52 protein-coding genes (2 of these 52 cut by a window edge) are annotated in these 57,553 nt (G+C 71.3%); 21 read left to right on the plus strand and 31 right to left on the minus strand.

The genetic code is table 11. The features are described 5' to 3' along the window. Positions 1-140, minus strand: partial view of an NADH-quinone oxidoreductase subunit A gene (locus ABZ934_RS14375; RefSeq protein ID WP_361312492.1) — the start only. The gene continues 268 nt to the left of window position 1, outside the view; only the first 140 of its 408 coding nucleotides appear in the window; its start codon is at positions 138-140; the stop codon falls past the left edge of the window. A 157-nt stretch (positions 141-297) separates the two neighbouring features. Between ABZ934_RS14375 and ABZ934_RS14380 the strand changes: the two genes are divergently transcribed. From ABZ934_RS14380 to ABZ934_RS14400, 5 genes are all read left to right on the plus strand, one after another. Further along, on the plus strand, positions 298-1,503 hold the full coding sequence (locus ABZ934_RS14380; protein WP_361312494.1) for a sensor domain-containing protein: 1,206 nt from the start codon (positions 298-300) through the stop codon (positions 1,501-1,503). A gap of 271 nt (positions 1,504-1,774) precedes the next feature. Then, the gene (locus tag ABZ934_RS14385) at positions 1,775-3,064 is read left to right on the plus strand and encodes a sensor domain-containing protein (protein WP_361312496.1); all 1,290 of its coding nucleotides are present in this window, start codon (positions 1,775-1,777) and stop codon (positions 3,062-3,064) included. Between the two features lie 217 nt (positions 3,065-3,281). Further along, positions 3,282-3,941, plus strand: coding sequence for a response regulator transcription factor (locus ABZ934_RS14390; RefSeq protein ID WP_361312609.1), 660 nt, complete (start codon positions 3,282-3,284; stop codon positions 3,939-3,941). Between the two features lie 232 nt (positions 3,942-4,173). Then, the gene (locus tag ABZ934_RS14395) at positions 4,174-6,123 is read left to right on the plus strand and encodes a 2-oxoacid:acceptor oxidoreductase subunit alpha (RefSeq protein ID WP_361312498.1); all 1,950 of its coding nucleotides are present in this window, start codon (positions 4,174-4,176) and stop codon (positions 6,121-6,123) included. Next, positions 6,116-7,189 (plus strand): 2-oxoacid:ferredoxin oxidoreductase subunit beta, encoded by a 1,074-nt coding sequence (locus tag ABZ934_RS14400; protein ID WP_361312500.1) that lies wholly within the window; start codon positions 6,116-6,118, stop codon positions 7,187-7,189. Before ABZ934_RS14395 ends, ABZ934_RS14400 begins: the two co-directional genes overlap by 8 nt. Before the next feature lie 62 nt (positions 7,190-7,251). Here the strand turns inward: ABZ934_RS14400 and ABZ934_RS14405 are convergent, their stop codons facing one another. Next, positions 7,252-7,626 carry a helix-turn-helix domain-containing protein gene (locus ABZ934_RS14405; RefSeq protein ID WP_361312502.1) on the minus strand — a complete coding sequence of 125 codons (375 nt, stop codon included), beginning with the start codon at positions 7,624-7,626 and terminating at the stop codon, positions 7,252-7,254. A gap of 93 nt (positions 7,627-7,719) precedes the next feature. On the opposite strand from ABZ934_RS14405, the gene ABZ934_RS14410 reads away from it, so the two are divergent. From ABZ934_RS14410 to ABZ934_RS14420, 3 genes are all read left to right on the plus strand, one after another. Beyond that, positions 7,720-8,577 (plus strand): SDR family oxidoreductase, encoded by an 858-nt coding sequence (locus ABZ934_RS14410; RefSeq protein ID WP_361312504.1) that lies wholly within the window; start codon positions 7,720-7,722, stop codon positions 8,575-8,577. A 133-nt stretch (positions 8,578-8,710) separates the two neighbouring features. Then, positions 8,711-9,718 carry an EamA family transporter RarD gene (rarD, locus tag ABZ934_RS14415; RefSeq protein WP_361312506.1) on the plus strand — a complete coding sequence of 336 codons (1,008 nt, stop codon included), beginning with the start codon at positions 8,711-8,713 and terminating at the stop codon, positions 9,716-9,718. Between the two features lie 225 nt (positions 9,719-9,943). After that, the gene (locus ABZ934_RS14420) at positions 9,944-11,296 is read left to right on the plus strand and encodes a M28 family metallopeptidase (RefSeq protein WP_361312508.1); all 1,353 of its coding nucleotides are present in this window, start codon (positions 9,944-9,946) and stop codon (positions 11,294-11,296) included. Between the two features lie 39 nt (positions 11,297-11,335). Here ABZ934_RS14420 and ABZ934_RS14425 read toward each other — a convergent pair whose 3' ends face one another. From ABZ934_RS14425 to ABZ934_RS14440, 4 genes are all read right to left on the minus strand, one after another. After that, positions 11,336-11,752: a hypothetical protein gene (locus ABZ934_RS14425; RefSeq protein WP_361312510.1), complete on the minus strand. Its 417-nt coding sequence runs from the start codon at positions 11,750-11,752 to the stop codon at positions 11,336-11,338. Next, a complete protein-coding gene (locus ABZ934_RS14430; RefSeq protein WP_229873387.1) occupies positions 11,749-11,952 on the minus strand; it encodes a hypothetical protein in 204 nt (67 codons plus the stop codon). The genes ABZ934_RS14425 and ABZ934_RS14430 overlap by 4 nt, the downstream gene beginning before the upstream one ends. A 111-nt stretch (positions 11,953-12,063) precedes the next feature. Then, entirely contained in the window at positions 12,064-13,305 is a 1,242-nt protein-coding gene (locus ABZ934_RS14435) for a sigma-E factor regulatory protein RseB domain-containing protein (RefSeq protein ID WP_361312513.1), read from the minus strand. A gap of 252 nt (positions 13,306-13,557) precedes the next feature. Continuing rightward, positions 13,558-14,568, minus strand: a complete 1,011-nt coding sequence (locus tag ABZ934_RS14440; RefSeq protein WP_361312515.1) for a polyprenyl synthetase family protein — start codon at positions 14,566-14,568, stop codon at positions 13,558-13,560. A gap of 283 nt (positions 14,569-14,851) precedes the next feature. Here ABZ934_RS14440 and ABZ934_RS14445 point away from each other — a divergent pair, with 283 nt between their 5' ends. Further along, positions 14,852-16,870, plus strand: coding sequence for a CocE/NonD family hydrolase (locus ABZ934_RS14445; protein ID WP_361312517.1), 2,019 nt, complete (start codon positions 14,852-14,854; stop codon positions 16,868-16,870). 122 nt (positions 16,871-16,992) lie between these two features. Here the strand turns inward: ABZ934_RS14445 and ABZ934_RS14450 are convergent, their stop codons facing one another. Then, the gene (locus tag ABZ934_RS14450; protein WP_361312519.1) at positions 16,993-17,811 is read right to left on the minus strand and encodes an HAD family hydrolase; all 819 of its coding nucleotides are present in this window, start codon (positions 17,809-17,811) and stop codon (positions 16,993-16,995) included. Between the two features lie 141 nt (positions 17,812-17,952). Here ABZ934_RS14450 and fahA point away from each other — a divergent pair, with 141 nt between their 5' ends. Then, the gene (fahA, locus tag ABZ934_RS14455) at positions 17,953-19,176 is read left to right on the plus strand and encodes a fumarylacetoacetase (RefSeq protein WP_361312521.1); all 1,224 of its coding nucleotides are present in this window, start codon (positions 17,953-17,955) and stop codon (positions 19,174-19,176) included. A 95-nt stretch (positions 19,177-19,271) separates the two neighbouring features. Here the strand turns inward: fahA and nuoN are convergent, their stop codons facing one another. Genes nuoN through ABZ934_RS14525 form a run of 14 tightly spaced genes read right to left on the minus strand, consistent with a single transcriptional unit; the run spans position 19,272 to position 35,185 of the window. Then, positions 19,272-20,918 (minus strand): NADH-quinone oxidoreductase subunit NuoN, encoded by a 1,647-nt coding sequence (gene nuoN / locus ABZ934_RS14460; RefSeq protein ID WP_361312610.1) that lies wholly within the window; start codon positions 20,916-20,918, stop codon positions 19,272-19,274. 5 nt (positions 20,919-20,923) lie between these two features. Beyond that, entirely contained in the window at positions 20,924-22,543 is a 1,620-nt protein-coding gene (locus ABZ934_RS14465) for an NADH-quinone oxidoreductase subunit M (RefSeq protein ID WP_361312523.1), read from the minus strand. Between the two features lies 1 nt (position 22,544). Then, positions 22,545-24,485 (minus strand): NADH-quinone oxidoreductase subunit L, encoded by a 1,941-nt coding sequence (gene nuoL, locus ABZ934_RS14470; protein ID WP_361312524.1) that lies wholly within the window; start codon positions 24,483-24,485, stop codon positions 22,545-22,547. A 12-nt stretch (positions 24,486-24,497) separates the two neighbouring features. Beyond that, complete coding sequence (nuoK, locus tag ABZ934_RS14475) at positions 24,498-24,797, minus strand: NADH-quinone oxidoreductase subunit NuoK (RefSeq protein WP_361312526.1); 300 nt, start codon at positions 24,795-24,797, stop codon at positions 24,498-24,500. Then, positions 24,794-25,606, minus strand: coding sequence for an NADH-quinone oxidoreductase subunit J (locus ABZ934_RS14480; RefSeq protein WP_361312528.1), 813 nt, complete (start codon positions 25,604-25,606; stop codon positions 24,794-24,796). The genes nuoK and ABZ934_RS14480 overlap by 4 nt, the downstream gene beginning before the upstream one ends. Then, on the minus strand, positions 25,603-26,220 hold the full coding sequence (nuoI, locus tag ABZ934_RS14485) for an NADH-quinone oxidoreductase subunit NuoI (RefSeq protein ID WP_361312530.1): 618 nt from the start codon (positions 26,218-26,220) through the stop codon (positions 25,603-25,605). The genes ABZ934_RS14480 and nuoI overlap by 4 nt, the downstream gene beginning before the upstream one ends. Continuing rightward, on the minus strand, positions 26,213-27,583 hold the full coding sequence (nuoH, locus tag ABZ934_RS14490; protein WP_361312531.1) for an NADH-quinone oxidoreductase subunit NuoH: 1,371 nt from the start codon (positions 27,581-27,583) through the stop codon (positions 26,213-26,215). Before nuoH ends, nuoI begins: the two co-directional genes overlap by 8 nt. Continuing rightward, complete coding sequence (locus ABZ934_RS14495) at positions 27,580-30,087, minus strand: NADH-quinone oxidoreductase subunit G (RefSeq protein ID WP_361312533.1); 2,508 nt, start codon at positions 30,085-30,087, stop codon at positions 27,580-27,582. The genes nuoH and ABZ934_RS14495 overlap by 4 nt, the downstream gene beginning before the upstream one ends. Beyond that, complete coding sequence (gene nuoF, locus ABZ934_RS14500) at positions 30,084-31,457, minus strand: NADH-quinone oxidoreductase subunit NuoF (protein ID WP_361312535.1); 1,374 nt, start codon at positions 31,455-31,457, stop codon at positions 30,084-30,086. The genes ABZ934_RS14495 and nuoF overlap by 4 nt, the downstream gene beginning before the upstream one ends. Then, entirely contained in the window at positions 31,457-32,206 is a 750-nt protein-coding gene (gene nuoE, locus ABZ934_RS14505) for an NADH-quinone oxidoreductase subunit NuoE (protein ID WP_361312536.1), read from the minus strand. The genes nuoF and nuoE overlap by 1 nt, the downstream gene beginning before the upstream one ends. Further along, positions 32,203-33,537 (minus strand): NADH-quinone oxidoreductase subunit D, encoded by a 1,335-nt coding sequence (locus ABZ934_RS14510; RefSeq protein WP_361312538.1) that lies wholly within the window; start codon positions 33,535-33,537, stop codon positions 32,203-32,205. Before ABZ934_RS14510 ends, nuoE begins: the two co-directional genes overlap by 4 nt. Then, a complete protein-coding gene (locus ABZ934_RS14515; RefSeq protein ID WP_361312540.1) occupies positions 33,537-34,259 on the minus strand; it encodes an NADH-quinone oxidoreductase subunit C in 723 nt (240 codons plus the stop codon). Before ABZ934_RS14515 ends, ABZ934_RS14510 begins: the two co-directional genes overlap by 1 nt. Further along, positions 34,256-34,810 (minus strand): NADH-quinone oxidoreductase subunit B, encoded by a 555-nt coding sequence (locus ABZ934_RS14520; RefSeq protein WP_007265818.1) that lies wholly within the window; start codon positions 34,808-34,810, stop codon positions 34,256-34,258. Before ABZ934_RS14520 ends, ABZ934_RS14515 begins: the two co-directional genes overlap by 4 nt. Positions 34,811-34,825: 15 nt before the next feature. Further along, entirely contained in the window at positions 34,826-35,185 is a 360-nt protein-coding gene (locus ABZ934_RS14525; protein WP_190182942.1) for an NADH-quinone oxidoreductase subunit A, read from the minus strand. Positions 35,186-35,995: 810 nt separating this feature from the next. Between ABZ934_RS14525 and ABZ934_RS14530 the strand changes: the two genes are divergently transcribed. Further along, on the plus strand, positions 35,996-36,844 hold the full coding sequence (locus ABZ934_RS14530; RefSeq protein ID WP_361312542.1) for an NlpC/P60 family protein: 849 nt from the start codon (positions 35,996-35,998) through the stop codon (positions 36,842-36,844). A 164-nt stretch (positions 36,845-37,008) separates the two neighbouring features. On the opposite strand, the gene ABZ934_RS14535 is transcribed toward ABZ934_RS14530, so the two are convergent. Continuing rightward, complete coding sequence (locus ABZ934_RS14535) at positions 37,009-37,983, minus strand: hypothetical protein (RefSeq protein WP_361312544.1); 975 nt, start codon at positions 37,981-37,983, stop codon at positions 37,009-37,011. Positions 37,984-38,006: 23 nt separating this feature from the next. Beyond that, positions 38,007-38,417, minus strand: a complete 411-nt coding sequence (locus tag ABZ934_RS14540) for a hypothetical protein (protein ID WP_361312545.1) — start codon at positions 38,415-38,417, stop codon at positions 38,007-38,009. Between the two features lie 429 nt (positions 38,418-38,846). Between ABZ934_RS14540 and ABZ934_RS14545 the strand changes: the two genes are divergently transcribed. The 5 genes from ABZ934_RS14545 to ABZ934_RS14565 are packed head-to-tail and all read left to right on the plus strand — an operon-like array spanning position 38,847 to position 42,984. After that, positions 38,847-39,128, plus strand: coding sequence for a hypothetical protein (locus ABZ934_RS14545; protein ID WP_361312547.1), 282 nt, complete (start codon positions 38,847-38,849; stop codon positions 39,126-39,128). Next, on the plus strand, positions 39,125-40,645 hold the full coding sequence (locus ABZ934_RS14550) for a peptidoglycan-binding domain-containing protein (RefSeq protein WP_361312549.1): 1,521 nt from the start codon (positions 39,125-39,127) through the stop codon (positions 40,643-40,645). The genes ABZ934_RS14545 and ABZ934_RS14550 overlap by 4 nt, the downstream gene beginning before the upstream one ends. Next, complete coding sequence (locus ABZ934_RS14555; RefSeq protein ID WP_361312551.1) at positions 40,642-41,397, plus strand: ABC transporter ATP-binding protein; 756 nt, start codon at positions 40,642-40,644, stop codon at positions 41,395-41,397. The genes ABZ934_RS14550 and ABZ934_RS14555 overlap by 4 nt, the downstream gene beginning before the upstream one ends. After that, positions 41,394-42,626 carry an ABC transporter permease gene (locus ABZ934_RS14560; protein WP_361312553.1) on the plus strand — a complete coding sequence of 411 codons (1,233 nt, stop codon included), beginning with the start codon at positions 41,394-41,396 and terminating at the stop codon, positions 42,624-42,626. Before ABZ934_RS14555 ends, ABZ934_RS14560 begins: the two co-directional genes overlap by 4 nt. A gap of 40 nt (positions 42,627-42,666) precedes the next feature. Continuing rightward, positions 42,667-42,984 carry a hypothetical protein gene (locus ABZ934_RS14565; protein ID WP_361312555.1) on the plus strand — a complete coding sequence of 106 codons (318 nt, stop codon included), beginning with the start codon at positions 42,667-42,669 and terminating at the stop codon, positions 42,982-42,984. A gap of 396 nt (positions 42,985-43,380) precedes the next feature. Here ABZ934_RS14565 and ABZ934_RS14570 read toward each other — a convergent pair whose 3' ends face one another. Continuing rightward, the gene (locus ABZ934_RS14570) at positions 43,381-44,664 is read right to left on the minus strand and encodes a geranylgeranyl reductase family protein (protein ID WP_361312612.1); all 1,284 of its coding nucleotides are present in this window, start codon (positions 44,662-44,664) and stop codon (positions 43,381-43,383) included. A gap of 109 nt (positions 44,665-44,773) precedes the next feature. On the opposite strand from ABZ934_RS14570, the gene ABZ934_RS14575 reads away from it, so the two are divergent. Beyond that, positions 44,774-45,313, plus strand: coding sequence for a GNAT family N-acetyltransferase (locus ABZ934_RS14575; RefSeq protein ID WP_361312557.1), 540 nt, complete (start codon positions 44,774-44,776; stop codon positions 45,311-45,313). 204 nt (positions 45,314-45,517) lie between these two features. Here the strand turns inward: ABZ934_RS14575 and ABZ934_RS14580 are convergent, their stop codons facing one another. From ABZ934_RS14580 to ABZ934_RS14605, 6 genes are all read right to left on the minus strand, one after another. Next, on the minus strand, positions 45,518-46,453 hold the full coding sequence (locus tag ABZ934_RS14580; RefSeq protein WP_361312614.1) for a glutaminase: 936 nt from the start codon (positions 46,451-46,453) through the stop codon (positions 45,518-45,520). 77 nt (positions 46,454-46,530) lie between these two features. Further along, positions 46,531-47,223: a demethylmenaquinone methyltransferase gene (locus ABZ934_RS14585; RefSeq protein ID WP_361312559.1), complete on the minus strand. Its 693-nt coding sequence runs from the start codon at positions 47,221-47,223 to the stop codon at positions 46,531-46,533. A gap of 86 nt (positions 47,224-47,309) precedes the next feature. Continuing rightward, complete coding sequence (locus tag ABZ934_RS14590; RefSeq protein ID WP_361312560.1) at positions 47,310-47,954, minus strand: hypothetical protein; 645 nt, start codon at positions 47,952-47,954, stop codon at positions 47,310-47,312. A 5-nt stretch (positions 47,955-47,959) separates the two neighbouring features. Further along, positions 47,960-49,159, minus strand: a complete 1,200-nt coding sequence (mqnC, locus tag ABZ934_RS14595) for a cyclic dehypoxanthinyl futalosine synthase (RefSeq protein WP_361312562.1) — start codon at positions 49,157-49,159, stop codon at positions 47,960-47,962. Positions 49,160-49,296: 137 nt separating this feature from the next. Further along, the gene (locus tag ABZ934_RS14600) at positions 49,297-50,907 is read right to left on the minus strand and encodes a serine/threonine-protein kinase (RefSeq protein ID WP_361312564.1); all 1,611 of its coding nucleotides are present in this window, start codon (positions 50,905-50,907) and stop codon (positions 49,297-49,299) included. Between the two features lie 349 nt (positions 50,908-51,256). Then, complete coding sequence (locus tag ABZ934_RS14605; protein WP_361312565.1) at positions 51,257-52,120, minus strand: menaquinone biosynthesis protein; 864 nt, start codon at positions 52,118-52,120, stop codon at positions 51,257-51,259. 237 nt (positions 52,121-52,357) lie between these two features. Between ABZ934_RS14605 and ABZ934_RS14610 the strand changes: the two genes are divergently transcribed. Next, positions 52,358-52,561, plus strand: coding sequence for a cold-shock protein (locus ABZ934_RS14610; protein ID WP_007265804.1), 204 nt, complete (start codon positions 52,358-52,360; stop codon positions 52,559-52,561). A 193-nt stretch (positions 52,562-52,754) separates the two neighbouring features. Here ABZ934_RS14610 and ABZ934_RS14615 read toward each other — a convergent pair whose 3' ends face one another. Next, positions 52,755-54,443: a hypothetical protein gene (locus tag ABZ934_RS14615; RefSeq protein ID WP_361312566.1), complete on the minus strand. Its 1,689-nt coding sequence runs from the start codon at positions 54,441-54,443 to the stop codon at positions 52,755-52,757. A gap of 567 nt (positions 54,444-55,010) precedes the next feature. Between ABZ934_RS14615 and ABZ934_RS14620 the strand changes: the two genes are divergently transcribed. The 3 genes from ABZ934_RS14620 to ABZ934_RS14630 all read left to right on the plus strand — a co-directional run. Further along, positions 55,011-55,394: a DUF4440 domain-containing protein gene (locus ABZ934_RS14620; RefSeq protein ID WP_361312568.1), complete on the plus strand. Its 384-nt coding sequence runs from the start codon at positions 55,011-55,013 to the stop codon at positions 55,392-55,394. A 219-nt stretch (positions 55,395-55,613) separates the two neighbouring features. After that, positions 55,614-56,396: an SDR family oxidoreductase gene (locus tag ABZ934_RS14625; protein WP_361312570.1), complete on the plus strand. Its 783-nt coding sequence runs from the start codon at positions 55,614-55,616 to the stop codon at positions 56,394-56,396. 39 nt (positions 56,397-56,435) lie between these two features. After that, positions 56,436-57,553 carry the 5' end (the start) of a bifunctional FO biosynthesis protein CofGH gene (locus ABZ934_RS14630; RefSeq protein WP_361312572.1) on the plus strand. Its footprint extends 1,459 nt past the window's final position, so the window shows 1,118 of its 2,577 coding nt (coding positions 1-1,118); its start codon is at positions 56,436-56,438; its stop codon lies off the right edge, out of view.

Below are 57,553 nucleotides of genomic sequence, written 5' to 3' on the forward strand. Positions count from 1 at the left end.
ACGGGCCGCAGCAGGCGGCCGGCGCCGAAGGCCATGGCGACGAAGAGCACGCCGAGTACGGCGAGCAGTCCGACGACCGAATAGCTTCGGAAGTAGTCCGCCGCGAGCACGTTTACGGTCGATACCGTTGGGTCGGGCACGTCCGTTTCCTCGCTCCTCGGCCACTGTCGACGATTTGGATGATCTGGTACGCACGGGAGTCTAGAGCCTGGGCCACAGCGGGTGGGGTTATCCCCCGTTCACTGCGGGCGGGCCACCCCATGGCATCCGGGCTGCGCACTTGGCACGCTGTGGCGCATGACCGCGAGCAGCCACACCTCCGATGACGACCGTCCTCCCCGCGTCCGGGGCGCCTTCGACGTCTCGACGTGGAAGGAGATCGCGTACCTGCTGAGCAATCTGCCGGTGGCGTTGATCGGTTTTGTTTACACGGTTGTCATGGTTGCGGCGATGGCTGGGCTGTCCGTGACCGCCGTCGGACTGCCATTGCTCGCCGGTGGCCTGTGGGGCGCGCGGCAGCTCGGGAAGCCGGAGCGCGCGCGGGCGCGGGCACTGCTGGGGGTCCGCGTGGACGAGCCCACACCGCTGCCCGGGCCGCGGCGGTCCGGTGGGTTCTTCCCCTGGCTGTGGACGAACATCAAGGATCCGGTGGCCTGGCGGACCGTGCTGTACGCGCTGGTCCGGCTGCCGTGGGCTGTGCTGACCTTCAGTATCGCGCTAGTGGGGCTGTTCGTGCTGTGGCCGGTGTTGCCGTGGTTGGTGCGCGGCCTGGCCCTCGTGGACCGGGCGATGGTACGGGGCCTTCTCTCGCCGTCCGACGGGCTGGAGCGGCGCATCGCGGAGCTGGAGTCCGGCCGGGGGGTGGTCGTGGACACGGCGGCGGCGGACCTGCGGCGGATCGAACGGGACCTGCACGACGGGGCGCAGGCGCGGCTGGTGGCGTTGGCCATGGGGCTGGGCCTGGCGAAGGAGAAGGTACTGGAGGACCCGGACGCGGCGGCGGCGATGGTCGACGAGGCGCACGGGGAGGTGAAGATCGCCCTCCAGGAACTGCGGGACCTGGCGCGCGGCATCCACCCGGCGGTGTTGACGGACCGGGGGCTGGACGCGGCGCTGTCGTCGTTGGCGTCGCGGTGCGTGGTGCCGGTGAAGGTGGCGGTGGACCTGCCGGGGCGGCCGGCGGCGGCGATCGAGGGGATCGCGTACTTCGTGGTGTCGGAGCTGCTGCAGAACGTGAGCAAGCACGCGCGGGCGACGGGCGCGAGTGTCGAGGTGTGGCGGGCGGGGGGCGGCCGACCGGGGGGCCGGAGTGCGGGGCGGCTGCTGATCCGGGTGTCGGACGACGGGCGGGGTGGAGCGGATCCCCTGGCGGGGGGTGGGTCTGGAATGGCGGGGCTCGCGGAGCGGGTGGGGGCGGTGGACGGGGTCTTCCTGGTGGACTCGCCGGAGGGCGGGGGGACGGTGGTGACGGCGGAGCTGCCGTGGCGCGACCGCGCGGTGTAGCGGGGCGGCGGGGGGCTCCGCCGGTTTCGGAGGTTTCGGGCGGCGCGGGTGCGGGGGGGCGGGGGCGGGGCTGGTGCGGCGCCGTTGCGCGGAGCGGCCCCGGCTGCGCCGGGCTTTACGGGACTCCGCCCCACACGCCGCGCCGCAAACGCCGGCGAGGCTGCAGTGGGGGTGGGGTTAACCCCCCGGGCGAGAGGCCCACGTGCCGGATGGTTCGGGGGTGGGGGCGGCGGCAGGGTGGGGGCATCGGAAAGACGCGAAGGGCGGGGACATGGGTGAGGGCAGTGGGGTCGGGCGAGTGGTGCGGGCGCCCGTGGCGGGGCGGACCTGGCGGGAGTTCGGATACCTGATCACCGGGTTGCCGCTGAGCCTGCTGTACTTCGGGCTCACCGTCACCGGGTTGAGCCTCGGCGCCGGGCTGCTGGTCACCTTCCTCGGGGTGCCCGTGCTGGCCGGGGTGCTCGCGATGGGCCGGGGTTTCGGTCGGGTCGAGCGGGCCCGGGTGCGGGGGTTGCTGGGCGGGAAGGTCGGGGAGCCGGCGCCGATCCGGGCCCGTAAGCCGGGGGTGTTCCCCGCCGTGGGGGCCGTGCTCAAGAGCGGGAGCGCGTGGCGGCACGCCCTGTACCCGGTGCTCCACTTCCCCTGGGCGGTGTTCGGGTTCACCCTGGCACTGGTGTTCTGGGTGTGCGGCTGGTCCATGCTGCTCTATCCGCTGTGGTTCTGGGTCTTCCCGACCTTCACCGACCGGAGCGGCCTGGTCGTCTTCCAGAACGACAGCTACTCCTTCACCCTGGACACCCCGGCGGCCGTCGCCGCCACCGCCGTCTGCGGCCTCGCCCTCACCCTGACCACCCCTTGGGTGATCCGCGCGCTGACCACCGTCGACCGCGTGCTCGTGACGTCCCTCCTCGGACCGTCCCGGCTGGACAGCCGCGTCAGCGAACTGGAGTCCGGCCGCGGCGCGGTCGTGGACACGGCCGCCGCCGACCTGCGCCGCATCGAGCGGGACCTGCACGACGGGGCGCAGGCCCGCCTGGCGGCGCTGGCCATGGATCTGGGTCTGGCCAAGGAGAAGCTGACCGAGGACCCGCACCGCGCCGCCCGGATGGTGGACGAGGCGCACAGCGAGGTGAAGGTCGCCCTCCAGGAGCTGCGGGACCTGGCGCGCGGCATCCATCCGGCCGTCCTCACCGACCGGGGACTGGACGCGGCGCTGTCGTCGGTGGCCGCGCGGTGTGCGGTACCGGTGGCGGTGGCGGTGGAGCTGGCGGAGCGGCCGTCGGCCTCGGTCGAGGGGATCGCGTACTTCACGGTCTCCGAGCTGCTGCAGAACATCAGCAAGCACGCGGGGGCCCGTACCGCGAGCGTCGAGGTGTGGCGGGCGGGCGACCGGCTGCTGCTCCAGGTGTCCGACGACGGCCGGGGCGGTGCGGACGCGCGGGCGGGGTCGGGGCTCGCGGGACTCGCCGGACGGCTGGACGCGATGGACGGGGCACTGGTCGTCGACTCCCCCGTCGGCGGTGGCACCAACGTGACCGCCGAAGTGCCCTGGCGCGCGTAGCGCCGTCACCGCCGAGGTGCCCTGGCGCGCGTAGCGCCGCGACCGGATGCCTCCAGCCGGCCACGGCACTGGCGACCCCGGATCGCCCCCGATCATCCCCACTTGGTGCGGACTCCCCTGTTCCGGGCCATCGGGCTGGGATGCTTGGCCCACCCCGGGGATCACCGGGGTCACGGGTACGAGTGGACGCGGGAGCTGCTGAGTCGTGGAAGACAGGGTGCGGGTGGTCATCGCCGAGGATTCAGTGCTGCTCCGTGAGGGCCTGACCCGGTTGCTGACCGACCGGGGGCATGACGTCGTCGCGGGCGTCGGCGACGCGGAGGCCCTGATCAAGACGGTGGCGGAGCTGGACGCCGAGGGTGCGCTGCCCGACGTGGTGGTCGCCGACGTACGGATGCCACCGACGCACACCGACGAGGGGATCCGGGCCGCCGTGCGGCTGCGCCGCGATCACCCCGGGATAGGTGTCCTGGTGCTGTCGCAGTACGTGGAGGAGCAGTACGCCACCGAACTCCTGGCCGGTTCCAGTACGGGGGTGGGGTACCTGTTGAAGGACCGGGTGGCCGAGGTGCGGGAGTTCCTCGACGCCGTGGTGCGTGTGGCCCGGGGCGGCACCGCCCTGGACCCCGAGGTGGTCGCCCAGTTGCTCGGACGCAGCCGGAAGCAGGACGTGCTCGCGGGCCTGACGCCGCGCGAGCGCGAGGTGCTGGGGCTGATGGCCGAGGGGCGCACCAATTCGGCGGTGGCCAAGCAGCTCGTGGTGAGCGACGGGGCGGTCGAGAAGCACGTCGGCAACATCTTCATGAAGCTCGGCCTGTCCCCCAGTGACGGGGATCACCGGCGTGTGCTGGCGGTTCTCACCTACCTGAAGTCCTGATCGACTGACACCCTGTCAGCCGGGACGGGTCGGCGCGCCTCCATCGACGCACCGGCCGGTATCCAGGGCAGCACCACCGACCGTTTGGCATATTCGCGTAATGCACGGCGTCTGTCGGACAGACCGTCCACGAAACGACGGTCCAGAATACGGGCGGCCCAGGGACGAGAGACCTGACGGACGTAGGGTTGGCCTTGGGAGCGAACGCCCGCCTCGAAGGAGGTCCAGTTCAGTGACCAGCCAGGTCAGTAGCCCAGCCGAGCAGGCCGACGGGGCCGGAGAGACCGTGGTCGGCGAGCAGCGCACGCCACCGCGACCAGGTGGGGGCGGCAAGGAGATCCGCCGTCTGGACCGTGTGATCATCCGTTTCGCGGGTGACTCGGGTGACGGCATGCAGCTCACCGGCGACCGCTTCACCTCGGAGACGGCGTCGTTCGGCAACGACCTCTCCACGCTGCCCAACTTCCCGGCCGAGATCAGGGCGCCCGCGGGCACCCTCCCGGGTGTCTCGTCGTTCCAGCTGCATTTCGCGGACCACGACATCCTGACGCCCGGCGACGCGCCGAACGTGCTGGTGGCGATGAATCCCGCGGCGCTCAAGGCGAACATCGCCGATGTGCCGCGCGGCGCGGAGATCATCATCAACACGGACGAGTTCACGAAGCGGCCGATGGCGAAGGTGGGCTACGAGACCTCCCCGCTGGAGGACGGTTCCCTCTCCGCGTACAACATCCACCCGGTGCCGCTGACGACGCTGACGGTGGAGGCGCTCAAGGACTTCGGTCTCTCGCGGAAGGAGGCCGAGCGGAGCAAGAACATGTTCGCGCTGGGCCTGCTGTCGTGGATGTACCACCGGCCGACCGAGGGCACGGAGAACTTCCTGCGGCAGAAGTTCGCGAAGAAGCCGGACATCGCCGAGGCGAACGTGACGGCCTTCCGGGCGGGCTGGAACTTCGGCGAGACGACCGAGGACTTCGCGGTCTCCTACGAGGTCGCCCCCGCCACCCGCGCGTTCCCGACGGGCACCTACCGCAACATCTCGGGGAACCTGGCCCTCGCCTACGGCCTCATCGCCGCAGGTCAGCAGGCCGATCTCCCGCTCTACCTCGGCTCGTACCCGATCACCCCGGCCTCGGACATCCTGCACGAGCTGAGCAAGCACAAGAACTTCGGCGTGCGGACCTTCCAGGCCGAGGACGAGATCGCCGGCATCGGCGCGGCCCTCGGCGCGGCCTTCGGCGGCGCCCTCGCGGTGACCACCACCTCCGGCCCCGGTGTCGCGCTCAAGTCCGAGACCATCGGCCTGGCGGTCTCCCTGGAGCTGCCGCTGCTGATCGTGGACATCCAGCGCGGCGGCCCCTCCACGGGTCTGCCGACCAAGACGGAGCAGGCCGACCTGCTCCAGGCGATGTACGGGCGCAACGGCGAGGCGCCGGTGCCGATCGTCGCCCCACGCACCCCGGCGGACTGTTTCGACGCCGCCCTGGACGCGGCGCGGATCGCGCTGACCTACCGCACGCCGGTCTTCCTCCTCTCCGACGGCTACCTCGCCAACGGCTCCGAGCCCTGGCGTATCCCGGAGGTGGCCGACCTGCCCGACCTGCGGACCCCTTTCGCCACGGGACCCAACCACACCCTCGCCGACGGCACCGAGGTGTTCTGGCCCTACAAGCGGGACCCGGAGACCCTGGCCCGCCCCTGGGCGCTGCCCGGCACCCCCGGACTCGAACACCGCATCGGCGGCATCGAGAAGCAGGACGGCTCGGGCAACATCTCCTACGACCCGGCCAACCACGACTTCATGGTCCGCACCCGCCAGACCAAGATCGACGGGATCGCCGTCCCGGACCTGGAGGTCGACGACCCGGACGGGGCCCGCACGCTCGTCCTGGGCTGGGGCTCCACGTACGGCCCCATCACCGCCGCCGTCCGTCGGCTGCGCACCGCCGGGCTGCCCGTCGCCCAGGCCCACCTGCGCCACCTCAACCCGTTCCCCGGAAATCTCGGGGAGGTCCTGAAGCGTTACGACAAGGTAGTGGTGCCGGAGATGAACCTCGGGCAGCTGGCCACCTTGATCCGGGCGAAGTACCTGGTGGACGCCCAGTCGTACAACCAGGTCAACGGAATGCCCTTCAAGGCGGAACAGCTCGCGACGGTTCTCAAGGAGGCCATCAATGACTGACGTGACCGACGCGCCGACCCCGTCGCTGCTGTCGCTGGTGCCCAAGGCGCAGGCCAAGCAGTCGATGAAGGACTTCAAGTCGGACCAGGAGGTCCGCTGGTGTCCGGGGTGTGGTGACTACGCCGTCCTCGCCGCCGTGCAGGGCTTCATGCCGGAACTGGGGCTGGCGAAGGAGAACATCGTCTTCGTCTCGGGCATCGGCTGTTCCTCCCGCTTCCCCTATTACATGAACACGTACGGGATGCACTCCATCCACGGCCGTGCCCCCGCCATCGCCACCGGCCTGGCCACCTCCCGCCGGGACCTGTCCGTGTGGGTCGTCACCGGCGACGGGGACGCCCTGTCGATCGGCGGCAACCACCTGATCCACGCCCTGCGCCGCAACGTCAACCTCAAGATCCTGCTCTTCAACAACCGGATCTACGGTCTGACCAAGGGCCAGTACTCGCCCACCTCAGAGGTCGGCAAGATCACCAAGTCCACTCCGATGGGCTCGCTCGACGCCCCCTTCAACCCGGTCTCCCTCGCGCTCGGCGCCGAAGCCTCCTTCGTCGCCCGCACCGTCGACTCCGACCGCAAGCACCTCACCGAGGTGCTGCGCCAGGCGGCCGACCACCAGGGCACCGCCCTCATCGAGATCTACCAGAACTGCAACATCTTCAACGACGGCGCCTTCGAGGTCCTCAAGGACCAGGAGCAGGCCCAGGAGGCGGTCATCCGTCTCGAACACGGGAAGCCGATCCGCTTCGGCGCCGAGGGCCACAAGGGCGTGGTCCGCGACCAGACCACCGGCGACCTGGAGGTCGTCACGGTCACGCCGGAGAACGAGGCGCGTGTCCTGGTCCACGACGCGCACGCGGCGAGCCCGACCACCGCCTTCGCCCTCTCCCGGCTCGCCGACCCCGACACGCTGCACCGAACGCCCATCGGCGTCTTCCGCGACATCGACCGGCCGGTCTACGACACACTCATGGCCGACCAGCTCGACACCGCGATCGACCAGCGCGGCAAGGGCGACCTGACCACACTGCTCACCGGAAACGACACCTGGACGGTGGTCGGCTGATCCGCCGACGCCCCACCCGCGCCCCCGCCGCTTTCGGCTCGCGCGTCCCGGCCCGGATCTCGCTACGAGGTCCGGGCCTCGTCGTAGCGCACGCGTGCCGCCAGGACATCCGAGGTCCGCCGCTCGGTCCAGCGGGCGAGTGCCCAGACCTGTTCGGCCGCCTCGCGGCCGAGGTCGGTGAGCGAGTAGTCGACGCGCGGCGGGATCACCGGATACGCCCGGCGCAGCAGGAAGCCGTCGCGTTCCAGGGTGCGCAGGGTCTGGGTGAGCATCTTCTCGCTGACGCCGCCCACCTCCCGGCGCAGTTCGGCGAACCGGTACGGCCGCTCGACGAGGGCCTCGAGGACGAGGACGCCCCAACGGCTGGTCACGTGCTCCAACACCCCGCGCGACGGGCACATCGGGGCCTTCACACTTACGTCCCTACTTACGTCCATACCAGTACCTTACTTCAAAGTTGGTACTTCCCAATAGTTAGCGCTCTCCATACGGTAGTGACACAAGCGAACGTCACACGAAGGAGAGCCGTCATGAGCCGCATCGTCGTCACCGGAGCCACCGGAGCCCTCGGCCGGCTGGTCGTCGCGGACCTGCTGGAGCGGGTCCCGGCCGACCGGATCGCCGTGGTCGTCCGGAACCAGGAGAAGGCCGCCGACCTCGCCGCGCGGGGCGTCGACGTACGCGTCGCCGACTACGACGACCCGGCGAGCCTCGCCGGCGCCTTCGCCGCGGGCGACCGGGTCCTGCTGATCTCCGGCAGCGAGGTCGGGCGCCGGGTCCCGCAGCACACCACCGTGATCGAGGCCGCGAAGGCGGCGGGCGTCGCACAGCTCGCCTACACCGGCATCCTCGGCGGCCCCGAGGCGGACTTCGAGCTGGCGGCCGAGCACAAGGCAACCGAGCAGGCGATCCTCGACTCCGGGCTGCCCTACACCTTCCTCCGCAACGGCTGGTACCACGAGAACTACACCGCCCAGCTCCCCGTCGTCCTGGAGCACGGCGCGGTCGTGGGCAGCGCCGGGGACGGCCGGATCGCCTCGGCCGCGCGGGCCGACTACGCGGCAGCCGCCGCGGTGGTGCTGACCGGCGAGGGGCACCTGAACCGGGTCTACGAGCTCTCGGGCGACACCGCCTGGAGCCTGGAGGAGTACGCGGCCGAGGTGTCCGGGCAGTCCGGCCGTGAGGTCACGTACGCGGCGCTCCCCGCCGACGCCCACCTGGACGTCCTCACCGGCGCCGGGGTGCCCGAGCCGTTCGCGGCGATCCTGGTCGACGTGGACGCGGCGATCGCGCGCGGCCGGCTGGCCGGGGCGAGCGGCGACCTGTCCCGGCTGATCGGGCGGCCCACCACCCCCGTCGCCCAGGCCATCGCCTCGGCCCTGGCCTGAGTCCGCCCGACCCCCGCTCCACAAGCTCTCGGGCGTGTCATGAGTATCTCGCGCTAACGGGCATGACATCCACGCGCTGCGGCGCTACGGTCGTGGAGTTGTGAGATTGGCCGAAAGTCGCACTGGAGGGCCCGTGAAGACGGAGAACGAGCAGCGCACGGGTTTGCTCTACGGATTCGGCGCATATGGGATGTGGGGGCTGGTCCCCCTGTTCTGGCCGCTCCTCAAGCCTTCCGGGGCGATCGAGATCCTCGCCCACCGCATGGTGTGGTCCGTCGTCGTGGTGGGCGTCGCGCTCCTCGCGCTGCGCCGCTGGGGCTGGATCGCCGAACTGGTGCGGCAGCCGCGCAAGCTCGGCCTGACCGCGGTGGCCGCCTGCGTGATCAGCGTGAACTGGGGCCTTTACATCTGGGCGGTCAACCACGGCCAGGTGGTCGAGGCGAGCCTCGGCTACTTCATCAACCCGCTCGTGACCATCGCCCTGGGCGTCCTCGTCCTGGGCGAGCGGCTGCGCCGGGCGCAGTGGGCGGCGGTGGCCATCGGCTTCGCCGCCGTCGTGGTGCTCGCCGTCGGGTACGGGCGTCCGCCGTGGATCTCGCTGGTGCTCGCCTTCTCCTTCGCCACCTACGGGCTGATCAAGAAAAAGCTCGACATGGGTGGCCTGGAGTCGTTGACCGCCGAGACCGCGCTGCTGTTCCCGCCCGCGATGGCGTACCTGGTGTGGCTCGGGGTGCGGGGCGAATCGACCTTCACCACCCAAGACCTCGGCCATTCCGCGCTGCTCGCCTCGACGGGACTGGTCACGGCGCTCCCGCTGATCTGCTTCGGGGCCGCCGCGATCCGCGTCCCGCTCTCCACGCTGGGGCTGCTCCAGTACCTGGCGCCGGTGTTCCAGTTCGGGCTGGGGGTCGTGTACTTCCACGAGGCGATGCCGCCCGAGCGCTGGGCCGGCTTCTCCCTGGTCTGGGTCGCCTTGGTCATCCTGACCTGGGAGGCGCTGCGGACCTCGCGGCGGAACCGGGCCCGGCTCGTAGCCGCCGGGGCGCCCGCGTCCCCCGTGGCGCCCGCGTCCCCCGGGACAGCCGCGCCCTCCGATTCGACGCCGCCCGCGGCTGTGGCACCGACCCCCGAACCCGCGTAACGCCCGCCCGTCACAGCTCACCCCGACCCCCGCTCCCCCTCCCCGATCCCCGGCACGGACCACCGTGCCGGGGATCGTCCGTTCACCGAACACTGCTGTCCGGATTGCGCTCTTGACGGACCGTCACGCACTCACTGAGCATCGGGCTCGCACTGACGCACGCACGCTCACTTGCTCGATCCCCACACGTTCCGTCTCATCCCCAACGGAATCCGGAGCCCCCACATGAGCCTGTCCGTCTCCCGGCGCCTCGCCGCCGTGACCGCGCTCGCGGTCGCGGCCACGGGACTGTACGCGGCCACGACCCCCGCCGCCCTCGCCGCACCGGCCGCGCCCCCCAACGCCGTCACGGCCGCAACGGCGGTCACGGCGGCGCCGACCCCGCCCGACATCCCGGTGGCCAACGTCAAGGCGCACCTGGCACAGCTCCAGACCATCGCCGGCAACAACGGCGGCAACCGCGCCCACGGCAAGTCCGGCTACAAGGCGTCGATCGACTACGTGAAGGCCAAGCTGGACGCGGCCGGGTTCACCACGACCGTGCAGACCTTCACCTCCAGCGGCGCCACCGGCTACAACCTCATCGCCGACTGGCCGGGCGGCGACCCCGATTCGGTGCTGATGGCCGGCTCCCACCTCGACTCGGTGAACGCCGGTCCCGGCATCAACGACAACGGCTCGGGCAGCGCGGCCATCCTGGAGACCGCGCTCGCCGTCTCCCGCGACCGGCTCCAGCCCACCAAGCACCTGCGGTTCGCCTGGTGGGGCGCCGAGGAACTCGGCATGGTCGGCTCGAAGTTCTACGTGAACAACCTGCCGGCCGCCGAGAAGTCGAAGATCTCCGGCTACCTGAACTTCGACATGATCGGCTCGCCGAACCCGGGCTACTTCGTCTACGACGACGACCCGACGATCGAGCAGACCTTCAAGACCTACTTCGCGGGCCAGAACATCCCCACCGAGATAGAGACCGAGGGCGACGGGCGCTCCGACCACGCCCCCTTCAAGAGCGCGGGCATCCCGGTCGGCGGCCTGTTCTCCGGCGCCGACTACACGAAGACGGCCGCCCAGGCACAGAAGTGGGGCGGCATCTCCGGTCAGGCGTTCGACCGCTGCTACCACGCGTCCTGCGACACCTCCGCGAACATCAACGACACGGCGCTGGACCGCAATTCCGACGCGATCGCCTACGCGGTGTGGACCCTCGGCGCCGCCGCCACGGTGCCGCCCGGGCCGTCCTTCGAGAACACGGCGGACGTGGCCGTCCCCGACTCCCCCGCCCCGGCGGTGACGTCACCGATCACCGTCTCGGGCGTCGCGGGCAACGCGCCGGCGACCACCAAGGTCGACGTGAACATCGTCCACACCTACCGCGGTGACCTGGTGATCGACCTGATCGCTCCGGACGGTACGGCGTACCGGCTGAAGAACTCCGACTCGGACTCGGCCGACAACGTCGTCGCCTCGTACACGGTGAACGCGTCGAGCGAGGTGGCCAACGGGGTGTGGAAGCTCCAGGTCGAGGACGTGGCGGCGCAGGACACCGGCTACATCAACAGCTGGCGGATCACCTTCTGACCCGGCGCGCCGGAACGGGACCACGCCGCCCCGGCTTCGCTACGCGTCCCCGCCGTGGGACCGCAGCGAGGCCGGGAGCGGCTCCCTGATGAGGGCCCGCAGTTCCTCGGCGACCGTCCCGATGTCCGCGCGGCCGACCTTCGCCGCCTCCACCAGGTCGCCGAGTTCCTCCGGCGAGGGCAACTGCTTGGCCCCCGCGACCCGCAGGTAGGAGCGGGTCGCCGCGGCGGCGTAGAACTCGTTCATCGGGGATTCCAGCGCCGGGCAGACGGCGAGGGTGTGCAAAAACGCGGCGGCCCGCCACGCGGTGTCCGGGGCGGGCTGTTCGGGCACCAGCACGAGGTCGTTCTGGTGCCGGGCGACCGCGGCGGCCACCCCGGACGGGTCCCATACGGCGGGATCCGACGGCAGATGATGGGCCAGAGCGGTCCAGGCCCACTCCATGGTGATCTTCAATGGCCGAACCGCTCCTGGAAGTAGCCCCAGTGGTCGGCGAACTCGTCGATGCCGGAGAGGAACGACTTCCGGTCCTCGTCCAGCTCGCGTTCGGTGACCTCGGTGATCAGCGCGGTGACCGTCGTACCCAGTGCCGCCGCGCGCGCCTTGAGGCGTTCGTGGAACTCTTCGTCCAGGCGGATGGTGACGTGTCTCGACATGTCCTTCACGGTACAGCGACCGCGCTGTACGCAGGAGGGGAACGGCACAAGGGTGGCCGGGGACACAGTCCCGGGCCACCCTCGCGCGTGGTGCGTCTACTTGGCGTGCGGTTACTTGGCCGAGTTGGCCGTCTTCACGAGCGCGTCCTTGGTGACCGCGCCGACGTAGACCTTGCCGTCGTCCGTGATCAGGGCGTTGACCAGGCGCGTCGAGAAGATCCGGCCCGAGCCGAAGGAGCCGGTGACCTTGTCTCCGAGAGAGTCGAGGAACTGCTTGGCCCCCTTCGGGGCGTTCTTGTCCTTGGCCGCGCTCTCGGCGTCCTTGAGGCCCTTGCCTCCCGGCACGGAGATCTGCGCGACGGAGGCCCAGCCCTCGCCGAGCACCTTCACATCGCCCTTGCCGGCGCCGGCGGCGCCGCCGGTCAGACCGTCGAGGCCGGGGATGGACTCCAGGCCCTTCCCCCACTCCTTGCCGTGAACACCGTCCTTGCCGTCCTTGCCGTCCTTGCCGGGCCCGTCCGCGCCCTCGGTCACCTTCGCCCCCTTGGGCGGGGTGAAGGCGAAGGTGTCGGCGGCCGGCTTGGCGAAGTCCACCTTGGTGAAGCCCGCGTCCACGATCGGCTTGCCGCCCTGGCTGGACAGCACCTGCACGCGCAGCGGCACACCGTTCTTGGCGTCCACGGCGATCTGTACCGAGCCGACCGTGGAGCCGGCCTGCTTGGGCTTGAGCACGAGCTGGTAGGCGTCCCGCCCGGCAACCTGGGCGGTGTCGCCCACGCTGACGTCGGTGGTGGGACCGGCGGCCTTGAGGGCCTGCTGCGCCATCTCCTGCGGCGAGGCCGGCACCCGCTCCCCGGCCTTGCGCTCGACGCCCGGACCGGACCGGCCGTCCTTCTCGTGGAAGACCTGGTTGGACTTGCTGTCGTAGCCCCACACGTCCTGGCCGTTGTGGGTGAGGCTGTACTCGTCCTTGCCGTCGAGGACGGTGAGCTTCTGCCGGTCCGGTCCGTCGGCGGCGACACGGACGGTGTGCGTGCCGGTCACGAGCTGCGCCACCTTGTCCTGCGGGTCGGCCGAGCCACCCGTGACGCCGCCGCCGGCGCGCCCGCCCAGCAGGCCGCCCGCGAGGGTGGGCAGCCCCAGGTCCGTGCTGATCTTGGCATTGCCGGAGAGCTGCTGGACGTCGGAGGCCGCGATCTTCTCGATGAGCTGCTGGGCGGTCACCTTGGGCAGGTCCGGGTTCCCGGCGTTGGCGAAGGCCGGGACCATCGCGATGGTCGCGGCCGCCACGCCGAACACCGCGACCGGTACGGCGTACCGAGCGGCCTTGCGGGTCTTCGTGTTCGTTGCCATCTTCTCTGCCTGCCTCCGTAGATGCGTCACGTCCACTCCCCGCCGCCACTCTCACCCGATCTGGTGGGGATGTGCCTCTATCTGACCAAAGGAGAGGGGTCGACGGCGTCACTCCCGGGACTCAACCGGGCGTACACCCCAGGGATGACACGACACGGGCCCGGCACCCCCTACCCGTAGGGGATGCCGGGCCCGTCGCAAGAGCCACCGGGTCCGGCCCGGGCGCCCAACCCGGGCGTCCAACCCGCGCGTCTAGCCCGCGCGGTGGACCACCGCGTCGCACAGTTCTTCGAGCGCCGACTTGGCGAAGCACTCGGGGAGCGGGGCGAGCGTGGCCCGCGCGTCCTGCGCGTAGCGGATGGTGTCGCGGCGCGCCTGCTCCAGCGCGGGGTGCACGCGCAGCCGGGCCAGGGCCTCGGCGTGCCGGGCGTCGTCGCTCAGGTCCCCGTCCAGGAGCCGTACGAGGTCCAGGTCGTCGGGGTTCCGGTCCCGCTCGGCCATCTCGCGCAGGCGCAGGACGGGCAGGGTCGGGATGCCCTCGCGCAGGTCGGTGCCGGGGGTCTTGCCGGACTCGTGGGAGTCGGAGGCGATGTCGAGGACGTCGTCGGCGAGCTGGAAGGCGATGCCGAGCCGCTCGCCGTACTGGGTCAAGATGTCGACCACGGACTCGTCGGCGCCCGCCATCAGCGCGCCGAACCGGCCGGAGACGGCGATCAGCGAGCCGGTCTTGCCGGCCATGACGTCGAGGTAGTGGGCGACCGGGTCGCGGCCGTCGCGCGGACCGGCCGTCTCCAGGATCTGCCCGGTCACCAGACGCTCGAACGCCTCGGCCTGGATGCGTACGGCCTCGGGGCCGAGGTCGGCCAGGATGTGCGAGGCGCGGGCGAAGAGGAAGTCACCCGTCAGGACGGCCACCGAGTTGCCCCAGCGGGTGTTGGCGCTCTCCACCCCGCGGCGTACGTCCGCCTCGTCCATGACGTCGTCGTGGTAGAGCGTGGCCAGGTGGGTGAGTTCCACGACCACCGCGGACGGCACGATCCCCGGGGCGTACGGATCTCCGAAACGGGACGCGAGCAGCACCAGCAGCGGCCTGAACCGCTTGCCTCCGGCCCGCACCAGGTGCTGCGCGGCCTCGGTGATGAAGGGGACTTCGCTCTTGGTGGCCTCCAGCAGACCCGCCTCGACGGCGGCCAGTCCGGCCTGGACATCGGTCTCAAGAGCCTGGTCCCGCACGCTCAGTCCGAACGGCCCGACGACGGTCACGAGGGGTACTCCTGTCTGCTGACGATCACCTTGACGATCACATGGATTGTCGATGTGTCGCTGCCATCACTCAAGCCAGCGTATCCGGTCTGTTTTCGATCACCCAGAGCGCCTGCCCCGTCGCCACGCGCGCACCGCCCGATGCGCACCGGTATGTTCGTCAGGAGCCTGAACAACCGGAGAAACCTGTTTCGTCCGGAACTGTCACCGACACAGACGAGCCGACCGATCCGGAGGCGGACGCCATGGCCGGGCCGGCCCCCGTTCACCGAGGCGGTCCCGCATGATCATCCGTACCGACTTCCCCTACGAGACCACCCGCGAGGATGTCCGGATCCCGATGGCCGACGGGGTCGAGCTGTACGCGCGGATCTGGCGCCCGGTCAGCGACGAGCCCGTCCCGGCCCTGCTGGAGTACACCCCGGACGGCCTCACCGACCGCACGGCCCCGCGCGACTGGCAGCGCCACCCCTGGTACGCGGGCCACGGCTACGCCTCCGTACGCGTCGACGTGCGCGGCCACGGCTGCAGCGGCGGCGTGCCCGGTGCAGGCGGCGTGCGCGGCGACGCGTACGACGCGCGGGGGCCCGCCGACGGCGTCACGGTGGTGGAGTGGCTCGCGGCGCGGCCGTGGTGCACGGGCGCGGTGGGCATGTTCGGGATCTCCCGGGGCGGCTCCGACGGTCTCCGCATCGCCGCGCTCGCCCCCCGGGCGCTCAAGGCGGTCGTCACGGTCTGCTCCACCGACGACCGCTACGACAACGACGGGCACTACCTGGGCGGCTCGGTCCTGGCCGTCGACATGCCCGCGTGGGCGGCGACGCCGCCGGCCTTCGCGGCGCGCCCCCCGGACCCGCTGTACGTCGGCGAGGGCTGGCGGGAGCAGTGGCTGACCCGGCTGGAGGCCGTGGAACCGCTCGTCCACACCTGGCTCGCGCACCAGACCCGCGACGCCTACTGGAGCCGGGAAAGCGTCCGCGAGGACTACGGGAGCGTCCGCGCGGCCGTGCTGGCGGTCGGCGGGTGGCACGACCCGTACCGGGACACCGTGCTGCGCCTGGTCGAGCACCTGCCGCGGGGCCGCGTCCGCGGACTGATCGGCCCCTGGTCGCACCAGTACCCCGACCGGGGGCTGCCGGGCCCGGCGATCGGCTTCCTCCAGGAGACCCTGCGCTGGTGGGACCACTGGCTCAAGGGCGAGGACAACGGGGTGATGGACGAGCCGCTGCTCCGCTCCTGGATCGGCGAGTCGCACCCGCCCGCCACCGTGTACGAGCGGATGGCGGGGCGCTGGGTCGGTGACGCCGCCTGGCCGTCGCCCTCGGTCGTGCCGGTCTCCTACGGGCTCCAGGGCGCGCCGGTGGCGGTCGCCTCCCCCCAGCACACCGGGCTGGACGCGGGCCGGTTCCGCCCCCTGGGGGGTGATGCGGACCTGCCGCCGGACCAGCGCGAGGAGGACGCGAAGTCGGCGTGCTTCGAGTTCCCGGTGGCGCCGGGCGAGCCGGTGGAGGTCCTGGGCCGGGCGCGGGTGACGCTGCGGCTGCGGATGGACGTCCCGTACGGGCAGGTGATCGCCCGGCTGTGCGACGTCGCGCCGGACGGGGCGTCGACGCTGGTCACGCGCGGCGCGTTGAACCTGTCGGCGCGCGGCGGCCGGGACCGGGCGGCGCCCTGGCCGGTGGGCTCGTACGAGGAGGTCGCCTTCGAGCTGAACGGGATCGGGTACGCGTTCCCGCCGGGTCACCGCATCCGGCTGGCGCTGTCCTCGGCGTACTGGCCGTGGATCTGGCCGCGGGCCGGCTCGGAGGCGGGCTGGACCCTCGACCCGGCGGGCAGCACGCTGGAGCTGCCGTTGCGCACGGCGGGCCCGTTGGACGGCGGCATCGTTTTCGAGGCGCCGGAGCAGGCGGAGCCGCTGGGGGTCGTGTACCCGGCGACGCTGGACGAGCCGCGGCCGGAGCTAGTCGTCGTACGGGACGTCGCGCTCGGGGCGTGGCGGCTGGAGGTGAACCCCGGCTGCGGGGGGACGCGGGTGTACCCGGACGGACTGGAGGTCGGGGAGGAGGGGACGGAGGAGTACGAGATCCGCTCGACGGACGCCCTGTCCGCGCGGGTCCGCTCCCACTGGCGGATCCGGCTGCACCGGCCCGAGCCGGCCTGGGAGGCCACGGTGGAGACCCGCTCGGAGGTCTCCTGCGACGCGGGCGGGTTCCTGACGTCGAACGAGGTGGTGTGTCGGGAGGGCGACGAGGTGGTCTTCCACCGCACGTGGGAGCGCCGCCTGCCGCGCACGGCGGGCTGACCGCCCCCGGCGCGACGGGTCGGGGTGAGCGACGGCCGCGGAAGCCGGCGGGTCGGGGAGGCCGGGCGGGTCGGGGAGGCCGTGCGGGTCGGGAAGAGCAGCGGCCCGGCAAGGGCGGCGGTTCAGCGGAACAGTCGCTCCAGGACCACCGCGATCCCGTCCTCCTCATTGGAGAGCGTCACCTCGTCGGCCACCGCCACCAGTTCCCGGTGGGCGTCCGCCATCGCCACCCCGTACGCCGCCCAGGCGAACATCGGCACGTCGTTGGGCATGTCGCCGAAGGCGATCGTGGCCGAGGCGGCCAACCCCAGGACGTCCGCGGCCCGCGCGAGGCCGCTCGCCTTGTCGATGCCCGGTGGTTGGAGCTCCACCGTGTGCTCCCCCGCCATCGTCACGTTGACGAGGTCTCCGACCACCCCCCGGGCGACCCGGGTCAGTTCGTCGTCGTCCAGCTCGGGATGCTGGAGCAGCACCTTGTTGATCGGCGCCGACCACAGGTCCGCGCGCCGCCGTACCCGGACCGTCGGCAGGTGCGGGTGCGGCATCCGGTAGCCCGGCCCTATCAGCATCTCGGCGTCCACCCCCTCCTGGTCGACCGCCACGTACACCTCGCCGATCTCCGCCTCGATCTTGCCGAGGGCGACCTCCGCGAGCCCCCGGTCCATGCACACGGAGTGCAACAGGCGCCCGCACGCCGCGTCGTACACCTGCGCGCCCTGCCCGCACACCGCGAGCCCCGTGTATCCGAGGCCGTCCAGGACGTGGCGTACCTGGGGGACCGGGCGGCCGGTGACGATGATGTGCTGGGCCCCGGCGGCGCGGGCCCGCGCGAGGGCGGTGTGGGAACGGGCCGAGACGGTGTCCCCGGCGCGCAGCAGAGTCCCGTCCAGGTCGGTGGCGATCAAGGCGAAGGGGAGGGCCGAAAGCGGGGCGGAAGTCACCCGCGCAAGGATACGGACCCCTTTGGACAAGTCCTACAAATAGCGCCCGAATCCGGCCTCCCGCACGCCCCACCAGCCACGTAACGTGTCAACGAGCCCCCGGGACACCCCCGGACCGCGTCGAAAGCGAGGCAGCAACCCATGCCCCAGCAGAGCCCCCTCGATGTCCCCGAGGGCGACCCGTTCGGACCGCACAACCTCCCCTACGGCGTGTTCTCCACCGTCGAGGACCCCCGGCGCCGGGTCGGTGTGCGGATCGGCGGGCACGTCCTGGACGCCGGAGCGGCCGCGCTCGCACTCGGTTCCCCTTACGCGGGGCTGCTCGGGCGCCCCTCCCTCAACCCGCTGCTCGCCGCCGGGCGCACCACCTGGCGCGACGTACGGCGCGCGCTGACCGCCTGGGTGACCGACCCCGGCCACCGCGACACCGTCGAGCCGCACCTGACGCCGCTCGACGCGGTCACCCTGCACCTGCCGTACGAGGTCGCGGACTACGTCGACTTCTACGCGAGCGAGCACCACGCCACGAACGTCGGGAAGATCTTCCGCCCGGACGGTGACGCGCTCACCCCCAACTGGAAGCACCTGCCGATCGGTTACCACGGCCGCTCCGGCACCATCGTGGTCTCCGGCACCGATGTCGTACGCCCCCGCGGGCAGCGCAAGGCGCCCGCGGACCCGGCGCCCGTCTTCGGCCCGAGCGTCAAGCTCGACATCGAGGCCGAGGTCGGCTTCGTCGTCGGGACCCCCTCCGAACTGGGCCGCCCGGTCGGACTCGGCGAGTTCGAGGACCACGTCTTCGGCCTGTTCCTCCTCAACGACTGGTCCGCGCGGGACATCCAAGCCTGGGAGTACGTGCCGCTCGGCCCGTTCCTCGGCAAGTCCTTCGCCACCTCCGTCTCCGCCTGGGTCACCCCGCTGGAGGCGCTGGATGCCGCCCGGGTCGCCCCGCCCGCCCGGGACTTCCCGCTCCTGCCCTACCTGGACGACGCGGACGCCGACCGTCCCGGCGGCTTCGACCTGCGCATCACCGTCTCCATCAACGGGCAGGAGGTGGCCCGGCCGCCGTTCGCCTCGATGTACTGGACCGCCGCCCAGCAGTTGGCCCACATGACGGTCAACGGCGCCTCCCTGCGGACCGGTGACGTGTACGGCTCCGGCACCGTCAGCGGTCCCGAGACCGACCAGCGCGGTTCCCTGCTGGAGCTGACGTGGAACGGGCGCGACGCCATCGAGCTCACCGACGGCAAGCGCACCTTCCTGGAGGACGGCGACACCGTCACCCTCACCGCTTGGGCGCCCGGTCCGGACGGCAGCCGCGTCGGCCTCGGCGAGGTAACCGGCCGCATCGTCGCCTCCCGCTGACCCCGGCCGGGGCGGCCACCGCGCCACCCCGGTCAACGCGAGGGCCCGGCCCCCCTTCCGCGGGGAGCCGGGCCCTCGGTACGACCGCGCGGGCGCTACCGCACGAACGTGCTCGCGTGCCCCGCCAGGTCCAGGAAGTACTGCGGGGCCACGCCCAGGACCAGCGTCACCGCCACACCGACCGCGATCGTCGTCATCGTCAGCGGTGAGGGCACGGCCACCGTCGGGCCGTCGGCCTTCGGCTCGCTGAAGAACATCAGCACGATCACCCGGATGTAGAAGAACGCGGCGATCGCCGACGAGATCACACCGACCACGACCAGCACCCCGGCGCCGCTCTCCGCCGCCGCCTTGAACACGGCGAACTTGCCGGCGAAGCCGGACGTCAGCGGGATGCCCGCGAAGGCCAGCAGGAACACCGCGAACACCGCCGCCGTCAGCGGCGAACGACGGCCCAGCCCTGCCCACTTCGACAGGTGGGTGGCTTCTCCGCCCGCGTCCCGCACCAGCGTGACCACGGCGAACGCTCCGATCGTCACGAAGGAGTAGGCGCCCAGGTAGAAGAGGACCGACTTGACGCCCTCGGCGGAGGTGGCGATCACACCGGCCAGGATGAAACCGGCGTGCGCGATCGAGGAGTACGCCAGTAGCCGCTTGACGTCGGTCTGGGTCACCGCGATCACCGCGCCGGCCAGCATCGTGACGATCGCGACGCCCCACATCACCGGCCGCCAGTCCCACCGCAGGCCCGGGAGCACCACGTACAGCAGACGCAGGAGCGCGCCGAAGGCCGCTACCTTGGTGGCCGCCGCCATGAAGCCGGTGACGGGGGTCGGGGCGCCCTGGTAGACGTCCGGCGTCCACATGTGGAAGGGGACGGCGCCGACCTTGAACAGCAGACCCATCAGGATCAGCGCGCCGCCGATGAGCAGCAGCGCGTCGTTGCCCATGGTGGAGGCCAGCGCCGGATCGATCTTCGAGACGGTGCCGTCCACCACGTCCGCGATCACCGCGTACGAGACGGAGCCGGCGTAGCCGTAGAGCAGCGCGATGCCGAAGAGCAGGAACGCCGACGAGAACGCCCCCAGCAGGAAGTACTTGACCGCCGCCTCCTGCGACATCAGCCGCTGGCGGCGGGCGAGGGCGCAGAGCAGGTACAGCGGGAGGGAGAAGACCTCCAGCGCGATGAACAGCGTCAGCAGGTCGTCGGCCGCCGGGAAGATCAGCATGCCGGAGATCGCGAACAAAGCCAGCGGGAAGACCTCGGTGGTGGTGAAACCGGCCTTCACGGCCGCCTTCTCGCTGTCGCTGCCGGGGACGGACGCCGCCTGCGCGGCGAAGGAGTCCACCCTCTTGCCGTGGGCCGCCGGGTCCAGGCGCCGCTCCGCGAAGGTGAACACGGCCACGATCGAGGCCAGCAGGATGGTGCCCTGGAGGAACAGGGCGGGGCCGTCCACGGCGATCGCGCCCATGGCGGCGATGTGCGCCTTGGAGTTCCCGTACCCGCCGGCGGCGAGGCCGACGACCGCGGCGAAGGCCGCGGCCAGGGCTGCGACGGCGAGGAACACCTGGACGTAGTAGCGGTACGCGCGCGGTACGAACGCCTCGACGAGGACGCCGAGGACCGCCGCGCCCACCACGATCAGCGTGGGCGCGAGCTGCGCGTATTCGATGTGCGGGGCCGGGATCTTGGCGGCCGGGTCCGCGGCCGCCAACGTCAGCAGGCCCTGGGCAGCAGTCAGCGTGCTCACTTCGCCGCCTCCCCGTTCTTCGCTTGGACGGCGACCTCGGGCTTGGGGTCCGTCTGCTTCACATCCGACATGGTGTGCTTCACCGCCGGGTTGACGATCTCGGTCAGCGGCTTCGGGTACACGCCCAACCCGATCAGCAGCGCGATCAGCGGAGCCACGACCAGGACCTCCCGCAGGCGCAGGTCCGGCATCGCGCGGACCTCCTCCTTCACGGGTCCGGTCATCGTGCGCTGGTAGAGCACCAGCGTGTACAGCGCGGCCAGCACGATGCCGAAGGTGGCGATGATGCCGACGACCGGGTAACGGGTGAACGTGCCGACCAGGACCAGGAACTCGCTGACGAAGGGGGCGAGTCCCGGCAGGGACAGCGTCGCCAGACCGCCGATGAGGAAGGTCCCGGCGAGGACGGGGGCCACCTTCTGCACGCCGCCGTAGTCGGCGATGAGTCGGGAGCCGCGCCGCGAGATCAGGAAGCCGGCGACCAGCATCAGCGCCGCCGTGGAGATCCCGTGGTTGACCATGTAGAGCGTCGCGCCCGACTGTCCCTGGCTGGTCATCGCGAAGATGCCCATGACGATGAAGCCGAAGTGCGAGATCGAGGCGTAGGCGATCAGCCGCTTGATGTCCCGCTGGCCGACGGCGAGCAGCGCCCCGTAGACGATGCTGATCAGGGCCAGGACGAGGATCACCGGGGTGGCCCACTTACTGGCCTCGGGGAAGAGTCCGAGACAGAAGCGGAGCATCGCGAAGGTGCCGACCTTGTCGACGACCGCGGTGATCAGTACGGCGACCGGGGCGGTGGCCTCGCCCATCGCGTTCGGCAGCCAGGTGTGCAGCGGCCACAGCGGGGCCTTCACCGCGAAGGCGAAGAAGAAGCCGAGGAACAGCAGCCGTTCGGTGTTGGTCGCCATGTCCAGGGTGCCCGCGGCGCGCGCGGCGGTGATCTCCTGGAGGGAGAAGTTCCCGGCGACCACGTAGAGCCCGATGACGGCGGCCAGCATGATCAGGCCGCCGGCGAGGTTGTAGAGGAGGAACTTGACCGCCGCGTACGAGCGCTGCGCGGCCGCGTTCTCGTCGGCCCCGCCCGCCGCGCCGGCGGCCGATGGGGTGGAGGTGGCCCGGTCGCCGAAGCCGCCGATGAGGAAGTACATCGGGATGAGCATGGCTTCGAAGAAGACGTAGAAGAGGAAGACGTCGGTGGCCTCGAAGGAGATGATCACCATCGCCTCGACCAGCAGGATCAGGGCGAAGAAGCCCTGGGTCGGCCGCCAGCGTCGGCTCTTGGTCTCCAGTGGGTCGGCGTCGTGCCACCCGGCCAGGATGATGAACGGCATCAGCACGGCCGTGAGCGCGATCAGCGCCACCCCGATGCCGTCGACGCCCAGTTCGTAGCGGACCCCGAAGTCGGAGATCCAGGCGTGGGATTCGGTGAGCTGGTAGCGGGCGCCACCGGGCTCGAAGCGGACCGCGACGAGCACGGCCAGGGCGAGGGTCGCCAGGGAGACGAGCAGCGCGAGCCACTTGGCGGCGCCCCGGCGGGCGGCCGGGACGGCCGCCGTCAGGACCGCGCCGACCGCGGGCACGACCGCCGTCACCGTCAGAAGCGGGAAACTCATCTCACACCGCCCTCATCAGCAGGGTCGCGGCGATGAGGATCGCCGTGCCCCCGAACATCGAGACCGCGTAGCTGCGGGCGTAGCCGTTCTGCAGCTTGCGCAGCCGGCCCGACAGTCCGCCGACCGAGGCGGCCGTCCCGTTGACCACCCCGTCGACCAGGCTGTGGTCGACGTACACGAGGGAGCGGGTCAGGTGCTCCCCGCCGCGCACCAGCACGACGTGGTTGAAGTCGTCCTGGAGCAGGTCGCGCCGGGCGGCCCGGGTGAGCAGGCTGCCCCGGGGGGCGACCACGGGGACGGGCCTGCGGCCGTACTGCAGGTAGGCGAGGCCCACGCCGATCAGCAGGACCACGATCGTGGCGGCGGTGATCACCCCGGCCCCGAGCGGCGGGTTGCCGTGCTCGAAGGAGGTGACGGGCTCCAGCCACTTCACGAACGCCTCGTTGATGCTGAAGAGGCCACCGGCGAAGACGGAGCCGAAGGCCAGCACGATCATCGGCAGGGTCATGGTCTTCGGGGATTCGTGCGGGTGCGGCATCTTCCCCGCCTGGTGTTCGGCCGCGGGCTCGGCGCTGGGCACGGCGTCCGCGTCGGGGGCCGGCTGCCAGCGCTTCTCGCCGAAGAAGGTCAGCAGCATCACGCGGGTCATGTAGAAGGCGGTGATCGCGGCGCCCAACAGGGCCACGCCGCCCAGGATCCAGCCCTCGGTGCCGCCCTTCGCGAAGGCGGCTTCGATGATCTTGTCCTTGGACCAGAAGCCCGACAGGCCCGGGAAGCCGATGATGGCGAGGTAGCCGAGGCCGAAGGTGACGAAGGTGATCGGCATGTACTTCCGCAGGCCGCCGTACTTGCGCATGTCCACCTCGTCGTTCATCCCGTGCATCACGGAACCCGCGCCGAGGAAGAGGCCGGCCTTGAAGAAGCCGTGCGTCACCAGGTGCATGATCGCGAAGACGTAGCCGATGGGTCCGAGGCCGGCCGCGAGGACCATGTAGCCGATCTGCGACATCGTGGAGCCCGCGAGGGCCTTCTTGATGTCGTCCTTCGCGCAACCGACGATCGCACCGAAGAGGAGCGTCACCGCGCCGACCACGACGACCGCGGTCTGCGCGTCCGGCGCGGCGTTGAAGACCGCCCCCGAGCGGGTGATCAGGTACACGCCCGCGGTGACCATGGTGGCGGCGTGGATCAGGGCCGAGACGGGGGTCGGGCCCTCCATGGCGTCACCGAGCCAGGACTGGAGCGGCACCTGCGCCGACTTGCCGCAGGCGGCCAGCAGCAGCATCAGGGCGATCGCCGTCAGCTTCCCCTCGGAGGCGCCGCCCACGGCGCCGAACACCGGCCCGAAGGCGAACGTCCCGAAGGTGGTGAACATCAGCATGATCGCGATCGACAGGCCCATGTCGCCGACCCGGTTGACCAGGAACGCCTTCTTCGCGGCGGTGGCCGCGCTGGGTTTGTGCTGCCAGAAGCCGATGAGCAGGTACGAGGCCAGGCCCACGCCCTCCCACCCGACGTACAACAGCAGGTAGTTGTCGGCGAGCACGAGGAGCAGCATCGCCGCGAGGAACAGGTTCAGGTAGCCGAAGAAGCGGCGGCGCCGCTCGTCGTGCTCCATGTACCCGATCGAGTAGATGTGGATGAGGGTGCCGACGCCGGTGATCAGCAGGACGAAGGTCATCGACAGTTGGTCGAGCCGGAAGGCGACGTCCGCCTGGAAGCCCTCCACCGGGATCCAGCTGTAGAGCCGCTGGTACACGGCGCGGTCGTCGGCGCCGCGCCCCAGCATGTCGGCGAACAGGGCCACGCCGATGCCGAAGGAGGCGGCGGCGAAGAGGGTGCCGAGCCAGTGGCCGGCCTTGTCGAGGCGGCGGCCGCCGCACAGCAGCACCGCCGCTCCGAGCAGGGGCGCCGCCACCAGCAGCGCAATCAGATTCTCCACTGTGAAGGCCCCTTACAGCTTCATCAGGCTGGCGTCGTCGACCGAGGCCGAGTGGCGGGTACGGAACAGCGACACGATGATCGCGAGGCCCACCACGACCTCCGCGGCGGCGACGACCATCGTGAAGAACGCGATGATCTGACCGTCGAGGTTGCAGTGCATCCGCGAGAAGGTGACGAAGGCGAGGTTGCAGGCGTTGAGCATCAGCTCCACGCACATGAACAGCACGATCGCGTTCTTGCGGATCAGTACGCCGGCCGCGCCGATGGTGAACAGCAGTGCGGCCAGGTACAGGTAGTTGACCGGGTTCACTTCGCGGCCTCCTCTCGGCCGAGGCGCTCCGCGGACTTCCGCTCCAGCGCCTTCAGGTCGTTCAGTGCCTCGCTCGACACGTCGCGGATCTGACCGCGCGCACGCAGCGTCTTGTTGACGGTCAGCTCGGACGGGGTGCCGTCCGGCAGCAGGCCGGCGACGTCCACCGCGTTGTGCCGGGCGTAGACGCCGGGGGCGGGCAGCGGCGGGAGCTGGACGCCCTCGCGCACGCGCCGCTCGGCGAGTTCGCGCTGGGTGGCGGCCCGCTCGGTGCGCTCGCGGTGCGTCAGCACCATCGCGCCGACGGCCGCCGTGATCAGCAGGGCGCCGGTGATCTCGAAGGCGAAGATGTACCGGGTGAAGATCAGCTCGGCGAGTCCCTCGACGTGTCCGCCGGAGTTGACCGCGCCCAGGCCGTTGAAGTGGGTGAGCTTGGCGTTGGCGATGCCGGCGATCAGCAGGATGCCGAAGCCCAGCCCGCACAGGGCGGCCAGCCAGCGCTGCCCCTTGAGGGTCTCGGTGAGCGAGTCGGCGGCGGTGACGCCGACGAGCATGACCACGAAGAGGAACAGCATCATGATCGCGCCGGTGTAGACGACGACCTGGACGACGCCCAGGAAGTACGCCCCGTTGGCGAGGTAGAAGACCGCCAGGATGATCATCGTCCCGGCCAGGCACAGCGCGCTGTGCACGGCCTTCTTCATCGTGATCGTGCACAGCGCGCCGATGACGGCGACCGTGCCGAGCACCCAGAACTGGACGGCCTCACCCGTCGAGGTGGTCGATGCCGCCGCGGCGATCGCGCTCATGCGTCCACCCCCTCGGCTTCGGCCGCGTCCTGCCCGGCCCCTTCGGGAACCTCGCCCTCGGAACGCGCGACCTGCCGGGGCGTCCCCGGCGCCGCGCCCGTCACCAGACCGCGGTAGTAGTCCTGGTCGTCGGTGCCCGGGTACATCTCGTGCGGTGCCTCGACCATGCCCTCGGTCAGCCCCACCAGCAGCTGTTCCTTGGTGTAGATCAGCGACGCGCGGCTGGAGTCGGCCAGTTCGAACTCGTTCGTCATCGTCAGCGCCCGGGTGGGGCACGCCTCGACGCACAGCCCGCACAGGATGCAGCGGGCGTAGTTGATCTGGTAGACCGCGCCGTACCGCTCACCCGGGGAGTAGCGCTCCTCCGCGGTGTTGTCCGCGCCCTCCACGTAGATCGCGTCGGCCGGACAGGCCCAGGCACACAACTCGCACCCGATGCACTTCTCCAGACCGTCGGGATGGCGGTTGAGCTGGTGCCGCCCGTGGAAGCGGGGTGCGGTGGTCTTGTGCTGCTCCGGGTACTGCTCGGTGAGGCGCTTCTTGAACATGGCCTTGAAGGTCACGCCGAAGCCGGCCACCGGGTTCTGCCACTTCTCGTTCTCGGGGTCAGACATTCTCACCACCCTCCTCTCGGTCACTGTCAGTATTCGCCCCGCCACTGACAATCAGCTCCCGCTGTCCGCGGGGCCGCCTGCGCGGTACGGCTGCGGATCGCTGGCCGGGCTTGGGGGGCACGGGGAATCCGCCCGCCATCGGGTCGAAGGGCTCGTCCGCCGCGCCCTCGCCCCCCGCGCCCCGGGCCTGCTCCTCCCGCTTGTTCCGGAAGACGTCGGCGACGAAGGACAGCAGCAGCACGGCGATGACCGCACCGCCGACGTAGAGCACGATCTGCTGGAAGTCGTAGTGCTCGTTCCGCAGCGCCCGGACGGTGGCCACCAGCATCAGCCAGACCACGGACACGGGGATGAGGACCTTCCAGCCGAGCTTCATCAGCTGGTCGTAGCGCACCCGCGGCAGCGTGCCGCGCAGCCAGATGAAGAAGAACAGCAGCAACTGGACCTTGATGACGAACCAGAGCATCGGCCACCAGCCGTGGTTCGCGCCCTCCCAGTACGTCGAGATGGGTGCGGGGGCCCGCCAGCCGCCGAGGAAGAGGGTGACCGACACCGCCGAGACGGTGACCATGTTGACGTACTCGGCCAGCATGAACAGCGCGAACTTGATGGAGGAGTACTCGGTGTTGAAGCCGCCGACCAGGTCGCCCTCGGACTCCGGCATGTCGAAGGGAGCGCGGTTCGTCTCCCCGACCATCGTGATCACGTAGATGATGAAGGAGACCGGCAGCAGGACGATGTACCAGCGGTCCGCTTGCGCCTCCACGATCTTCGAGGTCGACATCGACCCGGAGTAGAGGAACACCGAGGCGAACGCCGCGCCCATCGCGATCTCGTACGAGATCATCTGCGCGCAGGAGCGCAGGCCGCCGAGCAGCGGGTACGTGGAGCCCGAGGACCAGCCGGCGAGGACGATGCCGTAGATGCCGACGGAGGCCACCGCGAGGACGTACAGCATCGCGATGGGCAGGTCCGTCAGCTGCATCGTGGTGCGCTGGCCGAAGATCGAGACCTCGTTGCCGGAGGGGCCGAAGGGGATCACCGCGATGGCCATGAAGGCCGGGATCGCCGCGATGATCGGGGCCAGGACGTACACCACCTTGTCGGCCCGCTTGACGATCACGTCTTCCTTGAGCATGAGCTTCACGCCGTCGGCGAGCGACTGGAGCATGCCCCAGGGGCCGTGCCGGTTGGGCCCGATGCGCAGCTGCATCCAGGCGACGACCTTGCGCTCCCAGACGATGGAGAAGAGCACCGTCACCATCAGGAAGGCGAAGCAGAACACCGCCTTGACGACGACGAGCCACCACACGTCCTTGCCGAAGAGGGACAGGTCCTCCGCGGCGAGCTGTACCGGGTTCACGCGTCCACCTCCGCGGTGCTGTCGCCCGCGCCGGCCGCGACGGCCGGGCCGATGCGTACGAGGGCGCCCGGGCGGGCGCCGGTGTCGGCGAGGACGCCGGAGCCGGTGGAGTTCAGCGGGAGCCAGACCACCCGGTCGGGCATCGCCGTGATCCGCAGCGGCAGTTCCACGGTCCCGGCCGGGCCGGTGACCGCGAGGACGTCCCCGTCCTTGACGCCCGACTCGGCGGCCGTGGCGGCCGAGAGACGGGCGCTCGCCTCGTGCCGGGTGCCGGCCAGGGCGGCGTCGCCGTCCTGCAGCCGGCCCTGGTCCAGCAGCAGCCGGTGACCCGCGAGGACCGCCTCGCCCGCGCCGGGCCGGGGCAGGGAGGCGGTGTCCGCGCGCTGCTCGGCGGCGCGCTCCCCCGTCCAAGGGCCGAGCCGGTCGAGTTCCCGCCGTACGGCGTGGACGTCGGGCAGGCCGATCGGCCGGTCCGCCGCGTCGGCCAGCATGTGCAGCACGCGGTGGTCGGCGGGGGCGAGCCGGCGGGTCATCTGGTCGGGCTTGAGCGCCGCCTCGAACGGCCGCACCCGACCCTCCCAGTTGATGAACGAGCCCGCCTTCTCGGCGACGGCCGCGACGGGGAACACCACGTCGGCGTGGTCGGTGACCTCGCCGGGCCGCAGCTCCAGCGAGACCACGAACGCCTCCTGGAGCGCGAGACGGGCGCGGGCCGGGTCGGGCAGGTCGGTCACCTCGACGCCCGCGACGAGCAGCGCGGACAGCTCGCGCCCGGCCGCCGCCTCGACGATCTGGCCGGTGTCGCGGCCGTAGCGATGCGGGAGTTCGTCCAGCCCCCAGGCCGCCGCGACCTCCTCGCGGGCGCGCGGGTCGGTGGCCGGCCGGGCGCCGGGCAGCAGCGACGGCAGCGCGCCCGCCTCCACGGCGGCCCGCTCCCCGGCCCGGCGCGGGATCCACACGAGCTGCGCGCCGGTCGCGGCGGCCGCGCGTACGGCGGCGGTCAGCGCGCCCGGCACGCCGGCCAGGCGCTCCCCGACGACGATGACGGCGCCGGGCTCGCGCAGCGCTTCGGCGGCGGCGTGGCCGCCCTGCTCCAGGCCGCTGCGCGAGGCCAGCGCGTTCAGCCAGTCGGGTTCGGTCCCGGGGGCGGCGGCCAGCAGGGTGCCGCCCGCCTTCTCCAGCCCTCGGGTGGCGAACGGGGCGAGGCCGAAGGTCCGCTGCTTGTGCTTGCGGTGGGCCTTGCGCAGCCGCAGGAAGACCCCGGGGGCCTCTTCCTCGGACTCGATGCCGGCCAGCAGCACGGCGGGCGCGGCCTCCAGGGAGGAGTACGTCACCCCGCCGCCGGAGAGGTCCTTGCCGGTGCCGGCCACGGTGGCGGCCAGGAACTCGGCCTCCTCCGCGCTGTGCACCCGCGCCCTGAAGTCGATGTCGTTGGTGTCCAGCACCACGCGGGCGAACTTGGCGTACGCGTACGCGTCCTCGGCGGTGAGCCGGCCGCCCGCCAGCACCCCGGCCCGGCCGCGCGCGGCGGCCAGCCCGTTCGCGGCGGCCTCCAGCGCCTCGGGCCAGCTCGCCGGGGCGAGCACCCCGTCGGAGCCGCGCACCAGGGGGGTGGTGAGGCGGTCGGGGCGCTGCGCGTAGCGGAACGCGAAGCGGCCCTTGTCGCAGATCCACTCCTCGTTGACCTCGGGGTCCTCGGCGGCCAGCCGGCGCAGCACCTTGCCGCGCCGGTGGTCGGTCCGGGTCGCGCAGCCGCCCGCGCAGTGCTCGCACACGCTCGGGGAGGAGACGAGATCGAAGGGGCGGGCGCGGAACCGGTACTCGGCCGAGGTGAGGGCGCCGACCGGGCAGATCTGGATGGTGTTGCCGGAGAAGTACGACTGGAACGGGTCGCCCTCGCCGGTGCCGACCTGCTGGAGGGCGCCGCGCTCCAGCAGCTCGATCATCGGATCGCCGGCCACCTGCGTGGAGAAGCGGGTGCAGCGCGCGCACAGCACGCACCGTTCGCGGTCCAGCAGCACCTGCGTGGAGATCGGGATCGGCTTCTCGTACGTCCGCTTCTTGCCCTCGAAACGCGATTCGGCGTTGCCGTGCGAGAGGGCCTGGTTCTGCAGTGGGCACTCGCCGCCCTTGTCGCAGACCGGACAGTCCAGCGGGTGGTTGATGAGCAGCAGCTCCATCACCCCGCGCTGGGCCTTGTCGGCGACCTGCGACGTCAGCTGCGTCTTGACGACCATGCCGTCGGTGCAGGTGATGGTGCAGGAGGCCATCGGCTTGCGCTGGCCCTCCACCTCGACGATGCACTGGCGGCAGGCGCCGACGGGGTCGAGGAGGGGGTGGTCGCAGAACCGGGGGATCTCGATGCCGAGCTGTTCGGCGGCCCGGATGACCAGCGTCCCCTTGGGGACGGACAGTTCGATGCCGTCGATGGTCAGCGAGATCAGGTCCTCGGGCGGAACCGCCGCCCCGCCGCCGCCCGCCGGGGCGTTAGTGGTGACGGTCATGCGTTCACCTCCGTGTCAGCCCAGAGGGTCGACTTCTTGGGGTCGAAGGGGCAGCCCTTGCCCGTGATGTGCTGCTCGTACTCCTCGCGGAAGTACTTGAGCGAGGAGAAGATCGGGCTGGCGGCGCCGTCGCCGAGGGCGCAGAACGACTTGCCGTTGATGTTGTCGGCGATGTCGTTCAGCTTGTCGAGGTCGCTCATCACGCCCTTGCCGGCCTCGATGTCGCGCAGCAGTTGGACGAGCCAGTACGTGCCTTCGCGGCACGGCGTGCACTTGCCGCAGGACTCGTGGGCGTAGAACTCGGTCCACCGGGTCACCGCGCGGACCACGCACGTGGTCTCGTCGAAGCACTGGAGCGCCTTGGTGCCGAGCATCGAGCCGGCCGCGCCGACGCCCTCGTAGTCGAGCGGGACGTCGAGGTGTTCGTCGGTGAACATGGGGGTGGAGGAGCCGCCCGGGGTCCAGAACTTCAACCGGTGCCCGGGGCGCATCCCGCCGCTCATGTCGAGGAGCTGGCGCAGGGTGATGCCGAGCGGGGCCTCGTACTGGCCGGGTCCGGCGACGTGCCCGGACAGCGAGTACAGCGTGAAACCGGGGGACTTCTCCGTCCCCATCGCCTTGAACCAGTCCTTGCCCTTGTTCAGGATCGCGGGAACCGAGGCGATGGACTCGACGTTGTTGACGACAGTGGGGCACGCGTAGAGGCCCTCCACAGCGGGGAAGGGGGGACGCAGCCGGGGCTGACCGCGTCGGCCTTCGAGGGAGTCGAGCAGTGCCGTCTCCTCGCCGCAGATGTACGCGCCCGCTCCCGCGTGCACCGTGATGTCGAGCTTCAGCCCGCTCCCGAGGATGTTCTCCCCGAGGTACCCGGCCTCGTACGCCTCGCGCACCGCCTCGTGCAGGCGCCGCAGGACCGGCACGACCTCGCCGCGCAGGTAGATGAAGGCGTGCTCCGACCGGATCGCGTAGCAGGCGATGACCATTCCCTCGATGAGGGAGTGCGGATTGGCGAAGAGGAGGGGGATGTCCTTGCAGGTTCCCGGTTCCGACTCGTCCGCGTTCACGACGAGGTAGTGCGGCTTTCCGTCGCCCTGCGGGATGAACTGCCACTTCATTCCGGTGGGGAAGCCCGCACCGCCGCGTCCGCGCAGACCGGAGTCCTTCACGTACGCGATGAGGTCGTCCGGGGTCATCGCGAGCGCCTTGCGCAGGCCCTCGTACCCCTCGTGGCGCCGGTAGGTCTCCAGCGTCCACGACTCGGGCTCGTCCCAGAACGCCGACAGGACGGGTGCCAGGAGCTTCTCCGGGCTGGTGCCTCCCCCGGCGTCCGGCCGGGAGCTCCCGTTGCCCAGTTCGGATGACACGGACATCACGCCCCTCCCTCGGTGGTGGTCCCGCCGCGCGCTTCGCCGCGCGGGTGCACGATCGGGGTGTGCGGGGATTCGCCGCGGGCGATGCGAAGGCCGATCAGCGAGGCCGGGCCGGCTCCGCCGCCCGCCTCCACCGCGCCCTCGCGCTCGTCCGGGAACCCGGCGAGGATCCGGGCCGTCTCCTTGTACGTGCACAGCGGCGCGCCCCGCGTCGGTACGACCTGCCGGCCGGCCAACAGGTCGTCCACCAGCGCCTTCGCGGACTCGGGGGTCTGGTTGTCGAAGAACTCCCAGTTGACCATCACCACAGGGGCGTAGTCGCAGGCCGCGTTGCACTCGATGTGTTCGAGGGTGACCTTGCCGTCGGGGGTGGTCTCGTTGTTCCCGACGCCCAGGTGCTCCTTGAGCTCGTCGAAGATGGCGTCGCCGCCCATCACCGCGCACAGGGTGTTCGTACAGACGCCCACCTGGTACTCGCCGGACGGCTTGCGCCGGTACATCGTGTAGAAGGTGGCGACGGCCGTCACCTCGGCGGTGGTCAGGCCGAGCGTCTCGGCGCAGAACCGCATGCCGGTGCGCGTGACGTAGCCCTCTTCCGCCTGCACCAGGTGCAGCAGCGGCAGCAGCGCGGAGCGGCTGTCGGGGTAGCGGGCGATGATCCGGGCGGCGTCGGCCGCCAGCCTCTCGCGGACCTCCGCCGGGTAGTCGGGGGCCGGGAGCTGGGGCATGCCCAACGACACGTCTGTCATCGGTCGACGCCTCCCATCACGGGGTCGATGGAGGCGACGGCGACGATGACGTCGGCGACCTGGCCGCCTTCGCACATCGCCGCCATGGCCTGGAGGTTGGTGAAGGACGGGTCGCGGAAGTGGACCCGGTAGGGGCGGGTGCCGCCGTCGGAGACGACGTGCACGCCGAGCTCGCCCTTGGGTGATTCGACGGCCGCGTACGCCTGCCCGGCGGGAACGCGGAAACCCTCGGTCACCAGCTTGAAGTGGTGGATGAGGGCCTCCATCGAGGTGCCCATGATGGTGCGGATGTGGTCGAGCGAGTTGCCGAGGCCGTCGGGGCCCATCGCGAGCTGCGCCGGCCAGGCGATCTTCTTGTCGGCGACCATCACCGGGCCCGGCTCCAGCCGCTCCAGGCACTGCTCGACGATCCGCAGCGACTGGCGCATCTCCTCCAGGCGGATCAGGAACCGCCCGTAGGAGTCGCAGCTCTCGGCGGTCGGCACGTCGAACTCGTAGTCCTCGTAGCCGCAGTACGGGTCCGACTTGCGCAGGTCGTGCGGCAGACCGGCGGAGCGCAGGATCGGGCCGGTGGCGCCCAGGGCCATGCAGCCGGTCAGGTCGAGGTAGCCGACGTCCTGCATGCGGGCCTTGAAGATGGGGTTGCCGGTGGCGAGCTTGTCGTACTCCGGCAGGTTCTTCTTCATGGTCTTCACGAAGTCGCGCAGCTGGTCGACTGCGCCCGGGGGCAGGTCCTGCGCGAGGCCGCCGGGGCGGACGAACGCGTGGTTCATGCGCAGGCCGGTGATCAGCTCGAAGATGTCGAGGATCAGCTCGCGGTCGCGGAAGCCGTAGATCATGATCGTGGTCGCGCCCAGCTCCATGCCGCCGGTGGCGATGCACACCAGGTGGGAGGAGATCCGGTTGAGCTCCATCAGCAGGACGCGGATGACGGTGGCGCGGTCCGGGATCTGGTCGGTGATGCCGAGCAGCTTCTCGACGCCCAGGCAGTACGCCGTCTCGTTGAAGAACGGCGTCAGGTAGTCCATGCGCGTCACGAAGGTGGTGCCCTGCGTCCAGTTCCGGAATTCGAGGTTCTTCTCGATGCCGGTGTGCAGGTACCCGATGCCGCAGCGCGCCTCGGTGACCGTCTCGCCGTCGATCTCCAGGATCAGCCGGAGCACGCCGTGGGTCGAGGGGTGCTGCGGGCCCATGTTGACGACGATCCGCTCGTCGTCCGCGCGGGCCGCCGACTGGACGACCTCGTCCCAGTCACCGCCGGTGACGGTGTAGACGGTGCCCTCGGTCGTCTCGCGGGCGGACGCCTGCCGCGAAGTGTTCGGGGTGTTCATCAGCTGTACGACCTCCGCTGGTCGGGAGCCGGGATCTGGGCGCCCTTGTACTCGACGGGAATGCCGCCGAGCGGGTAGTCCTTGCGCTGCGGGAACCCCTGCCAGTCGTCCGGCATCATGATCCGCGTCAGGGCGGGGTGTCCGTCGAAGACCAGGCCGAAGAAGTCGTACGTCTCGCGCTCGTGCCAGTCGTTGGTCGGGTAGACGGAGACGAGCGACGGGACGTGCGGGTCGCTGTCGGGGACCGAGACCTCCAGGCGCAGGACCCGGCCGTGGGTGAGCGAGCGCAGGTGGTAGACCGCGTGCAGCTCGCGTCCCTTGTCCTTCGGGAAGTGCACGCCCGAGACGCCGGTACAGAGCTCGAAGCGCAGCGCCGGGTCGTCGCGCAGGGTGGAGGCGACCCGGACGAGGTGTTCGCGGGCGATGTGGAAGGTGAGCTCGCCCCGGTCGACCACCGTCTTCTCGATGGCGTTCTCGGGGACGAGGTCCTGTTCCTCCAGGGCGCCTTCGAGTTCGTCGGCGACCTCGTCGAAGTACGAGCCGTAGGGGCGGCTCGTCGCCCCGGGCAGTGCCACGGTGCGCACCAGACCGCCGTAGCCGGTGGTGTCGCCGCCGTTGTTCGCGCCGAACATGCCCTTGCGGACGCCGATCACCTCTGGGCCGACCGCGCCCCTAGGGGCGGGAACGTTGTTGCCGTTGTCCACGGCGGGGTCGTCGCTCACCGCAGGAGCCCCTTCATCTCGATGGTGGGGAGGGCCTTGAGGGCCGCCTCCTCCGCCTCGCGCGCCGCCTCTTCCCGGTTCACGCCGAGCTTGGAGCCCTGGATCTTCTGGTGGAGCTTGAGGATCGCGTCCATCAGCATCTCGGGGCGGGGCGGGCAGCCGGGCAGGTAGATGTCCACGGGCACGATGTGGTCGACGCCCTGGACGATCGCGTAGTTGTTGAACATGCCGCCCGAGGAGGCGCAGACGCCCATGGAGATGACCCACTTCGGGGCGGGCATCTGGTCGTACACCTGCCGCAGCACCGGCGCCATCTTCTGGCTGACCCGGCCGGCCACGATCATCAGGTCGGCCTGGCGCGGGGAGCCGCGGAAGACCTCCATGCCGAAGCGGGCGAGGTCGTAGCGGCCCGCTCCGGTGGTCATCATCTCGATGGCGCAGCAGGCCAGGCCGAAGGTGGCCGGGAAGACGGATGACTTGCGCACCCAGCCCGCGGCCTGTTCGACGGTGGTCAGCAGGAAGCCGCTCGGCAGCTTCTCTTCCAGTCCCATGGAAAATTCAGCCCCTCAGTCCCATTCCAGGCCGCCGCGGCGCCAGACGTAGGCGTAGGCGACGAAGACGGTGAGCACGAAGAGCAGCATCTCGACGAGCCCGAAGATCCCCAGGGAGTCGAAGGTGACGGCCCAGGGGTAGAGGAAGACGATCTCGATGTCGAAGACGATGAAGAGCATCGCCGTCAGGTAGTACTTGATGGGGAAGCGGCCGCCGCCGGCCGGCATCGGAGTGGGCTCGATGCCGCACTCGTACGCTTCAAGCTTCGCCCGGTTATACCGTTTTGGGCCGATCAGCGTGGCCATGACCACGGAGAAGATCGCAAACCCTGCGCCGAGGGCGCCGAGCACGAGGATGGGCGCGTACGCATTCACGCTCCTCGCTCCTTCCAGTCGTCCTTGACCGTTGGACCGCTGTGCCGGCGCCAAGAGCCCCGCCTCGCGAAGATCTTGCACATGTGAGGCAGTTCACAAGCCGGACTGCTGCGCATCCTATGCCTGCGGGTCTGTGATCTGCGACACGGGTTACAACAACGAGTTTGTGATCTCCACCACCCGACGAACGATCATGAAGTCCGTTGAGCGGTGATCTTCATACACAAGGCATCCACATGACTACCAAAAGTGACATCCGCCCCTGTCACCGCAGGTGGAAGGGGGTTGCCCTATCAAACGATGGCCATTGCAGGCAAATTCGCCCCCTGGGTGGACCCGGTGATAAAGGAATCGGCGTCGCCCGCGCGGGGGAGTCGGCGCGGACGCGAGTGGACGGGGGTCGCGCGGGGGGGCGTGCGGGGGGTCGCCGGCGGGAGCGGAAGGGGGGAGCGGCCAAGATCGCGGAGCCCCGGGAGCCCCACATCCGCTCTCCGATCCCACGAGAAGCTCACAGCCCGGTCACGGACCGGCCACAGCACCCGCACAGCGGTAGGCGAATGTGACCTGCGCCACTCGAAATCGGGGCCGCCGAAAGGGGGCTTGGCCAACTGTCGGGCGGGATGGTAGGCGCGGATCAATTCGGACTTATTAGAGAAAGCCCATGATCACAGGCTTGTGAGGGCGTGTCCGATTCGCCCGTTACGGCGTCAATATTCCGCGTGACGCGCCCGGTTAAGCCGCCTCTCGCGCAACTGTGGCGCACACCACGTTTCTTGAAGCCAACCCCTGCGCCCTGATAGCGGTTGTCCCATGTCCCACACCGCTCACATACCCAGCCACCGGAAGCCCCGCCGCAGCGCCTCGAAGCTCGCGGTCCGCGCCGGAGTTGCCGGTGGCGTCCTCAGCACCCTCGCCATGGCCGGCACCGCGAGCGCGTCCCCGTCCGCCGAGCCCGTGGCCGAGACGACGCTCGAAATGCCGGTCCTGAGCCTGGACCTGACCGCCGACGTCGCCTCCGCGGTCACCACCGCGGCCGAGAACACCCGCGTGGCAGCCGTCGAGGCGGCCGTCACCGGCGAGCTGAACGCCCAGGAGGAGAGCGCCCGCAGCGGCGCCGCCGCCGAGGCCAAGCAGGCCAAGGAAGACGCCCAGCAGAAGGCCGAGAAGAAGGCGAAGGAGGAGGCGGACCGCAAGGCCGACGCCGAGCGCGCCACCCGCGGTTCCGGCCGTTCGACCCTCCAGACCGCCTCCGCGTCCGCCGGCACCTCCGACGACGGCGAGGGCACGGTCACCGCCCCGGCCACCGGTTCGGCCTCCGCCATCATCAACTTCGCCCGCAACCAGGTCGGCAAGGCGTACGTCATGGGCGGCACCGGCCCGTCCTCGTACGACTGCTCCGGCCTCGTGCAGGCCGCCTACCGCCAGGCCGGCATCTCCCTGCCGCGCATGTCCCAGGACCAGTCCTCCGAGGGCACCTCGGTCTCGCTGGGCAACCTGCAGCCGGGCGACATCCTGTACTGGGGCTCCCGCGGCAACGCCTACCACGTCGCCCTGTACATCGGCGGCGGCAAGTTCATCGGCGCGCAGAACCCCAGCACGGGCATCGTCGAGCGCCCCCTGAGCTACGACATGCCGACGGGCGCCGTCCGCGTCCTCTGAGCCTCCCGGGCCACGCCGGGCCACGCCGAAGGCATCCTGAGCCGCTCTCAGGGCCTTCGGGAGCCTTCCCGGCCGCCCCGCGACCGGCTCGCGCATGCGCGTAAGGGCCGGTACTCCCCCCCCGCTCGGGGGTGGAGTACCGGCCCTTCGGCCTGTGTTCGGGCTCAGCGGAGCGAGGCCGCCAGCTTGAAGCGGGCGTCGCGCTGTTTCTTGTAGAGCGCGAGCGTCTCTGCCTGCTCCTCGACGAGGCGCTGCTGGTAGGCCTTCTCGACGGCGTACCAGATCCCCACGAGGTTCACCTCGCGCTTGCACGCCACGTCCGCTTTGGCCACGGTGACTGCCTTGGCTCCTCCCAAGTCGCTTTCCAGGCCGAGCTTCTCCACCACCTCGTACGGGGTTTTGATCCCGGTGTAGCCGGACTTGTCCATGCAGGCGGACCACTTGCGCAGGACGTCGGCGACCCGCGAGTCCCCCTTGGACCGGTCGTGCGCCTCGCCTTCCAGGCCGAAGGCGAAGAGGAGGTCCACGCTGTCCTTGGTCGGCGCGTACAGCTTGCGGTACCCCTCCCGTCCGCATCCCCCGGCGGGCACCTTCTGCCCGCCGACCTCGATGCCGCTGTCCACCCGGGCGGCGTCCTCCTCGTTGAGCGCGTCGGGGGGCGGTTGTGCGCCCTGTCCGTCGCCGCCCTGCGTTTCACCGTGCAGGACGGTGTACTCGCTGTCGCTCAGCTTCGGGGCGGCCGGCTTGGCCGGCCTTCCCTCCCCCGAGGTCTTGTCGTACCCGTGGGCCGCCGCACGTGCCGGGTCGGCCAGGCCGAACAGATAGGCGTGCCGGTCCTGCGCCGCCGCGCCCGGGGAGGGCTCGATGGCGGTCACGCCGTCGTACGTGAATCCGAACCGGGCCATGCACCGGGCGACGAGGTTTTCCTGTACCCGGCCCATCCGCAGGGCGTCCGCCTCGGTGTCCGTGTACGCGTCCATCGGCAGGGACAGCGATGACGTGGGCGGATTCACGGCTACGGCGCCCAACTCGGGCTCTCCGGCCCCGCTCCCCCCGCCGGAATCCGAACAGCCCGCCAGGAGGACGGCCGCCAGCAGTACCGCCGGAACGGGAATCCGGTGGAAACCGGCGGTGCGCATCTCGGTCGGCTCCTTCACCGCGCTCAGGCGTGGAGGGTGTAGGTGGACGAGCTGATCGTGTTCTTGAAGGTGGTGGAGGCATTGCCCTGGTAGTTCGAGGGGACCTCACCGACACTGCCGTCCATGTTGGCGTCGGTCGCCACCTTCCACGCGTAGACGTCCCGGTTCTTGTAGGACTCGGTGTTGTCGTTCACCAGGGACGTGCCGCCGGTGCAACCGCTCTTGAAGTAGTTGTCGTTGAAGTTCAGGTCCTCGCCGTATAGGTCGAAGACACAACCCGACTGGTACTGGTTGTAGAAAAGACCGAACTCGTTGACCTCGAGAATTCCGTCCTTGCCGTACGCGGCCGACGGACCCGCCGCGCCCAGCAGGATCGCGGCGGTCGAAACGGCGGCGACGCAGCCCGTCGCCAGGTTGCGGAATACCTTCTCCATTGTGTGCTCCTCAGTCCTCGGGATAAACAAGTGACCCAGTGGGAGAACCCTGATCACGGTTCGCTTCCGGCGGGGAGTCAACAGGCTGGAAGGCCTTCCGGCAAAGCCCCTTCTCATCTGATGGACAGTCACCCCATGTTCCCCAAAGGTAACTTGTGGCCGCCGATCTACACTCCTTACTATCTGCCGACGCGCCTCCGCGCCCTTCGCCGCGGACGCGCCGCAGCCCCACTTCTACGGCCCTAGGGAATCGCCGTCGTGCACGCACGCCATTTCGCTCCACTGCTCGCCCTGTGCCTTTCCCTGACGGCATGCGGAGGTGAGAAGGAGCCCAAGGCAAGCGATAGCCCGCCCCCCACGCGACAGGAAATCGCCTACCACGAATGTCTGAAAAAGCACGGGGTCGGCATTGTTTACCGGGGCAACGGAATGCCCTACGAGGACAAGACGAAGCCCTGGAACGAAGAGGCGCACACCACGTGTGCTTCGCTGCATCCGGCGCCGCGCAGTCCCGACCCGGCCGACCCCGATCAGCTCGCCGCCGCGCGGAAGCAGACCGACTGCATGCGGGCCGAGGGCGTCTCCTGGTATCCGGATCCGGACCCGGTCACGGCCGAGATAGACCAGGCCAAGGGCGGCACCCCCGAGCAGTGGTCCGCCCTCAAGCGGGACCACGCCGACGCCCTGCGGAAGTGCCGGCCGGCGAGATGAGCGAACTCGACCGCACCGTGGAGACGGTGCCGGCCCCGGCGTCCGCCGAGGACGACCGCGGCGGGCTCGCCCGGGGGCGGCGTGTCGTCCTCGGGGTCGTCGGCGGCGCCGCGCTGATGGCGGTCGGCGGCCTCCTGGCGACGGCACTGGTGAAGTCGCCGGCACAGGTGGCCGCCGAGGCCGGGCCGCCGACACAGGGCGCGCTGACCGCGGAGGTCGAGCGGCGGGTCCTCGCCGAGACGGTGGTGATGCGCGGGACCGTCGTGGCCGGCCAGAGCGTCACCGTCTCGCCCCAGGGGCTGCGCACGGGCGAGGGCTCCGGGGCCGCGGTGGTGACCAAGCTGCCGCTGAAGCCCGGGGATCCGGTCAAGGCCGGGCAGCTGCTCGCCGAGGTGTCCGGACGGCCGGTGTTCGCGCTGCACGGCAGCCTGCCGATGTACCGGGACCTCAAGCCGGGTGCCACCGGTGACGATGTCGCGCAGCTCCAGCAGGCGCTGCGCGAGCTCGGGCACGGCACCGGCGAGGACGCGCGCGGGCTCTTCGGCCCCGGTACGAAGGCGGCCCTCGCCGCCCGGTACAAGGCGGTCGGATACGACCCGTTGCCGGCCGTCGCGGACGGCGGCTCGGCGCTGAAAGCCGCCCGGGAGGCGGTGCGGTCGGCCCAGTGGGCGGTGGAGGACGCCGGCGGAGCGGGCGGAGCCGGCGCAGGCACCGGGCAGCCCGCCCCCGGTGCGACGCCCGGCCCCGGCCCCGGCCCCGGCAAAGCCTCCGGCTCCGGGCGCGAGCTCGCCCGCGCCCGGGAGGCCCTCACGGAGGCACGGACCGCCCTGGCCGCCGCAGAAGCCGCGGACGGGCCGATGCTGCCCGCCGCCGAGACCGTGTTCCTCGGGAACTTCCCGGCCCGGGTCGGCTACGTCGGCGGCCAGGTCGGCGCGGCCGCGTCCGGACCGGTGCTGACCCTGTCCGCGGGGGAACTCGTCGTGGAGGCCTACCTCAAGGAGGACAAGAAGCAGCTGCTGCGCGCCGGAATGACCGTGCTGATCTCCTCCGAGCTCGCCGGCAGCGACGCCCGGGGCAGGGTCTCGGCGGTCGCCGCCGAGCGGTCGGGAACCCAGGCAGCCGGACGAACGCAGCAGGACCAGGCACAGGGCCAAGGCCAGGACGCCAAGGGCACGGGCGGCGGGAGCGGCGGCGGCGGTGATCTCGGCTACCGCATGGTCATCCGCCCCGACCAGCCGCTGCCGGCGTCGTTCGCCGGGCAGGACGTACGGCTGACCGTGGAGTCCGCCGCCACGGACGGCGAGGCACTCGTGGTCCCGGTCACCGCGGTCTCCGCCGGTGCGGACGGGCGCACGGTGGTCACGGCCCAGGGCGCCGACGGCGCACAGCGCCGTGTCGAGGTCCGCATCGGCACCAGCGGAGACGGCTATGTGGCCGTCGCCCCCGTCCAGTCGGGCGCTCTCACGGCCGGGACCCGGGTGGTCGTCGGAGCCGCGCCCAAGGGGGCGCCCCGATGAAACTGCGTTGCCCGCGCGGCGCCATCGCCCTCCCCGGAGCCCCCGACCACGGCCCGGCCGCCGACGACGCAGCGGAAGGGACGGCGCCGCCCGTCATCGAGTTCCGCGGTGTCGGGCTCACCTATCCCGGGCCGCCTCCCGTCGAGGCGCTGCACCCCTTCGACCTGGCCGTGGGGCGCGGGGAGTTCATCACCGTCGTCGGTCCCTCGGGTTCCGGGAAGTCCACCTTCCTCAACGTCGCCGGGCTACTGGACTCCCCCACGTGCGGCCGCTACCTCCTCGACGGGATCGACACCGCCGCCCTGCCGGACCGGGACCGCACGGCTTTGCGCGGGCGCCGCATCGGCTTCGTCTTCCAGTCCTTCCACCTCCTGTCGCACCGGTCCGCCCTGGAGAACGTCACCCTCGCCATGCTCTACACCGAAGTCCCGCGCGCCCAGCGCCTCGTACGGGCCCGTGCGGCCCTTGAGCAGGTCGGGCTCGGGCACCGGGCACATGCCGTCCCCGGACGGCTCTCCGGCGGGGAACGCCAGCGCGTCGCCATCGCCCGCGCGCTCGTCGGACGTCCGTCGCTGCTGCTGTGCGACGAACCGACCGGCAACCTCGACTCCGCCAACGCCGCCTCCGTCCTCGCGCTGCTCGACGAACTGCACGGCTCCGGCATGACCGTCCTTCTGATCACCCACGACCCCGAGGTCGCCGCCCGCGGCCGGCGGACCGTCACCATCCGGGACGGGCGGCTCTCCGGGTGAGCGCCGTCCGCCCCACCCGGCTGTCCCCGCGCGACACCGTCTCCGAGGCGGTCGCCGGGATGCTGCGCCGTCCTGGCCGGGCGGTGCTGACCGCCCTCGGCACCGTCCTCGGCGTCGGCAGCTTCGTCGCCGTGCTGGGCCTGACCGCCACCATCTCCTCGCAGATCGACGGCCGTTTCAACGTCCTCACGGCCACCGAGGTGACCGTCGAGGACGTCGCCGCACAGCACGACGCGTTCGCCGGCCCGGCCTTCCCCGCGGATGCCGAGCAGCGGCTGCGCCAGGTCGCCGGCATCGCCCACGCCGGGGTGCTGTGGACCGTGCGGCTCGACCAGAAGACCCCGATCGGGGCGCTCCCGCCGGCCGCCGGCCCGGGCGCGCCGGGCACCGCGGGCGGAACCTCCGTGGTCGCCGCCTCCCCCGGTGCCGTCGCCGCCCTGGCGCCGACGCCGGCGCAGGGCCGGCTCTACGACGAGTACGCCGAGCGCGACCACCTGAGGGTCGCGCTGATCGGTGGCGGCGTGGCCGAGCGCCTCGGCATCACCACCCTCGCCACCCGGCCGGTGGTCTACGTGGGCGAGGAACCGTTCACCGTCGCCGGCATCATCGGCGACGTCGAACGCCGCCCCGAGCACCTGCTGTCGGTCCTGGTCCCGCGGTCCACCGCCGAGGAGCTGTGGGGGCCGCCGGGCCCGTCCGACGCCCAAGTCCTCATCGCCACCGACCTCGGCGCCGCCCGCCAAGTCGCCGACCTCGCCCCGCTCGCGCTGCGCCCCGACCACCCCGAGTACCTGAAGGCCGTACCGCCACCGGACCCGCGCACGCTGCGCTCGGGCGTCACCTCCGACCTGAGCGCCCTGTTCCTCCTGCTCGCCGGCATCTGCCTGGTCATCGGGGCGGTCGGAATCGCCAACACCACGCTCGTCGCCGTACTGGAGCGGACCGCGGAGATCGGGCTGCGCCGCGCGCTCGGCGCCCGGGGGCGGCACGTCTCGGCCCAGTTCCTCACCGAGTCCGCCGCCCTCGGCGGACTGGGCGGGCTGGTCGGGACCTCGCTGGGCGAACTCACGGTGGTCGCCGTCTCGTTGGCCCGCGACTGGACCCCGGTGATCCACCCGGCCACCGTCGCCGCCGCCCCGCTCGCGGGACTGGCCACCGGGCTGCTGGCCGGGCTCTATCCCGCCTGGCGGGCAGCCCGCGTCGAACCGGCCGAAGCCCTGCGAAGATAGCGGGGGTGCAGCGCCCGATTCGCCCCAGGAGGTGTGGTCCGTGATCACCGAGCCGTACGAACGCCACGGCCCCGGCGGCGACCCCACCGCCCTCCCCGCCGCCGGTGGGCTCGCCCTCCTCGCCCTGGGCGGCTGGCTGCTCACCACCACCCGCCCCTGGGCGAAGCCGGGACACCCCGTCACGCTCGGCCTCGACTGGACGACCTCGGGGCTGCTGCTGCTGTGGGGGCTGGTCCTGCTGACCCGCTGCGTGCGGACGGTGCACGCGGCCCCGCACGACGCCCTCCCCGTCGAAGCCGCCCCGGCCGCCTGCCCGCCCGGAGACCACCCGCCCCGCCCCGCGGACGCCGCGAACTAGCACGGGCAGGCGCCCAGGGGCTCTCGCTGCACGTCGACGGCGACGAGGGGATGCGGGCGCGCATCGAGGTCGCTCAGCAGAGCGGCCGGCGCGTGGCGCTGTCCGCACTCACCCCCTTGGAGGTGTGCCGAACGGGCGAGGCCGCCAAGCGACTCCGGTTCCTGCTGTCCCGGTCCGACGCGAAACCGGTCAACGACGCGGTCACGGACGCCGCGGCGAAGCTGCTGGACGCCTCCGGCCTTGACGGACACGAATGCCTCGTGGACGCATTCGTGCTCGTTACGGCAAGGTCTGGGAGGTCGACCGCCCTGCGCCGGGCGGCCCGGCTCCATGCCGGGCGGCCCGGCTCCATGCCGGGCGGCCCGGCTCCATGCCGGGCGGCCCGGCTCCGGGGGGTCACGCCTTCGGCGCGACCTTCGAGAGGCCGTTGATGATGCGGTCCATCGCGTCGCCGCCCGTGGGGTCGGTGAGGTTGGCCAGCATCTTGAGGGTGAACCTCATCAACACGGGGTGGCTCAGGCCGCGCTGTGCGGCGATCTTCATCACCTTCGGGTTGCCGATCAGCTTCACGAAGGCGCGGCCCAGCGTGTAGTAGCCGCCGTACGTCTCCTTGAGCACCTTCGGGTAGCTGTGCAGGGCCAGTTCGCGCTGCGCCGGGGTGGCGCGGGCGTGGGCCTGGACGATGACGTCCGCCGCGATCTGGCCGGACTCCATCGCATAGGCGATGCCCTCGCCGTTGAACGGGTTGACGAGCCCACCCGCGTCACCGACCAGCAGCAGGCCCTTGGTGTAGTGCGGCTGCCGGTTGAAGGCCATGGGCAGGGCCGCGCCGCGGATCGGCTGCGTCATGTTCTCGGGGGTGTAGCCCCAGTCCTCGGGCATGGACGCGCACCACGCCTTGAGGACCTCGCGCCAGTCCAGCTCCTTGAACGCGGACGAGGAGTTGAGGATGCCGAGGCCGACGTTGGACGTACCGTCGCCCATGCCGAAGATCCAGCCGTAGCCGGGCAACAGCCGGTCTTGCGGGCCGCGCCGGTCCCACAGCTCCAGCCAGGACTCCAGGTAGTCGTCGTCGTGCCGCGGCGAGGTGAAGTACGTACGCACCGCCACGCCCATCGGGCGGTCCTCGCGCCGGTGCAGGCCCATCGCCAGCGACAGCCGGGACGAGTTGCCGTCGGCGGCGACGACCAGCGGCGCCTTGAAGGTGACCGGGGTCTTCTCCTCGCCCAGCTTCGCCTGCACACCGGTGATGTGGCCGGTACGCGGGTCCCGGACCGGTTCGCCGACGTTGCAGCGCTCGTACAGCCGCGCGCCCGCCTTCTGCGCCTGGCGGGCGAGGGTCTCGTCGAAGTCGTCGCGCTTGCGGACGAGACCGTAGTCCGGGAAGGAGGCGAGTTCCGGCCAGTCCAGCTGGAGCCGCTGCCCGCCGCCGATGATCCGCAGGCCCTTGTTGCGCAGCCAGCCGGCCTCTTCGGAGATGTCGATGCCCATGGAGACCAGTTGCTTGGTGGCACGCGGGGTCAGCCCGTCGCCGCACACCTTCTCGCGCGGGAAGGCCGTCTTCTCCAGCAGCAGGACGTCCAGTCCCGCCTTGGCGAGGTAGTAGGCGGTGGTGGAGCCGGCGGGCCCGGCCCCGACGACGATCACATCCGCGGAGTGTTCGGAGAGGGACTCGGTCACTGCCTCGGTCACTGCGGGGTCTCCCGAAGGCTCGATAAGGGGTGCCCAACGGCACGGGACACGTGCAGTCTATGCAGCAGGAAAGATCGCGATCAGAAGGGCTACTCCGTTGACTGGCTCGACCACCTCGCCGACCCGGCCACTTCCCGTCGTACGGCTGCGCGTGCCCACCGACGAGGACGCGCGCGGCTGGCACGGCGTCTTCGACGACCCGGACGTCATGGAGTACCTGGGCGGTCCCGCCGAGCTGTCGCTGTACGAGGAGTTCACCGCGCGACAACGCCTGCACGACGCCCGGCTCGGCTACTGCCTGTGGACCCTGCTGGACGAGGAGGGCACGGTGATCGGCTTCACCGGGGCGCAGCCGTGGCCCGAGACGAAGACGTGGGGGCCGGTCGGCGAGATAGAGATCGGCTGGCGGCTGGGCCGCGCCCACTGGGGCAAGGGGTACGCCTACGCCGCCGCGCTGGCCACCTTGGACCGGCTCCGCGAGGCGGAGGTGCCGCGGGTGGTGGCGATGATCGACGACGGCAACGCGCGGTCGGTGGCGGTGGCGGAGCGCCTGGGCATGACCTTGGCCGCGGCCTTCGACCTCCCTGACGGCTCCCGCCGGGTACGCCGCTACGAGTTGACGCTCCGGGAGGCGTGAGGAGGCGGCCGGCCGGCCCCTGCGTCATGCCGCGACCCCGCGCCGCCGGCCCCCGGACCGTCTGACCGCCGGACCGCCGGACGGAGTCCGGCGCAGCGGCCCGAAGCCCGCGAGGCGCCCCGGCGCCGAGCGGTGCGAGGGGCGCGTCAAAAAGGCGAGCGGTGCGAGGGGCGCGTCAAAAAGGCGAGCGGTGCGAGGGGCGCGTCAAAAAACGGACATGCCGGTCAGGGTCGTGAACCGGTCGAGCGCCGCGACACCCGCCACCGAGTTGCCGTGCGCGTCCAGCCCCGGACTCCACACCGCCAGGGAACACCGGCCGGGCACGACCGCGACGATCCCGCCCCCGACGCCGCTCTTGCCGGGCAGGCCGACGCGGTAGGCGAACTCGCCCGCCGCGTCGTACGTCCCGCATGTCAGCATCACCGCGTTGATCTGCTTCGCGCCGCTGCGCGTCAACAGCCGCGAGCCGTCCGCGCGCAGCCCGTGCCGGGCCAGGACCCGCCCGGCACGGGCCAGGTCGGCGCAGCTCATCTCGATGGAGCACTGCCAGAAGTAGTGGTCCAGCAGGGTCGGTACGGGGTTGTCGATGTTCCCGTAGGAGGCCATGAAGTGGGCCAGCGCCGCGTTGCGGTCACCGTGCTCGTGCTCGGAGGCCGCCACCTCGGCGTCGAACGCGACGTCCGGGTTGCCGCTCTCCTCGCGCAGGAACTTGAGCAGTTCGCTGCTCGCGTCGCCCGTCAGCGTCTGGAGCCGGTCGGTGACGACGAGCGCCCCCGCGTTGATGAACGGATTGCGCGGGATGCCGTTCTCGTACTCGAGCTGCACGAGCGAGTTGAACGGGTTGCCGGACGGCTCGCGCCCGACCCGCTCCCACAGGCTGTCGCCGCCCTCGGCCGCCAGCGCCAGGGCGAGCGTGAACACCTTGGTGATCGACTGCGTGGAGAAGGGCACCTGCCAGTCCCCGACTCCGAACACCTTGCCGCCCATGGTGACCAGCGCCATCCCGAACTGCGCGGGGTCCACCGCGGCGAGGGCCGGGATGTACTCGGCCGGGGTGCCGCCGCCGACCAACGGCGCGACGTCCCGCGCGATCTGGTCGAGCACCGCCTGGTAGTCAAGAGGAACAGGGTCAAAGGGCACGGTGTCGGAAGGCGCGGCGCCGGACGGCGCGGAATCGGACGGGGCAGTGTCCACCGGGTTCGTTCCTCCGTACGCCGCTAGGCCTTGGTCCCGCGGTGCAACGCGACGATGCCGCCGCTCAGGTTCCGCCAGGCGACCTTCGACCAGCCGGCCTTCTGCAGCAGCGCGGCGAGCGCCGGCTGGTCCGGCCACGCGCGGATCGACTCGGCGAGGTACACGTACGCGTCGGGGTTGGAGGACACCGCGCGGGCGACCGGCGGGAGGGCGCGCATCAGGTACTCGGTGTAGACGGTGCGCAGCGGCGCCCACGTCGGCTGGGAGAACTCGCAGATGACCACCTGGCCCCCCGGCTTCGTCACCCGGTACAGCTCGCGCAGCGCCGCGTCGGTGTCGTGGACGTTGCGCAGCCCGAAGGAGATCGTCACGGTGTCGAAGACGTCGTCCTTGAACGGCAGCTTCGTCGCGTCACCGGCGGTCAGCGGCAGCCAGGGCTGACGCTTCTTGCCCTCGCGCAGCATCCCGAGGGAGAAGTCGCAGGGGACGACGTACGCACCGGTCGCGGCGAACGGCAGCGAGGACGTCGCCGTACCGGCGGCCAGGTCGAGGACGGTGTGCCCGGGACGCGCGCCGACCGCCTTGGCGACCTCCCTGCGCCACAGCCGGGCCTGGCCGAGGGAGAGCACGTCGTTGGTGAGGTCGTAGTTCGCCGCGACACCGTCGAACATGGAGGCGACTTCGTGCGGCTGCTTGTCCAGGGAAGCGCGGGTCACTGGCGTAGGCCCCTCGGTGCGGTGTGGCTCGGGTCGGTCGATACCGCGCCATTCTCGCAGGCGTCCCCGGCGTCGCTTCGCGCGGCTCAGCGCCGGCGGTGCAGCAGCCGGCCGCCGATGACGGTGGCCACGCAACTGGTCGCCCCCTGCTCCAGCAGGTCACGCGCGTCCGCCGCCGCGAACACCGCGAAACGGGCGGGGGCGCCCGCCTCCAGCACCCCGTGGAACGCGTCCTGGGCGGCGGGCAGTCCGGCCAGCGGGTCCAGGGACGGCGGAGCCCCGTACGGCAGCGGCGCGAGGACCGTCAGCCCCGACCGCACCACCGCCGTGCGCACCGCCGGCACCGTCAGCCGCCCGGCCACCGCCACCACCCCGCGCGCCAGCAGCTTCTGCGTGGCCCGCCGGGCGCTGTTGCCCCGGCGGGACTCGGTCAGCTTAAGATCGGCGAGCGCCTCGGCGCCGCTGATCGGGTCGGCCCCGAGCTCGGTGGTCTCGTACGGGTCGTCCGGGTAGTACGTCCGCTCCAGCAGCTCGTCCGCCCCGCGCACCAGCAGCCCCGGGGTCAGCACCCCTGGCCAGCGGCGGACCCGGGCGTGCGCGAAGGCCGCGCCGAGTTCCTCGTACGGTCCCACCCGGGCGATCCCGTCGCCGTCGACGAGGACCGCCCCGCCGGGCAGCGGCGCACGGCCGGGCCCGGGGACGAGGAGGTCGGCGGTGTGAAGCGTCAGCACGGGCGTCAGTTCGAGGAGATGAGCTTCAGCTCGGGGTGCGCCGTACCGCCCTCGATGGCGGTGGAGGAGATGTGCGAGACCACCCGGTCGTCGACCGGGTCGTTCGCCGGGTCGTCGTGCACGACCAGGTGCTCGTACGTCGTCGCGCGCTGCGCCGGGACCCGGCCCGCCTTGCGGATCAGGTCGATGATCTCCTGGCGGTTCGAGCGGTGCTTGGCACCGGCCGAGGAGACCACGTTCTCCTCCAGCATGATCGAGCCCAGGTCGTCGGCGCCGTAGTGCAGAGACAGCTGGCCCGCCTCCTTGCCGACGGTCAGCCAGGAGCCCTGGACGTGGGCGATGTTGTCGAGGAACAGGCGCGCGATCGCGATCATCCGCAGGTACTCGAACACCGTCGCCTGCGTCCGGCCCTTGAGGTGGTTGTTCTCGGGCTGGTACGTGTACGGGATGAAGGCGCGGAAGCCGCCCGTACGGTCCTGCGTGTCACGGATCATCGCGATGTGCTCGATGCGCTCGGCGTTGGTCTCGCCCGTGCCCATCAGCATGGTGGAAGTGGACTCCACGCCCAGCTTGTGGGCGATCTCCATGATCTCCAGCCAGCGCTCGCCGGACTCCTTGAGCGGGGCGATCGCCTTGCGCGGCCGCTCCGGCAGCAGTTCGGCGCCGGCGCCCGCGAAGGAGTCGAGACCCGCGGCGTGGATGCGGCGGATGGCCTCTTCGGCGCTCACCCCGGAGATCCGGGCCATGTGGTCGACCTCGGACGCGCCGAGGGAGTGGATGACGAGCTGCGGGAACGCCTTCTTGATGGCGGAGAAGTGGTGCTCGTAGTACTCGACGCCGTAGTCCGGGTGGTGGCCGCCCTGGAACATGATCTGCGTGCCGCCCAGCTCCACGGTCTCCGCGCAGCGGCGCAGGATGTCGTCGAGGTCCCGGGACCAGCCCTTGGCCGTGTCCTTGGGGGCGGCGTAGAAGGCGCAGAACTTGCAGGCCGTCACGCACACGTTGGTGTAGTTGATGTTGCGCTCGATGATGTACGTCGCGATGTGCTCGGTACCCGCGTAGCGCCGCCGGCGCGCCGCGTCGGCGGCCTGGCCGAGCGCGTGCAGCGGGGCGTGCCGGTAGAGGTCGAGCGCCTCTTCCTTGGTGATCCGGCCCCCTGCGGCGGCACGGTCGAGGACAGACTGGAGAGCGGCCTGGTCGGTCACCGGTGCTTCACCTTTCGGCGGTGTGTCAAGGTCCGGACCGATCCAGCCTACGTCAGGGCCGTCCGCCGGCGGTTTTGGGGGCGGTTGGTCCGGGGCTCGGGGCAGGGGTCACAGAGCCGGGGTCGGCGGACGGGGGCTCAGGGGCTGCGGGTGAGGTCGCCCTCCGGGTTTCCCGCCGCCCGGTCGCCGGACCGGTAGTGGAGGGTCCCGTTCGGGTTGAGCGTGAACCGCTCGTCGGCCGAGCCGTCGGAGCAGATCCCGGGCGCGGGGTTGGGGCCGCCCGCCGTGTCGAGGACCAGGGAGCGGTCGGTGGCGGAGGCCAGCTTCCAGTCGCCGCTGCAGTCGGTGCCGAAGAGCGGGATGACCGACTTGTCGCGGGCCACCACCTCGCCCGTCTTGCCGCCCTTGATGGTGATCTCGAACCGGCCGGGGGCGCCGAGGTTGGTGGTGGTCGTCCCCTTCCAGGTGCCGAGCAACTCCTTCGGCACGGTGTCACGGGTGCCCTCCGGGCTGGTGGAAGGGCTCGGGGAGGGGGTGGTGGAGGCGCTCGCCGAGGCCGACGGCTTGCTCCCGGTGGGCAGCGGGTGTTGCCCCTCCCCGCCGCCCGTGCCCGGCAGCAGCCCCAGCCCGTACAGTCCGCCGGACAGCGCCACAAGTGCGGCGGCCACCGAGACGACCACCGTGCAACTGACGCGGCGGCGCCGGCCGGGGGCGCGGTCTCCGTCAACCCCGCCTCCGGGTTCCGCGACGGCCGGAGCGCCCCCGCCGCCGCCCGTCCGGGTGACGGCGTGATGGACGGAAGCACCGCCGCCGGGTGGCCCGTAGGGCCCGTACCCCTCCGCGCCCGCGACCACCTCGGAGTCGAGGTTCAGCAGCGCCACCGCCGCGCGGCTCGCTTCCTCCACCAACGGCGCGGGCAACCACCCGGGCGTGCGCAGGGCGCCGTCCAGGGCCGCCGCGATCGCCGCCGGGGCCGGGCGGTCGGCGGGCGCCTTGGCCAGGCACGCCTCGATGAGTTCGCGCAGTTCCCCGGGCGCGACCCCGTCGAGTTCCGGCGGCTCGTGCACCACCTTGTAGAGCAGCGCCGCCGAGTGTTCCCCGGTGAAAGGTGGGCGCCCGCTCGCCGCGAAGGCCAGGACCGCGCCCAGCGAGAACACGTCCGCGGCGCCTGTGACCTCCTTGCCGATGATCTGCTCCGGAGCCATGTAGCCCGGCGAACCCACGGACACCCCGGTGGAGGTGAGGGAGGCCGTGCCGGCGGTGGCCCGGGCGATCCCGAAGTCGATCAGCCGGGGCCCGGGACCCTCCAGCGTCAACATCACGTTCGACGGTTTCACGTCACGGTGTACGAGGCCCAGCTCGTGCACCGCCACCAGGGCGCGGGCGAGGCCCTCGCCGATGGCCCGTACCGACCCCTCGGGCAGCGCGCCCTGCGCGGCGACCGCCCGGTCCAGGGAGGGGCCCGCCACGTAACCGGCCGCCACCCACGGCACCTCCGCCCCCGGGTCGGCGTCCAGCACGGGCGCCGTCCACTCCCCGCCGACCCGCCGCGCGGCCGCGACCTCCCGACGGAAGCGGGCGCGGAACTCCGGGTCGGCGGCGAACTGCGGGTGCACGACCTTCACGGCGACGGTCCGCCCTCCGGCGCTCCGCCCGAGGTACACCCGTCCCATGCCGCCCGCGCCCAGCCGGCCGAGCAGCCGGTACGCGCCGATGGTCCGTGGATCGCCGGCTTCGAGCGGCTGCATCGCGTCTCTCCCCCGTCCCCGTTCACCTTGTGGGTCAAGCCCATGAGCACCATAGGGCGGGGCGGACGGGAGCGGTCACGATTACCCGGATCCGGCTCGTCAGGACGGGGCGACGGGCACCGCGCCCTCCCTCCGCCTGCGGGCCGGCTCCCGCCCGGGGCGCCCGCATCCGGGCCGGAGGCGTGAATGGGCGCCCCTCTCCTCCCCTCCCGGAACCGTCCATTCCCACGACGGAAAGCGAAAGGGGAACGAATTCCCGGGAAACGACCTATTGCCCGTTCCGCGATACGGAAAGGGGCTCGCGCGTCGCTCCCGCGTTCCCCTTCCCGCCCGCCGGGTATAAGCCGCGCTAATGGCCGGCGGGGGACGCGGCCAGCAGTTCTACGGTCACGTCCGCCGCGTAGCCCGAGGCGGAACCGGTACGGCGTGCGAATTCACGCACGCCCGCCAGCTGCTCCGGACCGAAGCGGAAGTCGAGGGTGGTGAAGTACCGCTCCAGCAACTCGGCGTCGAAGCTCTCCCAGCGCGCCGCCTGCTCGGCGACCTTGGTGACCTCCTCCAAGGAGACGTCCCGGGAGGAGAGGAACGCCTCGTGGACCTCGCGCACGACGAGGGGCTCGCGGGCGAGGTAGTCCTTGCGGGCGGCCCAGACGGCGAAGACGAACGGCAGTCCGGTCCACTCCTTCCACATCTGCCCCAGGTCGTGCACGGCGAGGCCGAGCCGGGGCGCGTCGTGCAGCGAAGCGCGCAGCGCGGCGTCCCCGATCAGGACCGCCGCCTCGGCCTCCTGCATCATCAGCCCCAGGTCAGGGGGGCAGGTGAAGTAGTCGGGGCGTACTCCGTACTGCTCGGCGAGCAGTAGCTGGGCGAGACGGACGGACGTACGGGAGGTCGATCCGAGGGCCACTCGGGCACCGTCGAGTTCCTCCAGGGGGACCTGCGAGACGATCACGCAGGACATCACGGGGCCGTCACAGCCCACGGCGAGGTCGGGGAAGGCGACGAGCTGGTCGGCGTTGCGCAGGAACTCAACGAGGGTGATCGGCGCGATGTCCAGATCTCCCTGGACGAGCCGCTCGCTCAGCTTCTCGGGGGTGTCCTTCGTCAGCTCCAGGTCCAGCAGCGTGCCGGTTCTGGCCAGCCCCCAGTAGAGCGGAAGGCAGTTCAGGAACTGGATGTGGCCGACTCGGGGCCGGCTGCGATAGACGTCCACATCGCGAGACTAGCCCCCGGGGTCTCGTCAGCCTTAGGGCGGGTCTCAAACGTCCGAGTGACGTGATCTTTCCCTCTGGTCTCGGCCGCAGGGTGCGTGCTAGGCTCGACGCAAGTTGCAGTTTGGTTTCCCTTGCAGTACGAAGCCTGCGGAGAATGTGACCCGCAGGCTTTTGTAGTTTTCAGACTTCTTAGCAGGTTCTGGAGCAGGGCGACCCTTTGGCCCATAGGAGGGCTCATGGCTACCGGAACCGTGAAGTGGTTCAACGCTGAAAAGGGCTTCGGCTTCATCGCCCAGGACGGCGGCGGCCCGGATGTCTTCGTCCACTACTCCGCGATCAACGCCTCTGGCTTCCGCTCCCTTGAGGAGAACCAGCAGGTCAACTTCGACGTCACGCAGGGTCCGAAGGGCCCGCAGGCGGAGAACGTCACCCCGGCCTAGTCGCCTGGCCGACCGGATCGCGGTTGGATTAAGCAGTACCCAAGGAGCCCTGCCTCCTCCGTGCGAGCGGAGGTGGCGGGGCTCCTGCCTTTCCCCGCTCGCGCGGGTCCGTGTACGCGAGCGCCCCCGGCACCGTGCGTACGGTGCCGGGGGCGCTCGGCGTTCCGGCCTACGGCGGTTGCGGCCTGGGGCCTTACGGCTTGGTGGTCTTGGGGCTGCCGGTCGGGGTGGGGGTCGGCGTAGGGGTGGGAGTGGGGGTCGGCGTCGGCGGGGCGGTGATCTTGAGTTCCAGGATCAACTCCACCTTCTCCGGCGTGACGACCCGAAGGAAGTACGTACCCGGCGCCACGTCCGTGGTGAGCAACTCCGGCAGGGTGAGCTGCCCGTCGGCGCCGCTCGGGTCGAGGTCCAGGGTGAACAGCTTCTTGCCGTCCTTGCCCTTGAAGTAGGGACCGGTCGCCTTCTCGGGCTCCACCGGGACCCACGCGCCGTCCTCGCCCTTCACACCGAGGCCCGCGGTGGCCTTCGTACCGGCCACCGGCCGGCCCTTGTACGTCGCGAGCACGCGGAAGTCCTTGACGCTGTCGCCCGCGACGATCTCCAGCGGCTTCGTCCCGGCGTCGGCCCGCACCAGCAGGTCCGCGGCCGGCTTCGCGGTGACGGTGCCCTTGAGCGTCACCGTGAACTGGTTCGAGGCGTCGTAGGCCGAGGCGCGGAAGGAGAAGGTGCCGGGCTTCGGGCCCGCGACGAGCTGTGGCACCCGCGCGATGCCCTGGTTGTCGGTGACGACGACGACGTCGGCCTTCTTGGCGTCCTGGAAGAGCGTGCCTCCGGTGGTGTCCGACTCGACGACGAACACGACCTTCTGTCCCACGGCCGGCTTGCCGTCGGAGAGCGTCGCCTTGATCTTGGCGTCCGGGGCGAACGCGGCCCCGACCTCGGCCGTCAGCTCCGGATCGCCGACCGGCTCCAGCTTGTTGAGCCGAGGGGGCGTCGGCTTCGGCTTCTCGGGCTCGGTCGGCTTGTTCGGCTTGCCGGCGGGCGGCTGGGGGGCCGGGGGCGTCGGCGTGGGCAGCGGGGCCGTGACCGGGGGCGTCGGGTAGTTGCCCGCGGGCGGGTTCGGGACGTCGGCGACGCCACCGTCCTGGTACTGGCGCATGAACCCGAGTACGGAGTTCACGTAGTCGCGGGAGCTGTTGTAGCTCAGGATCGCCTGGTCGAGCTTGGCCGGATCGGAGAGGTCCCGGTCGCCGGCGCAGAGGTAGAGGCCGGCGCCCAGTGCGGCGTCGTAGATGTTGTTCGGATCGCGCTTGCCGTCGCCGTTGCCGTCGGCGCCCCACGTCTTCCACGTCTCGGGGATGAACTGGAGCGGCCCGACGGCGCGGTCGTACTCGGTGTCCCCGTCCCACTCGCCCTTGTCGGTGTCCTTGATCTGGGCGAAGCCGTTGCCGTCGAGGCGGGGGCCGCGGATCGGCTTCTCGGTGTAACCGTCGGACTTGAGCCCGTAGCCGGATGCGTGCACGGACTCGACCCTGCCTATGCCCGCGAGCAACTGCCAGGGCAGGTTGCAGTGGGGCAGCGCGGCGGCCACCGACACCGCGCCGCGCTTGTAGGCGTCGAGCGCGGTCGCGGGTATGCCGCTGGCGCCCTCGGGAGCGACGGCTCCGGGCGGCGGAGGCGGATCGGCGACCAGGCCCGGCAGATCCAGACGGGCGTCACCGCGGTCGGTGGCCTGTGGACTGTCGGGCGTGGGCTCGGACTCCCCCGCGCCCGCGGTCGGTGTGTTGGTCACGACCGCGGCGGTGGTCAGGCTGGCCGCGAGCGCGGCGGTGCACAGGACCTTGCGCGAGGTGTTGACTACGTGGCGGTGAAGCGGCTTCACAGTGCGGCGATCCCCCCAAGGCGGCCGACAGGACGTGTGGCTGGTCGAGCCGTGAATATTCTGTCTATCAGGTATTCGCCCACGACTCGCCGTCACCCCGGCAGATATGACACACCATTCGTCTCACCTTCGCCATGTGTTCGACGGGCGGGGGCTTCGGGGGGCGGGGGGCAGGGGGCAGGGGTCCGGCGGAGCGGGATCAGGGATGGGCTGGGGGCGGTAACGGTCCATTCAAGCCTCGCCGGCGTTTGAGGCGCGGGGCCTGGGGCGGAGCCCCGGAAAGCCCCGAGCGCAGCGAGGGGACCCACCCACCGGCGCGACAGATCGCTACGCACTCCCGTTGGCACGCGTCCGCGACCCGTCCGGGGCCGGTCATAGGCCGCCACGGATCGTGGAACGGCTGACGTGCCCCGGCGCCGAACCGCACGTCATCGGCCGGCAACAGGCCGCTGAAACCGCCACCGACTGCCGCCCGGAGGGAGGGCGCAGGCCACCGACCCGGGGTGGCTGACGTGACCTGGCGCCGATCAGACCGGCAGTCCTCGCCGTCCGGACGAAAATGGTGGGATGACCGAAGCAGATGGGGTGGGGGAAGCGATCGCGCGCGAGTTGCGGCTGATGGATCCCCACGTACGCACGTCCCGAGCACTTGCCCGTCGACTCCTCGACCCGGAGTTCGTGGAGGTCGGCGCCTCGGGCCGACGCTGGACCTATGACGACATGGTGGCAGCGCTGCCCGAGATGGAGGGTGCGGCAGCCGGCGGCCCGCGCTACGAGCCGTCGGAGATGACCGGCGTCGCGCTGGCCCCCGGGTTGGTGCACCTCACGTACACGACCGTGATCGACGGGCAACGGGCGCGGCGGAGTTCGCTGTGGCGCAGGGACGATGTCGACGGCACGTGGCGCATGTACTACCACCAGGCGACCCCCGTTCCCTCCATGGGCGCCTAGCGGTCAGCCGCGCTGCGCTCGGGGCTTTCCGGGGCTCCGTCCCAGGCCCCGCGCCTCAAACGCCGACCGTTCCCTTCCCCTGGGGGCGTCCCGACGCCGCGGAAGGGTGCACCGCCCCCGAGACCCCGCCCCGCCCCCGCCTTCCCATCCACCGCCCCGGGCTCTACCCTGACGCCCCGTCAGGTGAAACGTGGGCACAGTCACAGGAGGCCAGGCCGCATGCTGCTTCGCGGGAAGACCGTCATCGTCTCCGGGGTCGGCGCCGGGCTCGGGCATCAGGTGGCCGCCGCCGTCGTGCGGGACGGTGGGAACGCCGTGCTGGGGGCGCGGACCGAGGCCAACCTGGCCAAGGCCGCCGCCGAGATCGACCCCGACGGCGCGCACACCGCCCACCGCCCCACCGACATCACCGACGAGGCGCAGTGCCAGGCCCTGGCCGCGCTCGCCGTCGAGCGTTTCGGCGGCATCGACGCCGTCGTGCACGTCGCCGCCTGGGACTCCTACTTCGGCGGTCTGGAAGACGCGGACTTCGGCACCTGGCAGCAGATCATCGACGTCAACCTCCTCGGCACCCTGCGCATGACCCGGGCCTGCCTGCCCGCGCTCAAGCGGGCCGGCGGCTCCGTCGTCATCATCGGCACCCAGTCCGCCGTGGCCTCCCCCTCCCAGGTGCAGCAGGCCGCGTACGCCGCGTCCAAGGGCGCGCTGACCTCCGCCATGTACTCCATGGCCCGCGAGCTCGGCCCCCACCGGATCCGGGTCAACACCGTGTTGCCGGGCTGGATGTGGGGTCCGCCCGTGCAAGCCTTCGTTACCTTCACCGCCCACTCCGAGGGCGTGCCCGAAGCCGAGGTGCACGCGCGGCTGACGGAGCGGATGGCCCTACCGGACCTCGCCACCGACGGCGATGTCGCGGACGCCGCCGTCTTCTTCGCCTGCGACCGGGCACGTGCCATAACCGGCCAGTCCCTGCTGGTCAACGCCGGTGAGTTGATGCGATGACCTCCCCCCGCCCGGTCGACCGGATCGTATGCTCGGCCCATGACCACTCCGAGTGACGCTCCGACCGACAACGCGATGCGCCGCGCGCTCCGGCGTGCCCGTGACGGCGTCGCGCTCGACGCGACCGAGGCGGCCGTGCTCCTCCAGGCGCGCGGGGAGGCCCTGACGGACCTCGCCGCCTCCGCCGCCCGGGTCCGCGACGCCGGCCTCGCCGCGGCCGGCCGGCCAGGCGTGATCACGTACTCGAAGAGCGTGTTCGTCCCCCTCACCCGCCTGTGCCGCGACAAGTGCCACTACTGCACCTTCGCGACGGTCCCCGGGAAGCTCCGCCGCGCCGGTCACGGGATGTTCATGTCGCCCGACGAGGTGCTCGACATCGCCCGCCGCGGCGCCGCGCTCGGTTGCAAGGAAGCGCTCATCACCCTCGGGGACAAGCCCGAGGACCGCTGGCCCGAGGCGCGCGAGTGGCTGGAGGCGCACGGCTACGACGACACGATCTCCTACGTACGGGCCATCTCGATCCGCATCCTGGAGGAGACGGGCCTGCTCCCCCACCTCAACCCGGGCGTCATGTCCTGGGCCGACTTCCAGCGCCTCAAGCCGGTCGCCCCGTCCATGGGGATGATGCTGGAGACCACCGCCACCCGCCTGTGGTCCGAGCCGGGCGGCCCGCACCACGGTTCCCCCGACAAGGAGCCGGCGGTCCGGCTGCGCGTGTTGGAGGACGCCGGGCGGTCCTCCGTACCGTTCACCTCCGGCCTGCTCATCGGCATCGGCGAGACATACGAGGAGCGCGCGGAGTCGCTGTTCGCGCTGCGCCGCGTCTCGCGCGCCTACCACGGCATCCAGGAGCTGATCATCCAGAACTTCCGCGCCAAGCCGGACACGGCGATGCGCGGGATGCCGGACGCCGAACTCGACGACCTGGTGGCGACGATCGCCGTCGCCCGGCACATCATGGGCCCCGCGGCCTGCCTGCAGGCGCCTCCCAACCTGGTCGACGGCGAGTACGCGCGGCTGATCGGCGCCGGCATCGACGACTGGGGCGGCGTCTCCCCGCTGACCCCCGACCACGTCAACCCCGAACGGCCCTGGCCCCAGATCGACCTGCTGGCCGAGCGGTCCGCGGCCGCCGGCTTCGAGCTGCGCGAGCGGCT

Origin of the sequence: Streptomyces sp. NPDC046557, from assembly GCF_040645975.1 — a bacterium.
Taxonomy (GTDB): Bacteria; Actinomycetota; Actinomycetes; order Streptomycetales; family Streptomycetaceae; genus Streptomyces.

Coding starts and splice junctions, on each gene's coding strand:
- ABZ934_RS14380 (WP_361312494.1), top strand. CDS start 298: ATGACCGCGAGCAGCCACACCTCCGATGACGACCGTCCTCCCCGCGTC.
- ABZ934_RS14385 (WP_361312496.1), top strand. CDS start 1,775: ATGGGTGAGGGCAGTGGGGTCGGGCGAGTGGTGCGGGCGCCCGTGGCG.
- ABZ934_RS14400 (WP_361312500.1), top strand. CDS start 6,116: ATGACTGACGTGACCGACGCGCCGACCCCGTCGCTGCTGTCGCTGGTG.
- ABZ934_RS14405 (WP_361312502.1), bottom strand. CDS start 7,626: ATGGACGTAAGTAGGGACGTAAGTGTGAAGGCCCCGATGTGCCCGTCG.
- ABZ934_RS14410 (WP_361312504.1), top strand. CDS start 7,720: ATGAGCCGCATCGTCGTCACCGGAGCCACCGGAGCCCTCGGCCGGCTG.
- ABZ934_RS14420 (WP_361312508.1), top strand. CDS start 9,944: ATGAGCCTGTCCGTCTCCCGGCGCCTCGCCGCCGTGACCGCGCTCGCG.
- ABZ934_RS14430 (WP_229873387.1), bottom strand. CDS start 11,952: ATGTCGAGACACGTCACCATCCGCCTGGACGAAGAGTTCCACGAACGC.
- ABZ934_RS14435 (WP_361312513.1), bottom strand. CDS start 13,305: ATGGCAACGAACACGAAGACCCGCAAGGCCGCTCGGTACGCCGTACCG.
- ABZ934_RS14445 (WP_361312517.1), top strand. CDS start 14,852: ATGATCATCCGTACCGACTTCCCCTACGAGACCACCCGCGAGGATGTC.
- fahA (WP_361312521.1), top strand. CDS start 17,953: ATGCCCCAGCAGAGCCCCCTCGATGTCCCCGAGGGCGACCCGTTCGGA.
- ABZ934_RS14465 (WP_361312523.1), bottom strand. CDS start 22,543: ATGAGTTTCCCGCTTCTGACGGTGACGGCGGTCGTGCCCGCGGTCGGC.
- ABZ934_RS14480 (WP_361312528.1), bottom strand. CDS start 25,606: ATGAGCGCGATCGCCGCGGCGGCATCGACCACCTCGACGGGTGAGGCC.
- nuoI (WP_361312530.1), bottom strand. CDS start 26,220: ATGTCTGACCCCGAGAACGAGAAGTGGCAGAACCCGGTGGCCGGCTTC.
- ABZ934_RS14495 (WP_361312533.1), bottom strand. CDS start 30,087: ATGACCGTCACCACTAACGCCCCGGCGGGCGGCGGCGGGGCGGCGGTT.
- nuoF (WP_361312535.1), bottom strand. CDS start 31,457: ATGTCCGTGTCATCCGAACTGGGCAACGGGAGCTCCCGGCCGGACGCC.
- nuoE (WP_361312536.1), bottom strand. CDS start 32,206: ATGACAGACGTGTCGTTGGGCATGCCCCAGCTCCCGGCCCCCGACTAC.
- ABZ934_RS14510 (WP_361312538.1), bottom strand. CDS start 33,537: ATGAACACCCCGAACACTTCGCGGCAGGCGTCCGCCCGCGAGACGACC.
- ABZ934_RS14520 (WP_007265818.1), bottom strand. CDS start 34,810: ATGGGACTGGAAGAGAAGCTGCCGAGCGGCTTCCTGCTGACCACCGTC.
- ABZ934_RS14530 (WP_361312542.1), top strand. CDS start 35,996: ATGTCCCACACCGCTCACATACCCAGCCACCGGAAGCCCCGCCGCAGC.
- ABZ934_RS14535 (WP_361312544.1), bottom strand. CDS start 37,983: ATGCGCACCGCCGGTTTCCACCGGATTCCCGTTCCGGCGGTACTGCTG.
- ABZ934_RS14540 (WP_361312545.1), bottom strand. CDS start 38,417: ATGGAGAAGGTATTCCGCAACCTGGCGACGGGCTGCGTCGCCGCCGTT.
- ABZ934_RS14545 (WP_361312547.1), top strand. CDS start 38,847: ATGCCCTACGAGGACAAGACGAAGCCCTGGAACGAAGAGGCGCACACC.
- ABZ934_RS14550 (WP_361312549.1), top strand. CDS start 39,125: ATGAGCGAACTCGACCGCACCGTGGAGACGGTGCCGGCCCCGGCGTCC.
- ABZ934_RS14555 (WP_361312551.1), top strand. CDS start 40,642: ATGAAACTGCGTTGCCCGCGCGGCGCCATCGCCCTCCCCGGAGCCCCC.
- ABZ934_RS14600 (WP_361312564.1), bottom strand. CDS start 50,907: ATGCAGCCGCTCGAAGCCGGCGATCCACGGACCATCGGCGCGTACCGG.
- ABZ934_RS14610 (WP_007265804.1), top strand. CDS start 52,358: ATGGCTACCGGAACCGTGAAGTGGTTCAACGCTGAAAAGGGCTTCGGC.
- ABZ934_RS14620 (WP_361312568.1), top strand. CDS start 55,011: ATGACCGAAGCAGATGGGGTGGGGGAAGCGATCGCGCGCGAGTTGCGG.
- ABZ934_RS14625 (WP_361312570.1), top strand. CDS start 55,614: ATGCTGCTTCGCGGGAAGACCGTCATCGTCTCCGGGGTCGGCGCCGGG.